Origin of the sequence: Pseudomonas sp. P20, from assembly GCF_016463925.1 — a bacterium.
Lineage (GTDB): Bacteria > Pseudomonadota > Gammaproteobacteria > Pseudomonadales > Pseudomonadaceae > Pseudomonas > Pseudomonas aeruginosa.
Genome location: NZ_JAEMVM010000011.1, coordinates 57672 through 112016, shown reverse-complemented (window position 1 = coordinate 112016; position 54345 = coordinate 57672). Strand labels below are relative to the sequence as shown.

The window sequence follows — 54345 nt, the reverse complement described above, 5'->3', positions numbered from 1 at the left end:
TCTCGATATCGCTGGCGCCGCGCCGGGTCGGCTGCAGGGTGAAGCGGTCGCCCGCGGCCGGCAGTTGGTCGAGGGTCACGCTGAAGCCCTGGTCGACGCCGTTGGCATCCTTGAACGAGAGGGTGTAGGGACCGGTACCGCTGACCGTGACCTGCATGCTTGCGTCGTCGCCCAGGCGCCGCGCGGTGAAATTGGTGCCGTCGAAGTCCAGGCGGAAATCGCTGGAATTCAGCTTGCTGGTATCGGTGATGTTCAGGTTGGCGTGGACATTGCCGGTGTTGCCGTTCTTCGCCAAGACCCGGAGCGCCGTGATGTCCGGATCGTTGATGTCGCCGAACAGGTTGGCGCCGGCCTTGCCCGCCAGGTCTAGGCCCTGCCCCAGTTGCTTGTTGACAGTATCGGCGAAGGTTAGCGCAAGTTGGCCGAGCTTGTTGTAGGAGCTATCCAGGACGGTATCGCGATACGCCAGCAGGCCGCCCATCTGCCCGCCGGAGACCAACCGGGTCACGTTTTGCGTGGAGTCGCCAAGCGTGAGCTGCACCTGGTAGCGGGTCGGGTCGTCCAGCCCCGGCACCACGCTCAGCGTCGAAACGGTATTGCCCACCACCAACGGCTGGCCGCTGCCGATGAACAGGCTGACGCTGTTGTCGTCCTGGGTGACCGCGGTCACGCCGACCATCTCGGAGAGCTTGCGCACCGCTTCGTCGCGCGCGTCCAGCAGATCGTTGGGCACGGCCCCGGCGGATTTCGCCTTGGCGATGGCATCGTTGTACTCGGCCACGCTCTGGCTGAGATTGTTCACCTGCGAGGTCAAGGCACCCAACTGCTGGTTGATCAGGCTGTTCTGCTTGTCCAGTTGGTCGTAGAGGGTATTGAAGGTCTTGCTCAGGCCCTGCGCCTGGGCCAGCACCGCCTCGCGCGCCTCGGTCGAGGACGGGTTCTGCGCAGCGGTCTGCAAGGCGGAAAAGAAACGCTGCATCGCCGGGCTGACCCCGGTGGTGTTATCCGCCAGCAGCGAGTTGAGCTGGTCGATCTGGCCCAGGAAAGCGTTCAGCTCGCTGTTCTGGCTGGTGGCGTTGCGCAACTGGCCGGTGAGGAAGTCGCTGGCCAGGCGGCGCACGTCGACGATCTGGCTGCCCGAGCCCATGTAGCCGGCACCGCTGAACTGCGGGATCCGGGTCTGCTGGATGGCATCCTGGCGGCTGTAGCCCGGCGTCTTGACGTTGGTGATGTTGTGCCCGGTGACAGTCAGCCAGGTCTGGCTGGTGCCGAGGCCGGACAGGCCTATCGAGAGTAGGTCGGACATGGGTCAGTTCCTCCTTGCTCAACCCAGAGGCGGCGTGCCGGCGGCGGCGACGGCCTGGTAGGTCTGCATCTGTCTGGCGATCTGCGCCACCTTGCGGGCGTACTGCGGATCGGTGGCGTAGCCGGCGCGCTGCAGTTCCTGCATGAAGCGCTCGGGGTTGGCGGCGCTGTCCAGGGCGTTCTGGTAGCGGTCGTTGCCCTGGAGGAAGCTGACGTAGTCGTGGAAGCTCTGCTCGAACGACGAGTAGGAGCGGAACGCCGCGACTTCCTTGACCGCCTTGCCGCCTTCGTATTCGGTGGTGAGAGCGCGCGCCGAGGCACCATCCCAGCGGCTGCCGGTCTTGATGCCGAACAGGTTGTGGCTGCTGCCGCCATCCTGCTGGCGGATGATCGATTTGCCCCAGCCGGTCTCCAGCGCGGCCTGGGCCACCAGGTAGCGGGCATCGACGCCGATCCGCTCGGCGGCCTTCTGGGCCATCGGCAGCATGGTGGCGATGAACTCGTCGGCCGAGGCGAACATCGACTTGCCCCTGGCCAGCGGCGGCTGGGCGATGCGCCGGCTGCCCTGGCTGTCGACGCCATCGGTGGAGAAACCGCGGCGGCTCGCCGCCGGGTAGCTCTGCGCCGGCAGGTAGCTGTCCTGGCCCAGGCTCTGCATCTGGCTGGCGGCCGGCGAGGCGGAGGGAACGATGCCGGCGAGCATGCGCTCGGTCAGCTTGCCCGGCAGCGCCAGGCGCCTCTGGTTGAGCAGCTTCGAGTCGTCGCGGCCGGCTTCCGGCATCGGCAGGGCCTTGCCGGCCTGCGCGCTGGGGTTGCTCGGCCAGCGACCGGCGCCGTTCTCGGCGACCCGGGCGAACGGGTTTTCGCCGTTGCCCCTGGAGCCTTGCTTCATCTTCGACAACTGGCGCACCAGCACGTCGGCCAGGCCGATGCCGCCGGCATTCTTCGACAGGCTCACCGACAGTTGCTGGTCGTACATGTCCTGGTACTGCTTGGTGGTCTGGCTGTTCATGAAATTGCCGTCGCCCAGCGCTTCGTTGGCCGAACGCATGGATTTGAGCATCTCGTTGAGGAACAGCGATTCGAATTCCTGGGCGACCTTGCGGATGTTCGCCTCGCCGTCGCGGTCCTTGCCGACCTTGAGCTGGTTGAGGCGGTTGAGATCGGTATAGGAGCCGCTGTCGGGGCCTGCGCCGATACCGCTGAGCAAACGGGAATCCATGGCGTCGTCCTCAGATCACGATCAAGTCGGCCTGCAACGCGCCGGCCTGCTTCAGGGCTTCGAGGATCGCCATCAGGTCGCTCGGCGCGGCGCCGACCTGGTTCACCGCGCGGACGATGTCGTCCAGGGTGGTGCCGGGACCGAACTTGAACATCGGCTTGGTCTCCTCCTCGGCGTTCACCCGCGAGCGTGGCACCACCGCAGTCTGGCCGTTGGAGAAGGCACCGGGCTGGCTGACGATCGGGTCCTCGGTGATGCTCACGGTCAGGCTGCCGTGGGTGACGGCGGCCGGCGATACCTTGACGTTCTGGCCGATGACGATGGTGCCGGTGCGCGAATTGATGATGACCTTGGCCACCGCCTCGCCCGGCTGCACGTCGAGGTTCTCCAGGATCGACAGGTAGTCGACCCGCTGGTTCGGATCGAGCGGCGCGCTGACCCGCACCGAGCCGCCGTCCACCGCATGGGCGACGCCCGGACCGAGCAGTTCGTTGATGCGGTCGACGATGCGCTTGGCAGTGGTGAAGTCCGGGCGGTTGAGGTTCAGCGTCAGGCTGTTGCCCTGGTCGAAGCCGCTCGGCACCGCGCGTTCGACGGTGGCGCCGGCCGGGATACGTCCGGCGGACGGTACGTTGACGGTGATCTTCGAGCCGTCGCGGCCTTCGGCGTCGAAGCCGCCGACCACCAGGTTGCCCTGGGCGACCGCGTAGACCTGGCCGTCGATACCTTTCAGCGGAGTCATCAGCAGGCTGCCGCCGCGCAGGCTCTTGGCGTTGCCGATGGACGACACGGTGACGTCGATCGGCTGGCCCGGCTTGGCGAACGGCGGCAGGTCGGCATGCACCGATACCGCGGCGACGTTCTTCAACTGCACGTTGCCGACGTTGGCCGGCACCTTGATGCCGAACTGCGCCAGCATGTTGTTGAAGGTCTGCAGGGTGAACGGCGTCTGCGTGGTCTGGTCGCCGCTGCCGCTCAGGCCGACCACCAGGCCATAGCCGATCAACTGGTTGGTCCGCACGCCCTGGATGCTGGCGATATCCTTCAACCGCTCGGCCTGGGCCGCGCCGGCGGCCAGGAGCAGCGCGGCGAGGGCCAGCAGGTGCTTGAACTTGGTCATCGCGAGCGTCCTCAGAACGGCCACAGCGGGCTGAGGAAGAAGCGGTCCAGCCAGCCCGGCTGACTGGCATCGGCGAAGGCGCCGGTGCCGGAATAGGTGATCCGGGCGTCGGCCACGCGGGTCGAGGACACGGTGTTGTCGGTGGCGATATCGTCGGCGCGGACCAGGCCGGCGATGCGCACCAGCTCGTTGCCGGTGTTCAGGGTCATCCACTTCTCGCCGCGCACGGAGAGGATGCCGTTGGGCAGCACCTCGGCCACGGTCACGGTGATCGAGCCGGTCAGGCTGTTGCTCTGCCCCGCCTGGCTATCGCCCTTGGCGTCGCGCGAGCCGCCGTATTCGGCGCTGAGGCTGAGGTCGCCGCCGCCGATCGGGTTGTTGGTGGTCATGCCGCTGCCGAACAGCGAGGTCAGCCCCATCTTGGTCTTGCTGTCCTTCTGGATATCGGAGTTGGCTTTCTTGCTCGCCTGGGTCTTCTCGTTGAGGGTGATGGTAATGATGTCGCCCACGCGGAAGGCCTTGCGGTCGTCGTAGAGGTTCTGCTCGAAGCCGGCCTGGTAGATCGCGCCGTTGTTCTGCGCGGCGGGCAGCGGGGTGCGCGGCAGCACCGGCGCGTAGTACGGATCGTTCGGCTTCGGCGGTGGATTGACGCAACCGCTCAGGGCGGTGGCGATGCCAAGCAGGGAGACGATCATCAGCCGGTTCATATCAAGCTACCTCGCGGCGTACAGCCAGGGCCCGGTCAGGGCCCGTCAAAGATTCTGGGTGACGAAGGACAACATCTGGTCGGCGGTGGAGATGACCTTGGAGTTCATCTCGTAGGCGCGCTGGGTGGTGATCATGTTCACCAGTTCCTCGACCACGTTGACGTTGGAGTTTTCCAGGGTGTTCTGGGCAACCGTGCCGAGGCCGTTGAGACCCGGCGTACCGACCTGCGGCGCGCCGCTGGAGCCGGTTTCCAGGAACAGGTTGTTGCCGATGGCCTGCAGGCCGGCCGGGTTGATGAAGTCGGCGGTCTGGATGTTGCCGATCACCTGCGGCTGGGCGTTGCCGGTGGTGGTCACCGAGACGGTGCCGTCCTGGCCGACGGTGAAGGTCTGGGTCTCGTTGGGCACCACGATCGCTGGCTCCAGGGCGAAGCCGTTGGAGGTGACGATCTGCCCGTCGGAGTTCAGGTGAAAGCTGCCGTCGCGGGTGTAGGACACGGTGCCGTCCGGCAGCAGGACCTGGAAGAAGCCGCGCCCGTTGACCGCCATGTCCAGCGGCTGCTCGGTGGTCTGCAGGCTGCCCGGGGTGAAGATCTTCTGGGTGCCGACGACGCGCACACCGGTACCCAGTTGCAGGCCCGAAGGCAGCTCGCTGTCCTGGGTCGACTGGCCGCCCGGCTGGCGCCGGATCTGGTACAGCAGGTCCTGGAACTCCGCGCGGTCGCGCTTGAAGCCGGTGGTGGATACGTTGGCCAGGTTGTTGGAAATGGTGGTCAGGTTCATGTCCTGGGCGGACAGACCGGTCTTGCTGACCCACAGTGCCGATAACATCGTCGTGCTCCTCGGGTGCCGGTTTTATGGCACCACGCTCAAGTGATTAGCTGATTTGCAAAACCCGCGCCATGGCCGCCGAATCGTCCTCGGCGGTGCGCATCATCTTCACGTGCAGCTCGAATTGACGGGACAGCGAGAGGATCGCGGTCATCTCTTCCACCGCGTTCACGTTGCTGCTTTCCAGGAAACCGGAGACCACCTTCACGTTGGCGTCGGCCAGCGGCGCCTGCTCGCCCGGCTGCGGCTTGTAGTGCAGCAGGCCGTCGGTACCCTTCTCCATCTGCTTCAGGTTCGGGTTGACCAGCTTGATCCGGTCCACCACGGCGACCACGTTGGGGTTCTCGCCAAGGGCGCGGATGCTGATGGTGCCGTCCTGGCCGATCTCCACCTTTTCCTCCGGCGGCACGGCGATCGGCCCACCGTTGCCGAGCACCGGCAAGCCGTCGCCGGTGCGCAGCATGCCGAGGGCGTCGATATGCATGCCGGCGGTACGCACGTAGGCCTCGCTGCCATCCGGCGCCTGGACCGCGACGAAGCCGTCGCCGTCGATGGCGATGTCCAGCTCGTTGCCGGTTTCCTGGAGGCTGCCATGGCTGAAATCGGTACCGGGCCGCTCGCTCATGGCGAATACCCGCGCCGGGAAGCTGTCGCCGAACACCTGCATCGAACGCGCCTGCTCGAAGTCGCGACGAAAGCCGCTGGTCGAGATGTTCGCCAGGTTGTTGGCATGAGCACGCATCGCCAGGGTGTTCTGGCTGGCCCCGCTCATGGAGACGTACAGCATCTTGTCCATCGAATCCTCCAGGCACCGGCACAATCCGCCGGGCTTTCTTGCAGGTTATCCAGCAAGCGCCGTGCCAGAATTCGAAAAAACAATTAATACATTGATTTAAAAGGATTTTATAAAACAGAAAGCCTCCTTTCGGAGGCTTCGGGGGCAACCCCTGGCCATGGGTTGCCGCTGGCGGCAAGGGCCTTGCCGGTGCCCGGACGGCACCGGCACGCCGTCATCAGCGCAGGTTGATGATGGTCTGGGTCACCGCATCCTCGGTCTGGATGGTCTTGGCATTGGCCTGGTAGTTGCGCTGGTGGACGATGAGGTTCACCAGTTCGTTGGAGATGTCCACGTTGGACGCTTCCAGCGCGCCGGATTGCAACGCCCCCAGGGTGCCCGAGCGCGGCGCGCCGACCGCCGGCTCGCCGGACTCCGAGGACTGCACCCAGGAGGTCTTGCCGATCGGCGTCAGGCCCTGGATGTTGGCGAAGTTGGCCAGCACCACCTGGCCCTGCACCTTGGACTGGCCGTTGGTGTAGCGGGCGAAGATCACCCCGGTGTCGTCGATTTCCAGGCCTGCCAGCTGACCGGTGGTGTAGCCGTCCTGGATCGGGTTGCTCTGGGCGAACGCGGTGGAGTACTGGGTGGTCTTGCGCATGTCGAAGGAGATGCCGCTGGCGGCACCGGTCGCGCCGTTCCAGGCGTAGGTCGGCGGGGTCTTGCCGTCCGAGGCCGCCGGAATCCAGCCGGTGCCGGGAGTCGGCGGATTGCCGGTGGCCGGGCTGAACTGGATCACGTTGGTGGTCGCGTCGATGCTGAAGCCCGGCCCGCTGGTGCTGCCGTCCGGCGCCCGAACCGAGGTCATCTGGCCGCTGGCGTCGAAGGTGACGTTGAAGCTCATCGGCGTCTTGTTCGACGGATCGAGCGGATTGACGCCGTCGATCAGCACTTTCATGGTCCAGCTGTTCTCCGGAATCGGCGGGGTCGCATTCGGGTCCGGCTCGTTCTTGATGAAGAACTGGCTCATGGTGTGGGAGTTGCCCTGGCTGTCATAGATGCCCAGCGAAGAGGACGAGTTGTAGGTAGCGGCGTCGGACGGATCGAACGGCGTCACGGTCGGCGGCTTCAGCGTCGAGTTGAGGTTGTACGACTGCTGGATGCTCGAGGTGGCCTGCGGCGCCTGATTGGCGCGCTCGACCTTGAGGTCGGTGACCACGCCGTTCTGCAACTGGCCGTTCGGCCCGACGGCATAGCCCTGCAGGCGGTAGCCGTTGTTGTCGACGATGAAATCCTGCTTGTCGGTATTGAAGTAGCCGGCGCGGGTGTAGCTGATCGCCCCGTTGTTGCTGGTGACGAAGAAGCCGTTGCCGTTGATGGCCAGGTCCAGCACGCTGTTGGTCGAGTCGATGTTGCCCTGCTTGAACATCTGCGAGACGTCCGAGAGCAGCACGCCGCTGCCCTGCGGGTTGCTGCCCGAACCCAGCACCGAGGCGGCGTAGACGTCGGCGAACTCCGCGCGGGATTGCTTGAAGCCTACGGTGCCGGCGTTGGCGATGTTGTTGCCGGTGACGTTCAGGCCGCTGGAGGCCGCCTGGATACCGCTCAGGCCGATGTTGAAACTCATGGATAGCTCCTTGCCGGAAACGCCGGCTTACTGGCCGATGATCTGTACTTTGGACAGCGCGATGCTGCCCAGGCCTGCGAGGTTGAGCATCAGCTCGCCGCCGTTCTGCCCCAGGGTGACGCTGTCGACGTTGGCCGGCAGGTAGGTCTGGAGCCCGTAGGTCTTGCCGTCGATCGAGGTCTGCGCCTCGAACTTGTAGGTGCCCGGCGGCATGATGTTGCCGCTGCTGTCCTTGCCGTCCCACATGAAGCTGACGCTGCCGGCAGCCTGCTGGCCAAGGTTGATGCGATTGACCACGGTGCCCTTGTCGTCGTAGACGTTGACCCATACGTTGCTGCTGGAGACCGGCAGGTTGAGGGACGCCTTGAAGGTGTCCTTGGTGTCCACCACCGACTTGTCGGTCGCCACGATGACCTTGCGCCCCACCAGCGACGAGGCTTGCAGGGCCTGCGACGACTGGTAGTTGGAGAGAATGCTCTCCATGCTCTTGTTCAGCGACTGCACGCCTTCCACGGTGCTGAACTGGGCCAGTTGGGCGATGAACTCGCCGTTCTGCTGCGGCGACATCGGGTCCTGGTTCTTCAACTGGGCCACCAGCAGCTTGAGGAATTCGTCCTTGCCAAGGTTGCTGCTGCCCTTGACGCTCTGCCCGGTCTCGGTGGCGCCGCTGCCGGCGGCGCGCTTGCTGCCGTTGACGTTGCCGGTGTTGCTGCTGGTGCCGCTGACGTTATCGATGCTCATGCTCTACTCCGCTCACTGACCCAGGGTCAGGACCTTCTGCATCATCTGTTTGGCGGTATTCATCATTTCCGCGTTGGTCTGGAAGGCACGGCTGGCGGAAATCATGTCGGCCATTTCCTCGACCACGTTCACATTGGGGTAATACACGTAGCCGTTGGCATCCGCGGCCGGATGGTTCGGCTCGTAGCGCGGCATCAGCGAACTCTGGTCCTCGACGATGCCCAGCACCTGCACGCCGGCGCCGGAGCTGTCCTGGTCGGCGAACAGCGAGCCGCTGTCGCCCTGGGCCTGCTGGAACATGGTGGAGAACACCGGATGGCGGGCGCGGTAGGTCTTGTCGACGCTGGAGGAAACCGTCTCGGCGTTGGCGATGTTGCTGGCCACGGTGTTCAGGCGGGTGCTCTGGGCGCTCATGCCGCTACCGGCAATGTTGAAGACACTGGCGAGGGACATGGCGGTTACTCTCCACGCAGGGCGCTGACCAGCCCTTTGAATTTGCTGTTGAGGAAGGTGAAGGACGCCTGGAAGTGCATGGCGTTCTCGGCGTAGTTGGCCTGCTCGATCTGGGCGTCGACAGTGTTCTGGTCGATCGACGGCTGGACCGGGATGCGGTACTGCAGGCTGCCCTCGCCCATGCCGAAACCTTCGGCGGCGATATGCCGCTCGTTGGTGGTGCGGGTGGCGAAGGTACCCTTGGCGGCCTTGTCCTTCTGCTCGGCGAGAACCGCGGCGAAGTCCAGGTCGCGAGCCTTGTAGTTCGGGGTATCGGCGTTGGCCAGGTTGTTGGCCAGCACTTCGGCGCGCTGGGCGCGGAAGCTGAGGGCCTGCTGGTGGATACCGAGTGCTCTGTCGAAACTGATGCTCATGGCTGCGAACCTGTTTGCCGGTGTGGCTTTCGTCGCCAACACTTCAGCAAGGCCCGTGCCAGATTATTAAAATCCTTTATATTCAAGAACTTGAGTTTATTTCAGGACAACCCGGAAGCGGCAAGCGGCAAGCCGTTTCCGCTTGCCGGCAAGGGTGGCAAGCCCCTGAACGGCCTCTCCGGCAAACGAAAAAAGGCCCGATATCGTCGATATCGGGCCTTTCCCATGCTTCCGGCCGCCGGGGACACGGCTCACTCGTGGCGAATGATCCGCTCGAGATCCACCGGTTCGCCGGGATGGGCATGCAGCTTGGCGCGAATGTCCTCGAACATCGCATCGTATTCCTTGTGCACCCGGGTGATCGCGCCGAACTTCGGGTGCAGGCCGTGCTTCTGGGCGACCCGCGTGGCATCGCTGGCGAAGTTGAAGGCGGTATCGCGCGGCAGCTCGAAGGAGTCGCTGAACGGCTTGCCGTCGATCTCGCCGTCCATGTCGAAGTGCACATAGGCGCCGGATTCGGCGTTCTGCCGCACCTCGTAGCGGATATGGATATTGATGTCCTGCTGGTCGAGGCCGGGCAGGCTGACCAGATGGAGGTGGCCTGGTTCGAACATGACGAATCTCCTGGTGGGAATCGGAATCAGTCTAGCCAGGGTCGAGCGAAAGAAAACCGCCCTGGATCAGTGCAACGTCGCTTTTTCCGCGCGTTCCTGAATGACCACCCAGGGCGCCACCACCACCGCCCAGAGGGTCGGGTCGCGTTCGAGGAAGTCCTTGGCCGCATCCTCCCCGACCTTGCTCAGGCCGCCGCCGGAAAGCCAGGCGGCGACCTTCTCGCGGTCGTCCCCGGCCAGGGCCTCGGCGACTTCCACCAGGTCCAACGCGGCATCGACCTGGAGCAAGGCGCCACGGGCGAAGAACGGTTGCAGCTCGGCCCAGGAAATGACCGCGGTCTCGCCGAGCAGCTTGGCATAGAGGGTGCTAGTTTGTTCTGTCATGGGATCTACCTGGATTGCATGGGCGCCATGATAACGCCCGCCGGTAGCCCACGACAGCCGAAGGGAAACCGGGCCCAGGGAGGTGAGGCAGGTCCGCGCCGTTTTTCTATACGTTTATGTCAACCAGGCGACACGACTCACGGGAGCTCGCCGTGCCGTGCTTTTCAAGCGACGAAGCGCCGCTCTACACTGTACCGGTACAGTTCCCGGGGTCCGTCCATGACGATCACCCGGTCTCCTCCGGCCCCCGCGGCCGCGAGACTACAACAATGACAACACACAAGAAGAGTGGAGCACTATGAAGAAGGGTACTCAGCGTCTATCCCGCCTGTTCGCCGCGATGGCCATTGCCGGGTTCGCCAGCTACTCCATGGCCGCCGACACCATCAAGATCGCCCTGGCTGGCCCGGTCACCGGTCCGGTAGCCCAGTACGGCGACATGCAGCGCGCCGGTGCGCTGATGGCAATCGAACAGATCAACAAGGCAGGCGGCGTGAACGGCGCGCAACTCGAAGGCGTGATCTACGACGACGCCTGCGATCCCAAGCAGGCCGTGGCGGTCGCCAACAAGGTGGTCAACGACGGCGTCAAGTTCGTGGTCGGCCATGTCTGCTCCAGCTCCACCCAACCCGCCACCGACATCTACGAAGACGAAGGCGTGCTGATGATCACCCCGTCGGCCACCGCCCCGGAAATCACCTCGCGCGGCTACAAGCTGATCTTCCGCACGATCGGCCTGGACAACATGCAGGGCCCGGTGGCCGGCAAGTTCATCGCCGAACGCTACAAGGACAAGACCATCGCGGTACTGCACGACAAGCAGCAGTACGGCGAAGGCATCGCCACCGAGGTGAAGAAGACCGTGGAAGACGCCGGCATCAAGGTTGCCGTCTTCGAAGGCCTGAACGCCGGCGACAAGGACTTCAACGCGCTGATCAGCAAGCTGAAGAAAGCCGGCGTGCAGTTCGTCTACTTCGGCGGCTACCACCCAGAAATGGGCCTGCTGCTGCGCCAGGCCAAGCAGGCCGGGCTGGACGCGCGCTTCATGGGCCCGGAAGGGGTCGGCAACAGCGAAATCACCGCGATCGCCGGCGACGCTTCGGAAGGCATGCTGGCGACCCTGCCGCGCGCCTTCGAGCAGGATCCGAAGAACAAGGCCCTGATCGACGCCTTCAAGGCGAAGAACCAGGATCCGAGCGGCATCTTCGTCCTGCCCGCCTACTCCGCGGTCACCGTGATCGCCAAGGGCATCGAGAAAGCCGGCGAGGCCGATCCGGAGAAGGTCGCCGAGGCCCTGCGCGCCAACACCTTCGAGACTCCCACCGGGAACCTCGGGTTCGACGAGAAGGGCGACCTGAAGAACTTCGACTTCACCGTCTACGAGTGGCACAAGGATGCCACCCGGACCGAGGTCAAGTAAGCATCGTTGCAGTACGGAGCCCACGTCACCCACCGTGGGCTTTGTTTTAGTACCCGCATGATTCCGCGAGCGGCGGCCCGGCAAGGGCAGGCGAAGACCGGCAGCGTTCACTCCTGGTGGACGGGAGCGCGGCTTTCCCCTGCCTCCCGCCGGCCCGCCGCGCGCCGGATCGTGACGGGTCTCAGCAGCGTTCCGGCCCCACACCCGCGAGCCGAACGTCTACCTGCCGTACAACGGCGGGCGTTTAGCGAGAGAGTCCCATGCCCGAGATTTATCATTACCTACAACAATTGGTTAACGGCCTGACCGTCGGCAGCACCTATGCGCTGATCGCGATCGGCTACACCATGGTCTACGGCATCATCGGCATGATCAACTTCGCCCACGGCGAGGTGTACATGATCGGCTCGTACATCGCCTTCATCGCCATCACCCTGCTGGCGATGATGGGGCTGGACAGCGTTCCGCTGATGATGCTCGCCGCATTCGCCGCCAGCATCATCGTCACCAGTGCTTTCGGCTACAGCATCGAGCGGGTCGCCTACCGCCCGTTGCGCGGCGGCAACCGCCTGATCCCGCTGATCTCCGCGATCGGCATGTCGATCTTCCTGCAGAACGCCGTGATGCTCTCGCAGGACTCCAAGGAAAAGGCCATCCCGACCCTGCTGCCCGGCAACTTCGTGTTCGGCGAAAGCAGCATGAACGGCGTGGTGATCTCCTATATGCAGATCCTGATCTTCGTCGTCACCTTCCTGGTGATGTTCGGCCTCACCCTGTTCATCTCCCGCTCCCGCCTGGGCCGCGCCTGCCGCGCCTGCGCCGAGGACCTGAAGATGACCAACCTGCTGGGTATCAACAGCAACAACATCATCGCCCTCACCTTCGTCATCGGCGCCGCCCTGGCCGCCGTCGCCGCGGTGCTGCTGGGCATGCAGTACGGCGTGATCAACCCCGGGATCGGCTTCCTCGCCGGGATCAAGGCGTTCACCGCCGCGGTGCTCGGCGGCATCGGTAGCATCCCCGGCGCCATGCTCGGCGGCCTGCTGCTGGGCGTCGCCGAAGCCTTCGGCGCCGACGTGTTCGGCGACCAGTACAAGGACGTGGTGGCCTTCGGCCTGCTGATCCTGGTGCTGCTGTTCCGACCTACCGGCATCCTCGGTCGTCCGGAGGTGGAAAAAGTATGAGCCAGTCCCTCAAGCGCGCGCTGTTCAGCGCCCTCCTCGTGATCCTGGTGTCCTATCCGATCCTAGGCCTGAAGCTGCGCACCGTCGGCATCAAGCTCGAGGTCCTCGGCGCCGATGCGCAGACCCTCTGGACCATCGCCGCGGCCGCCCTGGCCATGTTCGTCTGGCAGCTGTTCCGCGACCGCATCCCGCTCAAGCTGGGTCGCGGCGTCGGCTACAAGGTCAACGGCAGCGGCCTGAAGAACTTCCTCAGCCTGCCATCGACCCAGCGCTGGGCGGTCCTCGCCCTGGTCGTGGTGGCTTTCGTCTGGCCGTTCTTCGCCTCGCGCGGGGCGGTGGACATCGCCACCCTGATCCTGATCTACGTGATGCTCGGCATCGGCCTGAACATCGTGGTCGGCCTGGCCGGCCTGCTCGATCTCGGCTACGTCGGCTTCTACGCGGTAGGTGCCTACACCTACGCGCTGCTCGCCGAGTACGCCGGGTTCGGCTTCTGGACCGCCCTGCCGATCGCCGGGATGATGGCCGCGCTGTTCGGCTTCCTCCTCGGCTTCCCGGTGCTGCGCCTGCGCGGCGACTACCTGGCGATCGTGACCCTCGGCTTCGGCGAGATCATCCGCATCCTGCTGCGCAACATGACCGAGATCACCGGCGGTCCCAACGGCATCGGCTCGATCCCCAAGCCGACCCTGTTCGGCCTGACCTTCGAACGCCGCGCGCCGGAAGGCATGCAGACCTTCCACGAGTTCTTCGGCATCGCCTACAACACCAACTACAAGGTCATCCTGCTCTACGTGGTGGCCCTGCTGCTGGTGCTGCTGGCCCTGTTCGTGATCAACCGGCTGATGCGCATGCCGATCGGTCGCGCCTGGGAAGCGCTGCGCGAGGACGAAGTGGCCTGCCGCGCTCTCGGTCTCAACCCGACCATCGTCAAGCTCTCCGCCTTCACCATCGGCGCCAGCTTCGCCGGTTTCGCCGGCAGCTTCTTCGCCGCCCGCCAGGGCCTGGTGACGCCTGAGTCCTTCACCTTCATCGAGTCGGCGATGATCCTTGCGATCGTCGTGCTCGGCGGCATGGGTTCGCAGCTCGGCGTGATACTCGCCGCGGTGGTGATGGTGCTGCTCCAGGAAATGCGCGGGTTCAACGAATACCGCATGCTGATCTTCGGCCTGACCATGATCGTGATGATGATCTGGCGTCCCCAGGGACTGCTGCCGATGCAACGCCCGCACCTGGAGCTGAAGCCATGAGCCGACCGATTCTCGAAGTGAGCGGCCTGACCATGCGCTTCGGCGGCCTGCTGGCCGTCAACGGCGTCAACCTGAAGGTCGAGGAAAAGCAGGTGGTCTCGATGATCGGCCCGAACGGCGCCGGCAAGACCACCGTGTTCAACTGCCTGACCGGCTTCTACCAGCCCACCGGCGGCCTGATCCGCCTCGACGGCGAGGAGATCCAGGGCCTGCCCGGTCACAAGATCGCTCGCAAGGGCGTGGTGCGGACCTTCCAGAACGTCCGCCTGTTCAAGGAAATGACCGCGGTGGAGAACCTGCTGGTCGCCCAGCACCGCCACCTCAACACCAACTTCCTCGCCGGCCTGTTCAAGACCCCGGCATTCCGCCGCAGCGAGCGCGAGGCCATGGAGTACGCCGCGCACTGGCTGGAGGAAGTCAACCTTACCGAGTTCGCCAACCGCAGCGCCGGCACCCTCGCCTACGGCCAGCAGCGACGCCTGGAGATCGCCCGCTGCATGATGACCCGCCCGCGGATCCTCATGCTCGACGAGCCGGCCGCCGGCCTCAACCCGAAGGAGACCGACGACCTCAAGGCGCTGATCGCCAAGCTGCGCAGCGAGCACAACGTGACGGTATTGCTGATCGAGCACGACATGAAGCTGGTGATGAGCATTTCCGACCATATCGTGGTGATCAACCAGGGCGCCCCCCTGGCCGACGGGACGCCGGAGCAGATCCGCGACAACCCGGACGTGATCAAGGCTTATCTGGGGGAAGCGTGAGCATGCTGAGTTTCGACAAGGTTTCCACCTACTACGGCAAGATCCAGGCGCTGCACGACGTCAGCGTGGAAGTGAAGAAGGGCGAGATCGTCACCCTGATCGGCGCCAACGGCGCCGGCAAGTCGACCCTGCTGATGACGCTCTGCGGCTCGCCGCAGGCGGCCAGCGGCAGCATCCGCTACGAAGGCGAGGAACTGGTCGGCCTGCCCTCCTCCACCATCATGCGCAAGAGCATCGCGGTGGTCCCGGAAGGCCGCCGGGTCTTCTCCCGCCTGACGGTGGAAGAAAACCTGGCGATGGGCGGCTTCTTCACCGACAAGGACGACTACCAGGTGCAGATGGACAAGGTGCTGGAACTCTTCCCGCGCCTGAAGGAACGCTACGAACAGCGCGCCGGGACCATGTCCGGCGGCGAACAGCAGATGCTCGCCATCGGCCGCGCGCTGATGAGCAAGCCAAAGCTGTTGCTGTTGGACGAACCTTCGCTCGGCCTGGCGCCGATCATCATCCAGCAGATCTTCGAGATCATCGAGCAGCTGCGTCGCGAAGGCGTCACCGTGTTCCTCGTCGAGCAGAACGCCAACCAGGCGTTGAAGCTCGCCGATCGCGCCTACGTGCTGGAGAACGGCCGGATCGTCATGCACGACACCGGCGCCGCCCTGCTGACCAACCCGAAGGTGCGCGACGCCTACCTCGGCGGCTGAGCACCGTCCCGCCGGAGACTTCAGCGCATACGAAAACGGCCCTCACGGGCCGTTTTTTATGCCGAGGCGTACCGGCTACAGGCCGTAGCGCTCGATAGCGTCCAGGTGCGGCTGGGTGTCGACCTCCGCCGCTTCCGCCAGGCGCAGCCAGCACATGCGGTGCGGCCATTGCCCGGTGGCCTCCTGCAACGCCTGGTGCAGGTCTCGCGGCGCCTGCTGCGCGGGTGTCGCGACGGTGAAGTAGATCGCCCGCAGTTCCTCGCCGCTGCTGGCATCGGTGACCTGGTAGTCGCGGTTGCTGTGCACCCAGACCTTCCAGCCGCGCGCGTCGAGCGTTTCGCGGAAGGCGTCGAAGGCCTCGTCGCCCGGATAGACGCCGTCCACCAGCCAGCTCGGCGAGTAACCACCGCTCTCGAGGACGTGCACCACCGCATAGGTGGGAACGAAACGCTTGCGTTCCTCCTCGTCTTCCGGAGCCGGATAGATCAGGCCGGCGTCGAACACCACCCAGTCACCGACCCGCTGGCTGCGGTTGCCCGGCGCGTTCTCGAGGACCCGCGCGGTCACCGGGCCGGTGCGCCGGGCGTAGTAGTCGAGCGCTTCGCCATCCTCGATGTAGCGGACGATCACCCAGCCCCAGTCTTCCTCGATCGGTCCGTCGCCGGCGGCGAACTCCATGCCCATGCCGGCAGCGACCTCGCGCAGCATCTTCCAGTCGCGCGCGGCGCTGGCGGCGGTCATCTGGTCCCACTGCACCGACTGCGGCTCCTCCAGCTTGCCGGCCAGACGCTGGTAGGCCAGCGCCGCCTCGGCGAAGCGATCCTGCTCCATCAGCGCCTTACCCAGCAGGCTGTGGGCTCCCAGCGAGCCGGGAGAAATTTCCAGCACCGATTGGCTGGCGCGCTCCAGCTCCGGCCAGTCGTTGAGTTTCTCGGCCAGCTTGACTTCGCTCCACAGCGCGATCAGCGGCACGCTGTCGGCGTAGAGCCGGCCGAGGCGCTTGACCTGGTCGTACTCGCCGCGGGCCAGCAAGGCATTGAGCAGGTAGTAGGCCAGTTGCTGCTCCTCGTCGGTGTGGCGCTCGACGTACTCCCAGAGCAGGTCGATGGCCTCGTCGTCGGCGGAGCAGGCCTGTAGCGCCGAGGCGGCCACTTCGCGCAAGGCGGTGTCGTCGGGCCGCTCGGCCAGCGCCTGGAGCAGCCACTGCACTTCTTTCTCCGGGTTGCGCGGCGCGTCTTCGCTGCCCTGCGCAGCCAGCCAGTCGAGCAACTCCGCAGCCGGCACCGGCAGCTCCTGCTGCTGCGGCGCGGCATCGATCTCCTCCCTCAACCCGGCGAGCAACTGGCTGGCGCCCCGATCGCGCTGCAACTGTTGAGCATGCTGTTCGGCCAGCGCCAGGTGGCGCCTGGCGCTCCATACCGAACCGCGTTGCAACGCGAGGCGGATGGCCTGGCTGGCAACATCGATGACCACCCGGTGCGCGCCCTTCTGCGAGTAGTGTTCGAGCATCTGCTGCAGGCGCCCGCCGAAGTCCCAGGTGTTGCGCTCAGGGGTCCGTTGCAGCAGCAGGTAGACGGCGCGCAGCCAGATCGTACGATAGCGCGGGGCAATCTCGGAGAACGGCAGCAGCGCCTCCAGGGCCTCCTCGTCGCGCCCCAGCAACGCCAGGCCGTGGGCCTTGTACAGACGCCGCGGCTGGCTGATGTTGTTCCACTCCGCGCCCTCGACCTTCTCCTCCATCTCGCCGATCAGGGCCAGCGCCTGTTCCGCGCGCCCCAGGTTCAGCAGGATCGCCACGCGCATCTCCAGGAGGCTGTCGAATACCTCCTCGCCGGCGGCGAGGATCTTCTTCTCCTGTTCGGCCAGGAAGGCCAGGGCATCTTCGCCGCGCCCGTCGTCGAGCAGCGCCTCGGCCTTCTCGTTGCTCAGACAGTGGAAGCAGGCCCAGGTCGGGTCGATCCGCGCCAGGGTCTCGTCGCACACCTCGATGCGTTCCTCCACCCAGCCCGGGCCGTCGACGTTGGCGTAGCACGACGCCAGGTCCTGGGTCACGCAGACCGACTGCGGGCAGGCCTGGGTGTCGTCGCGGTTGGCCAGTTCGAACAGGGAAACGGCGTCGGCCAGGGCGGTCTCACCCTCCAGTTGGTTGCCGACCCGGTTACGCATTTCCCAGTGGCGGACGAAGATTTCCAGCCACGGGTTGTTCAACGTCCGGCTCAGCGCCTTGACCTCCGGCAACAGCGCCTCGGCGCGCTCCACCTCGAGGTCGCAGACGTACGCGGTGAGTTCGTCGATCAGCCGCGCACTCTGCTCCTGGCCGGCCTCACGCAGGTCGGCGCGGAGCTTCTCCACCCAGTTCCAGATATCCATATGCTTCAGTCTCCATCAGGCGTGTTGCGAATTTTCTTATTGCCCCAGCAGGCGCTTCACCGAATCGGCGAGTCCGGCCAGGGCCTGGTTCAGCGAGGTCGCGGGCTGGCCGCGTCCCTGTCCGGCGATGATCACTTTGAACGAGCGCAGCAGCAACGCCGCATGGGCCGCTTCGTCGCGTTCCTCGCCGACGGCCGCGAGCAGCGCCTGCACCGCCGGATTGTCGAGGTTGACGTAGAGCCGGCTCGGCTGGCAATTGTCGAGCTTGCGGGTGAACTGCCGGGCCAGGCGCAACGCCGCGGTGGAAATACGCTTGTCGGCCTCGTCGTCCTCCAGTCGCCGCTTGAGTTCGGCGTCGCGGTCAGGCACCACCACAAGCGGCAATTCCTCGGGGCTGAAGCGGGCGATCACCAGCTGCTCCTCGGCGCCGCCCAGGTGTTCGGCCAGCCAGCCGGTCTCGCGCTCGGGCAGTCGGTCGAGGCGGAACAACTGGCGGTTGCCCTGCTCGGTGCCCAGCTCCACCAGGCGCATCCCCTTGGCCTGCGCCCAGCGACGGAGGAAGGGTACCACCGCATAGCGATTGCCATGGGCCACCGGTACGCCCATGGCACGGAACAGCATTTCCTCGAAGCCGCTGTCGTTGTCCAGCAGCACATGCACCGCTCCGCGCGAAAGGAGTTCGGAAGCCGGGAGGTCGCCCTGGGAGGTGGGTACGCGCAGGCTGTCCATCATCAGCGCGAACAGACGCTCGTCGCACAACGCCGCTCCCAGCAGGGCCTCGTTGTGCCGCAGCAGGACCCGCCGCCAGGCCTCCGGCTGCTGCCGCGCCACCTCGCCGAGCCCGGCGATCAGCGCCTCGGCCAGCGCATGCTGGATCGCCGCGTAATGGTCGTCACGCTGCAGGTCCTCGCGGCTGGCGGTGGGCGTCAGGCGGTTCGATTCGATCACCCCGCCGACGAACCCGGCCCAGGACGGCAGCAGGTCGCGGGCGTCATCGTCGAGCAGCATGCCGCGAAGGAATACCGAGAGATTGCGGTTGTCGCTGGTGCCATAGGTGCCGCCGTCCTGAATCCACAGCAGGCCCTGCACGTCGACCCGCTCGTCCGGGCGCACCGGCAGGCAGCAGATCGGCTCGAAGTCGTGCTCGAAGCGTGCGGCGAACTCCAGGTCGCGGCGCTGCCGTTGCAGCGGGTGCAGCGCGGCGTCGGCGGCCAGCCGCCACGGCGGCGGCTCCGGGTTGATCGACTGGGCGTCGCCGCCGACGTGGATCGGCTCGCGCAGCAGCACGCAGTAGCGTTCGAGGATCTCGCGCAGGCGCGCGGCCTGGGTCAGCGCACTGTATTCGTCCTGCAGTTCGAGGGTGATCTCGGTACCCACCGGGCGCGCCGGCATCGGCGTCACGCTGTATTGCTCGGCGTTGCTGGAGACGTAGCAGAAGCCCAGTTCCGGCTGCTGGTAGGACGTGGTCCGCACGCTGACCCGGCGGGCCAGGACGAAAGCGGAGAGGAAGCCCAGGCCGAACATGCCGATCAGCCCGCTGTCCTCGTGGCCGGACTGGCGCAGTCCGCGGGTGTAGCCGACGCCGACGGTGGCCAGGTAGGCGTGGATTTCGTGCTCGGTGAGCCCGGCGCCGGTGTCGACGATGCGCACGGTGTTGCTGGCACTGTCGCCGATCACCTCGATTCGCGACGGCCCTTGCCAGTCGGGCTGCTCCAGGCGGCGACGGAGGATCGAGTCGTGGGCGTTCTGCACCAGCTCGCGCAACGCCACGGTGGGCGTGGAATAGAGGTGCTTGCTGAGCACCGACATCACGCCGTTGAGGTCGACTCCGGCGCGACGGATCTGGGGAGTGTTCGATTGCGGAAAGCTGCTTTGCATGTCCCTATCCAAGCGTTCGATGAATGGCGTCCGCTCGCACGCGAGCGGTCCGGTGCGGGATTCTGCCACGTTCCGTCACGTTCCTTGTGCAACGACGTGCCCGCGATGAGCCTCAGGCCGCATGGAAGCGGCCCGGAGTGCAATAGAGCCGCGTCGCGGCGAAATGTTCAACCCTCCAGGCCGATCAATTGTCGCCGGCTGCGCTCGAACCAGTCGAGCAGGTAATCGGCGAGTACCTGGGTGCGCCGCGGCAGGCCGCCCTGGAACGGATGGACGAGGAACATCGGCGTGCTGCGCGTCTGGTAGTCGCGCAGCAACCAGGCCAGGCGGCCGTCGCCCAGTTCGTCGTGGACCATGTATGACGGCAGCCGGGCGATGCCGGTGCCGGCCAGCGCGGCTTTCTTCAACAGGCTGTAGTGGTTGCTGGCGAGAAAGCCGGCAACCCGTACCCGCTCCAGCCGATGGTGGCGGTGATAGAGCCACTCCTCGTGGCCGCTGTAGTGCGAGTTCAGCAGGCACTCGCGCTCGGCCAGCTCGGCCGGGCGTTGCGGCTCGCCGTGTCGCGCCAGGTAGGCGGGACTGGCGCAGGTGATTTCCTGCAGGACGAACAGCGGCCGCGCCACCAGCCGGGCGTCCTGCTCGACCCCAGAGCGAATCGCCAGGTCGAATCCCTCGCCAACCAGGTCGCGCAGGCCGTTGTACAGGTCCAGCTCGACGCGCAGCAGCGGATGGCGTTCCTGGAAGTCCTCCAGCAGTGCATCGAACAGGGTCTCGCCCAGCGAGACCGGGAGGGTCACCCGCACCCGTCCTTCCGCTCGCTCCTGCAAGCGCGCCACCGCCTGCCGCGCGCGCTCGGCCGGCACCAGCAAGGCCTGCGCCTCGGGCAGCAGCGCGGCGCCGGCGGCGGTCAGCGAAAGACGGCGGGTGGTGCGGTGCAAGAGGGTCACGCCGAGCTTCTGCTCGAGGACGCCAATGCGCTTCGACAGTTGGCCCTTGCTGCAACCGAGACGCTCGGCGGCGCGGGTGAAACTGCCCAGGTCGTGGAGTACGGCGAAGGCGGCGAGATCGTCCAGGTCCTTCACGATTGTTTCCCTATGAAAACGGTAGGTTGTCGATTGACAGGATTATCCATGGCAAAAGCGACTCTACACTGGAAACCACTCACCTTCACTCAACGAGAGGCCTGTATGAAAATCATCCTGATCGGCGCCAGCGGCACCCTTGGCAAGGGTATCGACAAAGAACTCTGCGAGCGCCACGAGATCGTCCGGGTAGGCCACAGCAGCGGCGATTTCCAGGTCGACATCAGCGACTCAGACTCCATTCGCGCCCTGTTCGAGAAAACCGGTCGCTTCGACGCGCTGGTCGCCGCGGTCGGCAAGGTGCACTTCGGCGCCCTGGAGGAAATGGGCGAGGCGCAATACCAGCTCGGCCTGCGCGACAAGCTGATGGGCCAGGTCAACCTGGTACTGCTCGGCCGCGAGTACGCCAACGACGGGGGCTCCTTCACCCTCACCAGCGGCGTGCTCGCCGAGCAGCCGATCCGCTTCGGCAGTTCGGCGAGCATGGTCAACTGCGCCGTCGAGGGCTTCGTCCGCGGCGCAGCCCTGGAGTTGCCGCGCGGCCTGCGCATCAACGCCGTCAGCCCGACCGTGGTCAGCGAGGCGCTGCCCGGCTACGCGCCCTACTTCCGTGGCTTCAAGCCGGTTCCGGCGGCGGACGCCGCGCTGGGTTACGCACGCAGCGTGGAAGGCGCGCAGACCGGCCAGGTGTACCGCATCTGGTAAGCGATATTTCTCAGGAGAAGCGGTCGGCGTAGCAGGTCGGCGAACTGCCCGGCTGCTGGCGGTCCAGCTCCTCCTCGAGGAACTCGGCCAGCACCACGGCATTGTTGTGCTGCTGGTCGTGGGCGCCGTAGAGCAGCGTCAGGGTGCCCTCCCGAGCGCTGTCGAGCAGGCCCCACCAATGTTCCGGGTGCGCCTGCAACTCGGCGCGGTAGTGTTCGCGGAAGCTGTCGAAGAGTGCCGGATCGTGGCAGAACTGCTTGCGCACCTCGTTGGAGGGCGCCACGTCCTTCAGCCAGTCGTCCATGGCCAGGGCCTCCCTGCGGATGCCGCGCGGCCACAGCCGGTCCACCAGTACGCGCCGGCCATCGGCGGGCGACGCCGGTTCGTATACACGCTTGCATTGGATCATCGATCGACTCCCTGGTTGCGATGAAGTCCGATCCGGACTTGAGCTAGGCCCGGACGCTCGGTAACGTGGGCGCATTTTCGATGGAGTCTTCCCTATGCGCCCTGCCCGTCTGCTGGTCTACAGCCTGCTCCCCTTGTTCGCCGCCTGCCAGGTGTGGAAGCCCGAATCGCCGAGCACCAGTGTAGACACCCGCTTCCAGGGCGAACTGGTGAAGATCAACGGCGCGCTGCAATTCCGCCCCTGTACCGAGAAGCGCCTGTTCAGCATCGAGGACGTGGCCAATACCGGCCTGCGCCGCGAAGCCGACAGCCTGTTCGACGACGGCGCCCAGGGCCTGTTCGTCGACCTGCGCGGCACCATGGGACCGGCCAAGGTCCGCGGTACCGACGGCAAGCTGGAGGTCAGCCGACTGTACCGCGTGCAGAACGAGGGCCCCGGCTGCGACGACCCGAACTTCAAGCTGCTGACCTTCGCCGCCAACGGCAACGAACCCTTCTGGAGCGCCAGGGTGAACAACCAGGGCCTGCGCCTGGACCGCCCGGAACACGAGACCCTGGCCTTGCCTTACGTCGCCGAGGAACTGCCGAACGGCAGCACCAGCTATTCCAGCGAGGCGAACGGCAAGAAGGTCGAATTGTGGATCGCCCCGTCGTCCTGCACCGACAGCATGAGCGGCGCCTTCAGCAGCTACTCCGCCGAACTGCGCATCGATGGCGAGACGCTGCGCGGCTGCGCCTATCCGGGCGCACTGGGCAAGTGAAGCGAGGGGCCGCGCAGCGGCGGCCCTTCCCTACAAGAGCAGTCCGGCCTGCTCCAGGCGCCGCCGCAGCGCCGTCAGGCCGCCCTCGTATTCCCAGTAGGCGACGCGCCCGTGGGAGGCGCTGACCAGCAGGTATTTCTCGCTGATCGACTGGATCCGTTCGATGCGCAGCAGTTTCTCGACGAAGCGTTCCTCGCCGATCTGCTCGACGATTTCCCGGTTGTCCGCGTCGTAGCCGTGGACCATGAAGGCGGCGCGCACCTTGAGGCGGATGAAACTCATCGCACGGCTCTGCGCTGGAGGGAAAGATTGCGATGGCACACTGTCGAGCGCCCCGAGCCGTTCGGTCGCCGCGCCGGATCGGCGTAGGTTTCCAGCTCGACGAAGCCGGCCTTGCGCATCATTCCCGCCGACGCCAGGTTCTCTTCGTGACGATCAATATAGACGTCCTCGATGCCTTCGTCGGCCAGTTGGGCCAGCACCGCCTCCAGCAACGCGCTGCCGAGCCCCTGGCCGGCCGCCGCCGGATGCACTACCGCCTCGCAGATGTAGGCCCGCGGCGCATCGGCACGCTGCGGCTGGTAATGGGCGAAATCCTCGGTGCGGCGGAAGCTGGCGAACCCCAGCAGCCGATCGTCGCGCTCGGCCAGGACGGCCCGCACCTCGCCGTCGGCGATGGCTCGCAGATGCGCACGCACCCCCTCCTCCGGCAAATGGTTCCAGGGATTCGGCCCGTGGCTCAGCAGCAGGTCGGTCATGACCTCGATATCGCCGGTTTCGGCAGCTCGCAAACGGTGCATATCCACTCCTTCAAAGTCCAACCACCAGCAGCCCGTCGGGCAACGCCACGCCGCGCTCGACGCAGGCAGCCAGCGCCTCGACCAGGGGTTCCAGCGCATAGCCCTGCCTGGCCAGCCAGACCGGATCGTAATAGGTGGTCGCATAGCGTTCGCCGCCATCGCAGAGAATCGCCACCAGCGACCCCTTCTCGCCGGCCGCGACCATTTGCCGTGCGGCCACCAGGGCGCCGATCAGGTTGGTTCCGCTGGAGCCGCCGACCCGCCGCCCCAGGCGCCGGGCCAGGTAATGCATGGCCGCCAGCGACCAGGCGTCCGGCACCTTGACCATCGCGTCGATCACTTCCGACAGGAAGGACGCCTCGACCCGCGGCCGGCCGATGCCCTCGATCCGCGAACCGCAATCCAGGGTTAGGCCACGGTCGCCGCTGACATAGGCGTCGAAGAACACCGAACGCTCGGCGTCGGCGCAGAGTACCCGGGTGCAGTGCTGGCGATAGCGCACGTAGCGGCCGAGGGTCGCCAGGGTGCCGCCGGTACCGGGGCTGGAGATCAGCCAGGTCGGGGTCGGGTACGGCTCGTGGCGCATCTGCTGGAAGATCGATTCGGCGATGTTGTTGTTCGCCCGCCAGTCGGTGGCGCGCTCGGCATAGGTGAACTGGTCCATGAAATGGCCACCGCTCTCCCGCGCCAGGCGTTCGGACTCGGCGTAGATCTGGGTGGGGTCCTCCACCAGGTGGCTCTGGCCGCCGTAGAAGGCGATCTGGGCGATCTTTTCCTTCGAGGTGCTGGCCGGCATCACGGCGATGAAGGGCAGGCCCAGCAGGCGTGCGAAATAGGCTTCGGAAATCGCCGTGGAACCGCTCGATGCCTCGATCACCGGCGCGGCCGGCCTGAGCCAGCCGTTGCACAGCGCATAGAGGAACAGCGAGCGCGCCAGGCGATGCTTGAGGCTGCCGGTGGGGTGGCTGGACTCGTCCTTGAAGTACAGTTCGACGCCAGGCAGGCCGGGAGTCTCCAGGGGGATCAAATGGGTATCGGCGCTGCGCTGGAAATCCGCTTCGATGATGCGGATCGCCTCGCGGGCCCATTGGCGGTGGTCGACGGTCATGGAAACTCCTTCAGTTCAGGACGCCGGCCGGAGGCGGCGGCGGAGCGCTGCGCCACTGGCTGATGGCGACGCCGATGAAGACCAGGCCGGCAGCGAGCATCTGCGGGCCGTTGAGGGTTTCGCCGAGGAACAGCGCGGCGAATACCAGGGTGAAGACCGGGATCAGGTTGATGAAGCCCGATGCCTGGCTGGCCGGCAGTCGACCGACGCCGAAGTTGTACAGGCCGTAGGCGCCCACCGTGACCACCACGCCGAGATACACCACCGCCTGGATCCCCAGCGCGCTGGGCTGGCTCGGCAGGTCGGCGCTGGCCAGCGCCAGCGGCAGGAAGAACAGCGTGCCGACGAAGGCCTGCATGGCGGTCAGGGCGAATGCCGAGTAGCGCGCCGAAAGGTGCTTCAGCAACAGGGTATAGCCGGTGGCGCAGAGCATCGCGAGAAGTTCGAAGAAATTGCCCAGCAGCGGCTGCGGCGCGTGCAGGTCGGGCTCGCCGGCGAGGCTCAGCCAGATCGAACCGAGCACCGCCAGGCCAAAGCCGATCCAGGTCATCCGGCCGATCCGTTCGTGCAGCAGCAACCAGGCCCCCACCGCCACCAGCAACGGCAGCAGCGCGGTGATCATCCCGGCCTGGGCCGCGCTGGTGTATTGCAGAGCGAAGGATTCGCAGAGGAAGTACAGGCAGGGTTCGCAGACGGCCAGGCCGAGCAGGTACTTCCAGTCGCCCGGGCGGTAGTCGATGCGTCCGCGCCAGCGCCAGGCAACGAGGAACACCAGGCTGCCGAGGGCCATGCGACCGAAGATCACCCAGAGCGGCGGCAGTTCGCGGAAAGCGACCTTCAGCACCACGTACGAACTGCCCCACAGCGCCATCGCCAGGATCAGGCAGGCCAGGGCGAACCAGCGCGTCCGAGTCAAGGGAATCTCCACCACGGGCGCCGCGCGGCGCCGGAAAAAGGACTCCCAGTATAGGCAGCCGGCTAGCTGCGCCGACAGGCACAGAAAGCGGGCAAAACTGTTGCGCCGGGCCTCACTGCTCCCAGGGCTTGCCGCGAGTCTTCTTCTCCAGCGGCAACTGCTGCAGCACAGCGGCCTTGGCCAGCATGTAGGCACTGACCGGGGCGCTGATGAAGAGGAACAGGCTGATCAGCAATTCGTGCAGGCTGATGCCCGCCTGGCGGTTGGAGAAATAGATCAGCGAGGCGACGATCACCCCGCCGACCCCCAGGGTGGTGGCCTTGGTCGGCCCGTGCAGGCGCATGAAGAAGTCCCGCAGGCGGTACAGGCCGATCGCGCCGATCAGGACGAAGGCGCTGCCCAGCAGGAGGAACGCCGAGACGATGATTTCCAGCCACAGGCTCAGGGGTTCGCCAGTCATTCGATGATGTCTCCGCGCAGCATGTATTTGGCCACCGCCACCGTACCGACGAAGCCGAGCACCGCGATCAGCAGCGCCGCCTCGAAGAACAGGTCGCTGTCGCGCCAGATGCCGTACAGCACCAGCAGGGCGATGGCGTTCACGTAGAGGGTGTCCAGCGCCAGCGCCCGGTCCGGCAGGCACGGCCCCTTGACCAGGCGCGCCAGGGTCAGCAACAGGGCCAGGCCGAGCAGCGCCAGGCACAGCGGGATCACGTAAGCGAGCATGGGAAGATCTCCTTCAGCGGCGCTTCGTAGCGTTGCTTGATCTCGGCGATCAGCGCCGCCTTGTCCGGCACGTCGAGGCCGTGCACCAGCAAGGTCTTGCGGTCGTCGCTGAGGTCCGACGACACCGACCCCGGGGTCAGCGAGACGATGCTCACCAGCACGCTGATGGCGAGGTCGTTCTCCAGCTCGATCGGCACCTCGACGAAGGCCGGACGCAAGCGCTCGATCGGTCCGAGGGTCAGGCGGGCGACCTGGATGTTGGCGACGAGGATGTCCCACATCACCAGCACCAGCAGCTTCAACAGCAGCAACGGATGCCACTCCTGGCTGCGCCCGACCAGCAGGCGGTTGGTCAGCAGCGGAATGCACACGCCGAGGAAGGCGCCGAGCAGCCAGTGGCCGATGGCGAAGGAATCCACCAGCAGCAACCAGACCAGCAACAGCAGGACACTAAGCACGGGATGAGGCAGTACGCGAAGAAGCGGACGCGGCAACGAACGGCTGATCATGCGGCACCTCCGCGGGTGATGATCTGGCGATACAGGTCGAGGTCGTGCAACTGCGCCGCGGTGGCCTGGACGTAGGCCAGCAGCGGCTTCGCGGCGAACACCAGCAACGGGCCGGCGGAGAGCAACAGGATGCAGGCGAACAAGCGGCCGTGGTCCAGTTCGGCGCTACCGAGCACGGTATGCCCGGTGCGCCAGAACAGCGTGCTGCCGGCCCGGCTCAACGCCACCAGCGCCACCAAGCCGCTGCCCAGTACCACGCTCCACAGGGCCAGCGCCTGGCTGCCGGGAGCGACCGACTGCAAAAGCATGACCTTGCCGAAGAACCCCGACAATGGCGGCAGACCGGCAACGGCGATGGCGCCGATGAAGAAAGCCCCGCCGAGCAACCGAGGATTCTGCAACGCCGGGCCCTGGACCAGGTCGCCGGCCTTGTCGCCGCGCTGGCGGGCGACCAGGTCGGCGAGCAGGAACAGGCCACCGGCGATCCAGGTACTGTGCAGCAGGTAGTACAGCGACGCCGCCAGCGCCCGCTCGCTGCCCAACGCCACGCCAGCCAGGAGGGTTCCGGCGGAGACCACCACCAGGTAGGCCAGCAGGCTTTGCAGGGTCCGCGCCGCCAAGGCACCGATCGCGCCCAGGCCGAGGGTCGCCAGGGCCAGCGGCCAGAGCCAGGCCTGCGCCAGGTTGGCCAGCTCGCCGGCGGCATCGCCGAAGACCAGCGTGTAGACCCGCAGGATCGAGTAGATGCCGACCTTGGTCATGATCGCGAACAGCGCCGCCACCGGCGCGCTGGCCGCGGCATAGGCGCGCGGCAGCCAGAAGTACAGCGGCAACAGCGCCGCCTTCAGGGCGAACACCACCAGCAGCAGGAGCCCGGCTGCCGCCAGCAGCGGCGCGCGCTCGGCATCTGCCATGGCGATCTTCTGCGCCATGTCGGCCATGTTCAGGGTGCCGGTGAGGCCATACAGGGTACCCACGGCGATCAGGAAGAACGCCGAGCCGACCAGGTTTAGGATCACGTAGTGCAAGCCCGAGCGCACCCGCTCCGCGCCGCCGCCATGCAGGAGCAACGCGTAGGAGGCGATCAGGAGTATCTCGAAGAACACGAACAGGTTGAACAGGTCGCCGGTCAGGAAGGCGCCGTTGATACCGAGCAGCTGGAACTGGAACAACGCGTGGAAATGCTTGCCCAGGCGGTCGTCGCCACGCAGCGCGTAGATCAGCGCGGCGCTGCCGAGCACCGCGGTGGCCAGCAGCATCAGGGCGGCGAGACGATCGAGCATGAGCACGATGCCGAACGGCGCGGCCCAGTTGCCCAAGGCATAGACGCTCAGGTCGCCGCTGGCGGCCGTACGTATCAGCAGCAGGCTCAGGGGGATCAGTGCCAGCGCCGCGAGCAACGACAGGCCGCGCTGCCAGCGCTCGGCCAGCGGCAACAGCAGCAGGCTGCCGGCAAACAGGGGGAGCAGGATCGGCAGGATCAGCCAATGGCTCATGGGCGCGGCTCCTCCTCGTCCGGGCGTCCATCTACGTGGTCGCTGCCGAGGTCACCGAGGCCACGCAGGGCCAGGACAACGACAAAGGCGGTCATGGCGAAGCCGATGACGATGGCGGTCAGCACCAGCGCCTGCGGCAACGGATCACCATACTCCCCGGGAGTGCCGATCACCGCGACGCTGCCGCCGAGTCGGCCCATGGCGAACAGGAACAGGTTGACCGCGTAGGAGATCAGCGTGAGACCGAGCACCACCGGGAAAGTCCTCGCCCGCAGCAGCAGGTAGACGCCGCTGGCGGTGAGCAGGCCGAGGGTGATGGCGAACAGGGCTTCCATCAGAGCGCCTCCTCTTGTGCGACGGGTTCAGGCATCAGGCTGAGCTTGCCGAGGTAGGACAGGATCAGCAGCGCGGCACCGACCACGGTGAGGTACACGCCGAGGTCGAACAGCATCGCCGTGGCCAGCTCGATCTCGCCGATCAGCGGCAACTCGAAGTGGCCGAACGCGGAAGTCAGGAACGGATAGCCGAACAGCCAGCTGCCGAGCCCGGTGAGCCCGGCGATCAGCACTCCGGCGCCAGCCATGGCCGCATAGTTCAGCGGTAGGCGCTGCTCGACCCACTGCGAGCCGCTGGCGATGTACTGCAGCACCAGGGCGATGGCAGTCACCAGGCCGGCGATGAAACCTCCGCCCGGCAGGTTGTGGCCGCGCAGGAAGATGAACACCGAGATCAGCAACGCCAGCGGCAGCAGCACCCGCGACAGGGTTTCCAGGATCAGCGGGTGCTTGGCGTGGGCCCAGTTGCGACCCTGCGGGTCGCAGGTCGGCTTGTGCAGGGCGAAACCGGCGAGCATCGCGTAGATGCCGACGCCGGCGATCGCCAGCACGCTGATCTCGCCGAGGGTATCGAAACCACGGAAGTCCACCAGGATGACGTTGACCACGTTGTAGCCGCCGCCCCCGGAGACGCTGTTCTCGACGAAGAATCCGGCGATGCTCTCGTAGGGCCGGGTCAGCACCGCGTAGGCCAGCAGCGCCACCAGCATGCCGACCCCGCCGGCCAGCGCCACGTCGCGCAAGCCGCGCAGGCTGGAGGACTCCGCCGGAGTGCGCGAGGGCAGGAAATACAGCGCCAGCATCAGCAGGACCATGGTCACCACTTCCACCGACAACTGGGTCAGCGCCAGGTCCGGGGCCGAGAAGCGAGCGAAGGCCAGGGCCACCAGCAGGCCGGCGACGCTGAGGATCAATAGCGCGACCAGGCGCATACGATGGAACAGCGCCGTGGCCAGGCCGCTGAAGGCCAGCACCAGCATGCCCAGGGCGGTGATACCGTCCAGCGGGGTCAGGCCGCGCGAGCCGGTCAGCCTCGCCAGCGGTGCCAGCTCGACCGCCACCACGACCAGCGCCGCGCCCAGCAGCCAGGCCAGGTAGCGCTGCAGTGACCCGTTCTCCAGCCAGGCGGTCAGGCGCGCGGCCAGGGCCACCACACGTTGCACCTGCTGCTCGAAGACCAGCTTGGCGTCCACCTCCGGTAACCCGGCGTACCAGTTGAACAGCGGCTTGCGCAGGACATAGACCAGCACACCGCCAACCAGCGCCACCACGCTCATCAGCAATGGCAGGTTGAAACCGTGCCAGATCGCCAGGCTGTATTCCGGCAGTTGCCCGCCAAGGCTGGCACTGGCGGCGGCGGCCAGCAGCGGCGCCACGGTGTAGGCCGGCAGCATGCCGACCAACAGGCAGAGGAACACCAGGATCTCCACCGGTACCTTCATGTAGCGCGGCGGCTCGTGGGGCGGGAACTTCGGCAACCGGGCCGGCTCGCCGTTGAAGAACACGTCGTGGATGAAACGCAGCGAATAGGCCACCGAGAACACGCCGGCCAGGGTCGCCACCGCCGGCACCAGCCAGTTGAAGCTGCCCAGCAGGTTCTGGCTGAGGGTTTCGCCGAAGAACATCTCCTTGCTGAGGAAGCCGTTCAGCAGCGGCACCCCGGCCATCGCCAGGGAGGCGACGATGGCCAGCACCGCGGTATGCGGCAGGTACTTCCACATCCCGTTGATCAGGCGCATGTCGCGGCTGCCGGTCTCGTGGTCGATGATCCCGGCGGCCATGAACAGCGAGGCCTTGAAGGTCGCGTGGTTGATGATGTGGAACACCGCGGCGACGTTCGACAGCGGGGAGTCGAGGCCGAACAGCAGGGTGATCAGGCCCAGGTGGCTGATCGTCGAGTAGGCCAGCAGCCCCTTCAGGTCATGCTGGAACAGTGCCATACCGGCCCCCAGCAACAGCGTCACCAGGCCGCTCAGGCTGACCAGGTAGAAGAACCACTCGGTGCCGGCCAGCGCCGGATACAGCCGGGCCAGCAGGAATACGCCGGCCTTGACCATGGTCGCCGAGTGCAGGTACGCGGAAACCGGGGTCGGCGCCGCCATCGCGTGGGGCAGCCAGAAATGGAAGGGAAACTGCGCCGACTTGGTGAACACGCCGAGCAGGATCAGTATCAGCACCAGCGGATACAGAGCGTGGGCGCGGATCAGCTCGCCAGCCGCGAGGACCTCGGTGAGTTCGAAGCTGCCGGCGATGTGGCCGAGCAGCAGCACCCCGGCCAGCAGCGCCAGGCCGCCCCCTCCGGTAACGGTCAGGGCCATCCTCGCACCCTTGCGGGCGTCGGAACGGCTGCCCCAGAAGCCGATGAGCAGGAACGAGGACAGGCTGGTCAGCTCCCAGAAGAGCATCATCAGCAAGAGATTTTCCGCGAGCACCACGCCGAGCATGGAGCCCATGAACAGCAGCAGGAAAGCGAAGAAACGCCCCATCGGCTCCTGTTCGGAGAGGTAGTAGCGGGCGTAGAGGATCACCAGCAGGCCGATGCCGAGGATCAGCAGGGCGAAGAGGAAACCGAGGCCGTCCAGGCGCAAGCTGAGGTTGATGCCGATTTCCGGCAGCCAGGAATAGCTGGCGGTCAGGGTCTGCCCGGCGAACACCGTGCCGCGCTGTCCGAGCAACAGGATCAGGCCGATCAGCGGCGCCACGCCGGCGGACGCCGCGCACAAGGTGCGGCCGCCACGCTCGGCAAGCAGGGGCAACAACGCCCCCATGAACGGCAGCGCGATGATCAGCGCCAGAATCATGGGCTACTCCTCTTCGATGGCGGAGCCCCCGGCATGCCTGGCCGGCGGTGCTTCCCCGCGGTTGTCGGTGCGCGGCCGGATCGCCAGCAGCTCGAAGCCCCATCGGCCACCGGCAGGCGCGGCGCGACGGAACTACGATTATCGCAATCTATCGAACGAACGTCATGGATTGAATTATTACAAAATTCAGGCGTTCCGACTGCCGGAAAGCCGAAAAAAACTCTGCAACGGCAACGACTTGAAGCTTAGCAAGACAACGCCGGCAGTGGTTCGGCGCTACAACGAAAACGGCCGGCGAAATGCCGGCCGCGGGATAACGTGGGAAGAATCAGTGGGCGACGCGGCTGGTGCCGTTGACGGTCAGGATGCGCACGCGCTCGCCGACGCGGAAGATCTGGCCCTGGTCGACCTGCTGGACATAGGCGCGGGTGCTGCCGTCGTCTTCGCGCACGGTGATCTCGACGCCCTGGGTGCGCGTCAGGCCTTCTTCGGTAGCCGCGCCCAGCAGGCCGCCAGCGACCGCGCCGATGATGGCCGCGACGTAGCTGCCCTTGCCGCCGCCCACCGCGCTGCCGGCGACACCGCCGACGCCGGCACCGGCGATGGAACCGATCGGGGTCTTGGTGCCTTCGATCTTGACCGGGCGCAAGGCCTGGATGGTGCCCATGCGTACAGTCTGCACGGTACGGGCTTCCTCACGGCTGTAGGTATCGCCGGTGAGGCTGGATTGGCAGCCGCCAAGAGCCAGGGCCATGGCGGTGAAGGAAGCAACGATCAAGGCAGACTTGCGCATAACGGCATCTCCGAAAGGGATAACTGACGAATATTAGACTCTCCCGCAGCCGCTCCTGTCACCTGGCCGGCGCGAGATAATCGAATCGATTCAGCAATGGTACAGGTTCGTTCAGTTTCGACCGAACCCTCCCGCTTTCATCGGCGGGACCGATCGGCTAGGGTGAGCGCCCGCAGAAGGAACAGCCATGGACTATTTCATCATCGTCGTCACCACCGCCGCCGGCCTGTATTTCCACTGGTGGATCTACTGGCGCATCCGCCGCTGGATGGACCGCGACCTGGCGCTGTCATTCGCCGGCGACGACCCGCAAAAGCGTGACTATCTGTTACAGCGACTGGCCGAGGCCAAGGCCAGCAAGGTGAAGCGGCGCGACCTGCCGGCCTGGCTGGAGCGCGCCGCCGCCGACTACCCTTCCCGCGAAGCCTGAGCCAGGCGCCAGAGCCGGGCGATCTGCTCGGCGCGCGCCTCCAGTTCCGCCGCCGCTCCGGCACAGGCCTGCTCCAGGCTGATCGGTCCCGGCGCCAGGCTGAACGCCGCATCGATGCCGGCGTCGTGCAGGCGCTGGTAGCCGTCGCCCAGGCTGCCGGCCAGGGCTACCACGGGAACGCCGGCCTGGCGCGCGATCCGCGCCACGCCCACCGGGGTCTTGCCGTGCAGGCTCTGCGCATCCAGACGGCCCTCGCCGGTCAGCACCAGGTCGGCACCGACCAGCGCATCGGCCAGCCCGGCCAGCTCCGCCACCAGTTCGATGCCTGGGCGGAAACGCGCGCGGAGGAATGCCCTCGCGGCGAAACCCAGGCCGCCGGCGGCGCCGACGCCCGGCACCCGGCTGAAGTCCTCGCCAAGGGTCGCCGCGACCACCTTGGCGAAGTGCGCCAGGGCGGCATCCAGTTGCGCCACCTGTTCGGCGCTGGCGCCCTTCTGCGGACCGAACACCGCCGACGCGCCGCGCGGCCCGCATAGCGGGTTGTCGACGTCTGCGGCGACTTCCACCGCGACATCCACCAGGCGCGGATCCAGCCCGCCCAGGTCGAGACTGTGCAGGCCAGCCAGCGCGGCGCCGCCGGGCGCCAGTTCCTCGCCGTCGGCAGCCAGGAAACGCACGCCGAGCGCGCCCAGCAGGCCGGCGCCGGCATCGTTGGTAGCGCTGCCGCCGAGGCCGAGGATAATCTTCCGCGCCCCGGCGTCCAGCGCCGCACGGATCAGCTCGCCAGTGCCACGGCTGCTGCTGCGCGTGGCGTCGCGGCGGTCGCGCGGGACCAGGTGCAAGCCGCTGGCGGAAGCCATTTCGATCACTGCGGTGGCGTCGTCCAGCCAGCCCCAGTGCGCCAGGGTCGGCTCACCGAGCGGGCCTTCGACACGGCATTCGCGACGTTCGCCGGCGGTGGCGGCGAGTACCGCATCGACCGTGCCTTCGCCGCCGTCCGCCAGTGGCCGCAGCAACACCTCGGCCTGCGGGAAGACTCGCCGCCAGCCGCGGGCGATAGCCTCGGCGACGTCGGGCGCGGACAGGCTTTCCTTGAACGAATCAGGAGCAATCACGATTTTCATCAGTCACCTCGCAGGGCCGGGAGTCCCCGGCCCCGCTTCAATCAGAGCAGCACAAGGCTGAGCAGCCATACCGCGAGCATACCGGCGATACCCTGGACCAGGGTCGCCAGGGTCTGGGCGCGATAGGCAGTGGATACGGTCATGCGGCTGAACTGTGTGACCACCCAGAAGAAGCTGTCATTGGCGTGGGACACCGTCATCGCTCCGGCACCGATCGCCATGACCGTCAGCACCCGGCCCATCTCGCTGTCCAGGCCGAGCTGCGGCAGCAGCGGAGCGACCAGCGCCGAGGTGGTGACCAGCGCCACGGTGGTCGAGCCCTGTGCGGTCTTCAGCGCGGCCGCCACCACGAACGGCATGAACAGGCCGATGCCCAACGCTGACAGGGTGCTGCCCAGGTAGTCGCCGAGCGGAGTGATCTTCAGCATCGCACCGAAGGCGCCGCCGGCGCCGGTGATCAGCAGGATCGGCGCGGCCGACTGGATGCCTTCCACCACGCGCTCATGGAATTCCTCGCGCTTGCTCTGGCCCTTGAGCAGGGTGCAGGCCAGGGCCAGGCCGACCAGCAGGGCGATCACCGGTTGACCAAGGAAGTTCAGGCAGGCGAACAGTACGCCCTCGCCCAGCGGCTTGCTCGGGAATACCGCGACCGAGCCAAGGCAGATCAACAGGATCGGTACGAAGATCGGCGCGAACGCCTGGGTCGCGCTGGGCAGCTTGCCGTAGCGGGCACGCAGCTCGCTGAAATCCTCTTCGGTCTGGACGACCTGGCCGTCGTCGACCAGGGGAATGTCCTTGCCGACGAAGCGATTGGCCCACCACATGCCGGCCATCGCGGTGACGAAGGCGACCACCAGGCCGACCGCGATCACCAGGCCAAGGCTGGCGTCCAGGCCGAGGTTGCCGGCCGCGGCGATCGGTCCCGGGGTCGGCGGCACGAAGGTGTGGGTGGCGTAGAGACCGGTGGCCAGGGCCACGCTCATGGCGATGGTGGATATCTTCATCCGCGCCGCCAGGGCGTTCTTCAGCGAGTTGAGGATGACGAAGCCGGAATCGCAGAACACCGGGATCGACACCAGGTAGCCGATGATCGACATGGTCAGGGTCGGGAAGCGTTCGCCGAGCAGGCGGATCACGCTTTCCGCCATGGTGATCGCCGCACCGCTGCGCTCGAGGATCACCCCGATGATGGTGCCGAGCACGATGACGATGCCGATGTAGCCGAGGATGCTGCCGAAGCCGCCGGTAACGGTCTTGACGATTTCCGCCGTGGGTACCTGGTAGGCGAAGCCGGCGATCAGCGCGGCCGCCAGCAGGGCGAGGAACGGGTGCAGCTTGAGTCGCGTGGTGGACAGGACGATAAAGGCGATCAACGCCAGCAGGATCAGGACCAGGGTCATGAGCCGCCTCCTTGTTGTTATGGGTGTGGGATGGGCGCCCAGGGGCGGGTCATTTTCGCTCCGTCGGGACCGGACACGCCTTGTGCAACGGCCAGAGGAAGACGGCGCTGGAAGGGGAACATTTTGTGCGACTGCACAGTGAATCGATTGATCCGCCCGTTACCCGCGGCGCGGAACGAGCAATTGCAGCCCCAGCAACAATTGCTGGCGGTGCTCCAGGCGAGCGAGATCGAGCCCGCTGATCGAAGCGATGCGCTCCAGTCGGTAGCGCAGGCTGTTGCGATGGATTCCCAGCGCCTGGGCACAGGCCTGGGCGTGCCCGTCATGGGCGCACCAGGACTCCAGGGTAGCGGCCAGCGAACCTTGCGGATCGTGGTCGAGCAACCGCTGCAAGGGCGCCAGCAGCTGCCGCACCTGCCAACTGTCGCGCTGGCTGAACAGCAGGCTGGCGAGGCGGTGTCCGTCCAGGGTCACGACCCGCCGACCGGGCAACCGGCTGCGCGCATAGTCCAGCAGGTCGCGTGCGGCGCAGGCCGAGGCGCGCAGCTCGGCCAGGTCGTGCGCCGGGTCGCCGGCACACAGGCGCGCCACGCCCCAGCCGCGCGCGTCGGCGCGCTCCAGCCAGTGCTCGAGCGTATCTGCGTGGGCTACCGGCCGGCACCAGAACACCAGGCGCTCGCCCAGCGCCGCGCTCCAGTGCTCCGCCCGGCCGCCGAGTGCCGCCAGCAGGCGAGCCTGGCAAGGCAGCGGATCGGCATGCTCGGGCAGCTCCAGGAAGACCGCCTGGCGCGGCCAGTGCATGGCCAGCCCCAGGTGTTCGGCATCGGCCGCCAGCGCCCCGAGGCCGTGGCCGGGATCGAGCAACTGGCGCAGCCAGGCTTCGTGACGCTGGCGTTGCCAATGTCGCTCGTCCTGCATCTGGCGCTGTTCCATGAGCATTTCCGCTGCCATCCGCACCAGCTCGGCATAGGGCCGGACCACCTCCGGCGCGCCGGTGATGCCGAGCACGCCGACCAGCCGCTCGGCGTGCAGCAACGGCAGGTTCACCCCTGGCCGCACCCCGCGCAGGCAGGCGGCGGCCTGCTCGTCGATTTCCACCACCCGCCGGTTGGCCAGCACCAGTTGCGCCCCTTCGTGGCGGGTATGCAGGCGCGATGGATCGCCGCTGCCGATGATCATGCCCTGGGCATCCATCACATTGATGTTGTGCGGCAGGATCGCCATCGCCCGATCGACGATGTGCTGCGCCAGCGTCGAATCCAGTTCGAACATGGAGGATTCAGGGCGCCAGGCGTTCGCGCCGCCAGCCGCCGTCCTGGCGTCGATAGTCGAGACGGTCGTGCAGGCGGCTCGGCCGCCCCTGCCAGAACTCGATGCGCTGCGGCAGGAGACGGTAGCCGCCCCAGTGCTCGGGACAGCTCGGCGGCTGGTCGGCGAAACGCCGCTCGGTGTCCGCGAGCAGCCGTTCCAGCTCGGCGCGATCGGCGATGACCCGGCTCTGCGGCGAGGCCCAGGCGCCCAGGCGACTGCCCAGCGGACGCACCTGGTAGTAGGCGTCGGATTCCTCGGGAGTGACCTTCTCGACGCTGCCTTCGATGCGCACCTGGCGCTCCAGAGCCGGCCAGAAGAAGGTCATGGCCGCCCGCGGATTGGCCGCCAGTTGCCGGCCCTTGGCGCTTTCGTAGTTGGTGAAGAAGGTGAAGCCGCGCTCGTCGAGGCCCTTGAGCAGGAGGATACGGCAATGCGGATAGCCGTCGGCGTCGACGGTGGCCAGGGTCATGGCGTTGGGTTCGACCGGCAGGCGCTCGGTCTTCACCGCGTCGTCGAACCACTGGCGGAACAGGCTGAAGGGATCGCTAGGGGCGTTGGCCTCGCTGAGGCCATCGCGGGTGTACTCGCGGCGCATATCGGCCAGGGACTGGGTCATGGCGCATCTCCAGGGGGAAATGCGCCATAGCTTAACCGCAGACTCCGCCTCGCGCTTGATCCGGGACAATGGCGCCAAGCGCCCTGCCCCGGTTCGGCTCAGTTGCCCTGGGCCAGGGACAGCAGGCTGGCGCGCTGGGTATAGAGCACTTCGACGCGACGGTTCTGGGCGCGGCCGGCGGCGCTGGCGTTGTCCGCGCGCGGCATGTCGGAACCGACCCCCTTCAGGCGCAATTGGTCGCCTTTCAGGCCGCTGAGGCGGAAGATCGCCGCCACCGACTGGGCACGCTCGAAGCTCAGCTTGTCGTTGACCGCCTTGCTGCCGGTGCTGTCGGTATGGCCGAGTACCAGGATACCGCTCTGCGGATCGGCCTGGGCCATCTTGGCGACCTTGCCCAGCGGGTTGAGGGTGATCGGCATCAGCATGGTGTGGCGCTTGGGATTGAACGAGTAGTCGGCGGGGGCGATGACGATCAATGCGTTGTCGCGGCGTTCGAGGGTGAACTCGCTACCGGCGATCGCTTCGCGCAGGGCTTTCTCATGGGCATCCAGCCACTCCTTGGTGACCTTCTGCTGGACCAGTGCCGGCTTGCCCGACGCCTTGCTCGCCGAGCTGGCGCCGAACGGCCACCACCAGGGGTTGGCGGCCTTCGGCTCGGCTGCGGCGGCGACTTCTTTCTTCGCCGCGGCGATCTCGGCCTTCTGCTCCGCAGCCTTGGCGGCTACGTCCCGACCGCCTTCGTCCTTGCCGAACGGCCACCACCAGTGGCTGGAGCCGACATGCTCGGCTTCGGCCTTCTGTTCCGTGGCCTGCTTGGCGACGGTCTGTCCGTCGTCCTTGCCGAACGGCCACCATGAATGGCTGGAAGCCTGCTCGGCCGGAGCCTTGGCTGGCTGCGAGGAAGCGTCCTGGGTCTGGAAATAGCTGCAGCCGGAGGCGGTCATGCAGAGAAGAAGCGTCGAGGTCTTAAGCAGTTTCATACGTCGGGGTCCGTTGGAAGTGAAAGAAGGCGAGCCCGATGGAACATTCGGCTCAACCGCCGGTCACATCGCAGCGATGCCGGAGTCAATCCACTGCCCCGGCAACGCCCTATCTCATACGACGCTTTAGATTGTGTCGCTAAGCCATTATTTGGCAATGAAATTTAGCGTCGAGCCGACAAGCGGTTAAAAGTTAACCAACGGATTACAGACACTCCCCCGCGACACGCGCCAGCTGCTGCGCCCGCGGATCCATCAGCACATACGGCCCCAAGGCGTTGCTGACAAAGGAAAAAGCCAGGTCGCGCTCGGGATCGGCGAAGCCGATCGAGCCACCCGCCCCAGGGTGGCCGAAGGCCTTGGGGCCGAGTCCGTAGGTCGCATTGGCCACGCCCGGTTGGTCGAGCATGGTGCCGAGGCCGAAGCGGGTCCGGGTCAGCAAGGTCCGATCCTCGCCTACCGCGTGTTCGTGGGCCAACTGGCCCAGCAGTTCATCTTCCAGCAAACGTCCCTGCAACAGGCCGCTATAGAAGCCGGCGAGCGCGCGCGCGTTGCCATGGCCATTGGCGGCCGGCTGCTGCATGCGTCGCCATTCCGGCTTGTTGGTGCTGGTGAGGATCGACGGCGGATTGGTGAAGGCACGGGTGGTCAGCGCCAATGGCTCGCTCATCATGGTCTTCAGCATGCGCTGGGCGGCAGCGTCGCCGAGGCTGCCCTTGCTCCGTGCCATGTGGGCGACGCGGCCGAACTGGCTGTCGTCCAGGCCGACATGGAAATCCAGGCCCAGCGGTGCCGCGGTGCGCGCCACGATGGCCTCGCCCGGCTCGCGGCCGTCGACCCGGCGGATCACCTCGCCGAGCAGCCAGCCATAGGTAATCGGTGCATAGCCGTGCGCTTCGCCAGGCGTCCACCAGGGCTCCTCGGCGGCCAGTGCCGTGGTCATCGCCTGCCAGTCGTAGAGTGCCTCGGGCGGCATCTGCTCGCGCAGCGCCGGCAGGCCGGCGCGATGGCAGAGCAACTGGCGCACGCTGATCGCTGCCTTGCCGGCCGCGGCGAACTCGGGCCAGTAGTGTGCCACCGGCGCGTCCAGTTCGAGCTTGCCCTCGGCCACCAGTTGCAGCACGGCAACGGCGGTGAAGGTCTTGGTGCAGGAGAACAGATTGAGGATGGTGTCGCGCTGCCAGGGCTGCTCGCCGTCCTTGTCCGCGACGCCGCCCCAGAGGTCGACCACCGTCTCGCCACCGACCTCCAGGCACAACGCCGCGCCGCGCTCCTGCGGATTGTCGAAAAGCCGGGCGAAGGCCTCGGCAAGCGGGGCGAAACGGCTGTCACAGTGGCCTTGGGGCGTCATGGGCAAGTTCCGGTGGGAAAGTGGTCGGGGCATTCTTCCAGCCCTCGGCGGCCTTGTGAACCCTGACATAAGAGGGGTTCGCCGCAAGCGGGCGGCGGTGAATGCGCGCTCATGAACCGGCTGAATCCTCGCGCGGCGGCAGAGGCTCGACGGCAGGCATGGACCTGGCCATCGCCGACAGTCGCGACAGGGCGGCAAGGTTGCTTCGGCGCACCGTGTCGACGAAGCCGGCGAACGGCAAGCCCGTGATCCCGACCAGGCCGATATGGCCGTTCTCGCCGTCCAGCAGACGCCCGCTGGCCGGTTGGTCGAGGTACTGGAACCAGTGGGCGCCGACGATATACGGACTCTTCAGCGCCGCCTCCAGGAACGTTCGGTAGGAGTCGCCGCGCGCCCGCTCATTGGCCGCCTCGCTGACACCACCCCAGAACGGACCGCGATCCCGCGAGCCGAAGTGGAACTCGCTGATCAGCACCGGCTTGTCCAGCCGCGCCAGCAGGGAGTCGTCCAGGCCCTGCCCGGGCAACGGCGTATAGAGGTTGAAACTGAGGAGGTCGCAATACCGGGCGCAGGAGGTGATCGCCTCGGGAGTGCTGACGGCGAAGCGGCCGCCGAGCAGGAGGTGGTTCGGTGCGTGCCATTGCAGGGCGTCGCGCAGGGTCTTGAAGTAAGCGTCGGCATACAGCCGGAGGAAGGCGCTGTAGTCCTCGGCGATGGCCGGATGCCCCTCGCCCGGCAGCGGAGCCGCGTAGCCCGGCGCCTCCAGGGCCTCCCAGGCGGCCAGCTCGATGCCCCAGGCCTCGGCCAATGCCTCATGGCCCAGGTACTTGGCTTTCAATTGCTTGACGAAGGCGCGCTTCGCCGGACTGTCCATGGACAGCGTCAAGGCTCCGAAAGCGAGGCCGTAGCGCGCCTGGGCCGAGCCGTCGCGCCCGGCCCAGGCCAGTTCGTTGTCGGCGTAGTAGCCGAGCAGCCAGGGATCGTCGCGGTGGTCGCGAGCAGCGATGGCGATGACGCGCTCGGCGGCCATGGCGAAGCGCGGGTCGAAGGGATCGGGCATGGCTCCCCACCAGTCGAAACCGCTGCTGACCGTGGCGTAGTCGCCGGCGATCGACAGCGGCAGGCTGTAGGGCATCCGCGTCTGTGCGGCGAGCGCCGGATCGCTCCAGTTGCCGAGGCTGTTGAAACCCCATGCCGAGAGGCGCTCCAGGGTGCGCTGGCGCCATTCGCCGGCGAGCTGGTCAGCACTCGCCTGGGGAGCGATGCGCTGGCGATTGGCACCGAGGAAATCGAACCAGCGACCATGCCCGAAGCGCCGCCCGGCCTGCGCGGCGACGCCGCGGCGGTCGTCGCCCTCACCGAAGAATGCGGCCAGCGGCTCACCCTCCGCCGGCAGTTCGGCGAACATCGGCTCGCGTCCTTCGACGTAGGTCCGGCTGCCGTCGGCGGTCACCGCATTAACGCCCAGCGACCAGAACGGATGTCCTTCCGGAGTAACCAGCCACCAGCGCCCGCCACGTTTTTCCGTGCGGAAGAAACCGCTGGCTTCGAACACCGGCCCACCCAGCAGGCCGCCGAAACGGTCGCGCGCCGGTGTCTGCCGTTCCCAGTCGCGGAGCTGTGCGGCCTCGGCCGCATAGGCGCTGCGCAACTGTTCGTCGGAACGAATCTTTTCCGGCCAGTCGGCGCGGCTGTACTGGCCATAGCGATCGATCAGGCCGGTCAGGATGCTCCGCTCCACCGCCCTCCCTGTGCGTATGCCGAAACGTCCGAGCAGGATACTCTGGGGAGCTTGCGGCGAGCGCAGGGACAGGCTCAGCGCTCCGACCCTGGCGCGGTCCAGCGAGCCCTCCACGCGTGGCGCCAGCAGCACCCGCTGGCCTTCGACCATCTGTGGCATCGGCGGCCCCGCACGCATGCCCAGAGCCTCTGGCGAAACCGCCCGCAACGGCACCAGCAGGGTCTGCGGCGGGCCTGCCGGTAGCTCGATGGATGCCTGCAGCCCCGGCGCGCCCTGCTCGCCCTCGATCGCGACCTCCAGGGTCATGTCCCAGCTCATCGCGTTCTGGATGCGCAGGCTCACGTAGTCCGCTGCGGACCAGTCCCAACGGCCCAGCGCCGGACTCATGCGCAAGGTGGGCCGTTGCGCCGGGCTGAAGGTGACGCGACGGAGAATGTCGCCCTCCGGGGTGGCCTCCGCCGTCGCGCTGGGCAGGTCGGCATCCTCAAGGGTGATGCCGACCACGGCCATTGGCTTGACGAAGTTGAACAGTACCTGCTGGATGTCGCTCGCCGCCAGCGGCGTGGCCACCGCGAGCAGGCCGAGAAGCAGGGGAAGATGCCAACGCGAACGGATCATGAAGCCTGTTTTCCTTAACTCCATCCCGGCCTGGGCAAATGCCGGGAATTCCTGATGCGGCTCGGACGTGAAGGCTGGCGCCCTCCCGCGCAGGCCAGCGCGTCAGGCGATTTCCCGGCGGAACGGCGGCAATGCATTGAGGATAGCCTTGCCGTAGCGCTGGGTGACCACGCGGCGGTCCAGCAGGGTGATGGTGCCGCGGTCCTGCTCGGTGCGCAGCAGCCGCCCGCAGGCCTGGACCAACCGCAGCGAGGCGTCTGGCACGGCGATCTCCATGAACGGATTGCCGCCGCGCGCCTCGATCCACTCGGCCAGCGCCGCCTCCACCGGGTCGTCGGGTACCGCGAAGGGAATCTTGGCGATCACCACGTGTTCGCAATAGGCCCCCGGCAGGTCCACGCCTTCGGCGAAACTGGCGAGGCCGAAGAGCACGCTGTCCTCGCCGTCGTCGACTCGCGACTTGTGCTTGTTCAGGGTTTCCTGCTTGGACAGGTTGCCCTGGATGAACACCCGCTTGCGCCAGTCGCGGTCGAGACCGTCGAAGACTTCCTGCATCTGCTTGCGCGAGGAGAACAGCACCAGGCTGCCGCGCGCGCCCTTCACCAGTTCCGGCAGCTCGCGAATGATCGCCGCGGTGTGCTCGGCGGCGTTGCGCGGATCCGCCTTGAGGTCGGGGACCCGCAATACCCCGGCCTCGGCATGGTGGAAGGGGCTCGGCACCACCGCGGTGACCGCGTTGCGCGGCAGGCCCGCGCGCATGCGGTAGCGGTCGAAGGTGCCCAACGCGGTCAGGGTCGCCGAGGTCACCAGCACGCCATAGGCGACGTTCCACAGGTTGCGGCGCAGGGTCTCGGCGGCGAGGATCGGGCTGGCGTTGGCTTCGATGTCGTAGAAGCTGCCGCTCTCGGCGAGGGTCAGCCAGCGCGCCATCGGCGGGCTGTCCTGCGGGTCCTCGCAGGTGAAGGCGGTCCACAGTTCCCAGTTGCCCTGGGCGCGCGCCAAAAGACTACCGAACAGCGGGTACCACTCCTCCGCCTGGTGGCTGGCGATGCCGCCGGCGCCTTCGCCGTCCATCGCCTCCTTGAGGATATCGGTGAGGCGGGTGAACAGGTCGGTCAGCTTGGAGAAGCCTTTCTTCAGCTCGATGCCCATCTCGCGGATATGCTCGGGGACCACCCCGCCGACGAAACGGTGACGCGGCCGCTCGCGACCTTCCATGTCCTCGCCGGCGCGGAAATCGCCGATCTCTTCGCAGGCGGTGAACATGAACTGCTGCTGGGTCTTGATCTCCCGGGCCAGCTCCGGCACCTGTTCGATCAGGCGGCCGAGGTCGCCCGGCAGCGGGTGCTGGGCGAGCAGCTTGGTGAGGTTCTTGGCGACCTGCTCCAGCCAGTCGGCGGTAGCGCGCAGGCGGGTGAAATGGGCGAAATGGCCAATCGCCTTGTCCGGCAGGTGATGGCCCTCGTCGAACACGTAGAGGGTCTCGCGCGGATCGGGCAGGATGGCGCCGCCGCCCAGGGCCAGGTCAGCCAGGACCAGGTCGTGGTTGGTGACGATCACGTCGACCTTGGTCATCCCTTCGCGCGCCTTGTAGAAGGCGCACTGCTGGAAGTTCGGGCAATGTCGGTTGGTGCACTGGCTGTGATCGGTGGTGAGCTGCGCCCAATGCGCGTCGTCGATCGCCTCCGGCCAGCTGTCGCGGTCGCCGTCCCAGCGGTTGCCGGCCAGGCGTTCGATCATCTGGTTGAACAGCTTGCTGCTGGTCTCGTCGACATCGATGTTGAAACCGTCGTCGGCGAACAGTTGCGCCGTCGCGCTCTGCGCCTGGCCTTCCTGCAGCAGCACGTCGAGCTTGGACAGGCACAGGTAGCGCCCGCGGCCCTTGGCCAGGGCGAAGCTGAAGGCCAGCCCGCTGTTGCGCAGCAGGTCGGGAAGATCCTTGTGGACGATCTGCTCCTGCAGGGCGACGGTCGCGGTGGCTATCACAAGGCGCTTGCCACTGGCCTTGGCGCAGGCGATCGCCGCCAGGCTGTAGGCCACGGTCTTGCCGGTACCGGTTCCGGCCTCCACCGCGACCACCGCCGGCTCGCCCTCGCGGTGCCCCTCCTCGTCCTCCTTGATCGCGCCGAGGGCCTTGGCCACTTCGGCGATCATCAGGCGCTGGCCATAGCGAGGCTTCAGCTCCTTGGCTTCGAGAAAGCGGGTGTAGGCACCCTGGATCTGGGACTTGAGTTCGGCGCTGAGCATGGAATTCCTGGGCCCGGCGCGCAGCGGAAGACGAATCCGCCGGCGCGCCATAGCTGGATAAATTTTCAGTGGTTCGACAGGGCGGCTATGATAACGCGCTTCGTCACAACCGCCAGCGGAGATCGCCGAATGCCCCCCTACGCCCTCGTCTACGCCCTGCATGTCCTGGCCGCCCTGGTCTGGGTCGGAGGCATGTTCTTCGCCTGGACGATTCTTCGTCCGGCGGCCGTCGCCGCGCTGGAGGCCCCAGCCCGCCTGGGCCTGTGGCTGGAGGTGTTCCGCCGTTTCTTCCATTGGGTCTGGGCTGCGGTGATCCTGCTGCCGATCAGCGGCGTCGGCATGCTGCACCTGAGCTTCAACGGTTTCGCCGGCGCGCCGCGCTACGTACAGGTAATGATGGGGCTCTACGTCGCCATGCTGGCACTGTTCCTGCGGGTGCAGGCGCTGCAAGTGCCGGAACTGCGCCGCGCGGTGCAGGCCCAGGACTGGCCGGCAGGCGGGCAGGCGCTGGGGAAGATCCGCCGCACCGTCGGCTTCAACCTGCTCCTCGGCCTGTTGCTGATAGCCCTGGTAGCGGCACGCCCGAGCCTCTGAACCGGCGAGGCGCCGGAAGCCGTGCTGCCGGCCTCTCCTCAGAAGCGCACGACGTCCAGGCTGCCGTCGCTGCCGTTGGTGCCGTTCACGCCGTCCTCTCCGCTGCGCCCCGCACGACCGGCATCCACCGAGTAGATCCAGCAACCGGTGGCGTTATCCGCCGCACCCGGTTTGCCGGCCTTGCCTCCAGCGCCGCCGACGCCGCCTTGCAGACGGGTTTGCAAGCGCTCCAGAGGAAAATCGCCCGGCACTTCCAGACGAATCCGACCGCCCGCCCCGCCCGGACCGCCGTCGCTTCCGGATTGGCCGTCGCCACCTTTCAGCGCGCTGCCCCAGAGGCAGCCGGAGGCCTTGCCGGAAGCCCCGTCCAGGCCATCGTAGCCTGGAGCGCCGACGCCACCGCGGGCGTCCAGCAGCAGGCTTTCCACCTCCACCGCCTGCAGGCGCAAGGTCAGGTCGCGGCCGTTACCGGCGCTTTGCCGGAAGGTGCCGGTCGCGCCGGGCGCGGAAATGATGCTGCCATCGGCCAGGCGGCCGCTGACGACTTCGATGCTGATTCGCTCCTCGCCTGGCGCCACGCCGATCCGGGCGTTCTTCGCCATGTGCAGTTCCTCGATGCGCAGGACGCTGACCTCCAGCGGAATCAGCAGGGCGGCATCCTCGCCGATCTCCACTCTGCGCAGGCGCAGCTCCTGGGCCCGCTTGGGCAGGCGCATCACCGAGTTCGCCTGCACCTTCACGGTTCCGCCGATACCCTGCTGGCGTGCCGGCGGCGCCTCGGCCGAAAACGCGGCGCCAGCCCAGGCCAGGGGAACGACCAGGAACAATCCGAGCATGGCCTTACGCATGATCGTCCTCCTTGTCCTGCGGTAACTCGCTGGCCGGGCTCAACGCCGGCAACGCAAGCATGTGGAAGACCCCGAACAGCAAGACCTGGAGACGGTCCAGCCAGGGATGCGCACGCGCTTTCAGGCGTCCTCCGAGGACGAGAATCTCGATCAGGTGGATCAACAGGATCAGGCCGCCGGCTATCGACAACAGCCAGTTCAGCGGATAGGCGAACGGATGCAGCAGATTGACCAGCACCGCGCCCCAGAACACCAGGGTCACGAGCTTGCCCAGCCCGAGAAACGCTTTCATGGAACTCCCCCCAAGACATCGTGTGCGGGGGAACATACTCGCCAGCCCGCCGCGGCGCCAGCCATGAACGAAAACGGGGGCTTCGACGCCCCCGTTCTGCTCCGCGCCGCCTGCGTCATTCGCGCTTGATGAGGATTTCCACCCGGCGATTCTCGGCCCGCCCTTCGCGAGTCTTGTTGTCGGCGACCGGCTGGCTTTCGCCCAATCCCTGCACGCCGACGATGATGCTCGAAGGCACCCCGGCATCAATCAGATAGTTCGCAACGGCATTCGCGCGCCGTTCCGACAGCTTCTGGTTGTAGGCATCGGAACCGACGCTGTCGGTATGCCCGGTGATACTCAGGCGCGTACTGGCCGCCTCGCCTTTCAGGCGTTCGGCGATGCCGTTGAGCTTCTCGCTGTCGGCGGCGTCCACCTTCGACGAATCGAAGGCGAAGTGCAGGTCGCGCACGACAATGGTTTCTTCCTTGACGACGGGAGGCGGCGGCGCGACTTCCTCGACCGGCTGCGGAGGCGGCGGCGCGACCTGTTCGCCGGCACCGTGCACCCAGCAATAGGCGGCACCGACGCCACCGCCGATCAGGGCGCCCCAGCCGGCCCAGCTGCTGCTTTCGATCGCGCCCAGGCCGGCGCCGGTAACACCACCGACCGCCGCACAGGTCGGCCAGTCGCTTTTCTGCAACCCTGCGCAACCGGTCAGCAAGCCGCTGACCAGAATCAGGGGTAAAGCGGTCCTCGTGATGCTCATTGGAACTCTCCTCGTGGATCGGTTGTAACCGACAAATAGGGAGTAAAGACCCCAGCCGAAAAAAGCGCCAGCACTAGGCCATGCAGGCGCTTCAGGCTAGTCTTGGCGAATCCCAGGAGAGTGTTTTCCCATGAGCGAACCGATTTCTCCCCGCACCCCGCAGCAGGCCCTGGCCGCGTTGCTCGCCCGCTACGCGCCGAAGCGCTTGCTGCTGGTCGGCGCCAGCCGGCTGCCGGCGGTGGAGGCCTTCATCCACAACCATCCCCAGTGCCAACTGGCGCACAGCCCGGCGGCGGCATTGCCCGCCGAACTGGCCGGCCAGCGCTTCGACCTGGCGCTGTTCGTCGATTGCCTGGAACACCTGCCGCAGCGCACCGGTCTGCAGTTGCTCGCGGGCGTGCGCAACCTGAACGCCAGCCGGGTCGCCGTACTGGTCGACCTCGAGGCCAGCGACTGGCAGGCAACCGACTTCTTCGCCCTCGCCATGCAGAACAGCGAACGCTTCCAGCGCGAAGGCCAGACGCTGACCCTGTACACCTACGACCTGTACGAATACAAGCAGGTCCCCGATTGGCTGAACGCCAAGTTCTGGGCCAACCCGGAAAACTTCGGCAAGTACTGGTGGTAACCATGACCCAACCCTCCTGCCCCTGCGGCAGCGGCGACCCGCTCGACGATTGCTGCGGCCGCTATCACCAGGGACATCCCGCGCCTACCGCGGAAGCCCTGATGCGCTCGCGCTACAGCGCCTATGCCCTCGGACTGGTGGACTACCTGCGCGACACCACGCTGCCGGCGCAACAGGCCGGCCTCGATCTCGACGGCATCCGCGCCTGGAGCCACGGCAGCACCTGGCTCGGCCTGGAGGTGGAAAACCACGAGGTGCTCGGCGGCCAGCCGGAGCATGCGCGAGTCACCTTCGTCGCGCGCTGGCACGACGCCGAGGGGGAACATGCCCATCGCGAATGTTCCGGCTTCGTCCAGCGCAACGGTCGCTGGTACTTCCTCGATCCGACCGTGGCCCTGAAACTCGGCCGCAACGACCCCTGCCCCTGCGGCGCCGGCGGCAAGCTGAAGAAATGCTGCGGTCCATGGATCACCTGATGCATTCGCTCGCCAGCTATATCCGCGCCATCCATGCCCTGCCCTCGCCAGTCTCGATAAGCGATGCGCAGGTCGAAGAGCAACAGCGCTGCGAGGACGGCGTCGAGATCCACAGCTGCGAAGCGCTCTACCGTTTCGACAACGGCGTGCGCCTGCGCCAGCACTGCGAGCGCGACCTCCTGCCAAGCAGCGGGGCCTGCGAGGAATGCTGGATCGGCTACGAAGTGCTGGATTCCGCCGGGCGGGAAATCAGCCCACGCTACAAGCACTTCGTCAACGCCTGCCAGGAACGCTTCTGGTTGCGCATGCACGCCTGAGATGCTGCGCCAGGCTGCGCGGTTTGGGCGTTGACGAGCGCTCGGGTAGAATGCGCAGCCTTTTCATCCGGGCCCCATCCCCATGCTGCTGACCGTGCTCTACATCATCGCCATCACCGCCGAAGCCATGACCGGCGCGCTGTCGGCCGGCCGGCGCAGCATGGACCTGTTCGGCGTGGTGCTGATCGCCTGCGTCACCGCCCTGGGCGGCGGCTCGGTACGCGACATGCTGCTGGGCCATTACCCGCTGACCTGGGTCCGTCACCCGGAATACCTGGCGCTGACCGCAGTCGCCGCGCTGGTGACAGTGTTCATCGCGCCGCTGATGCGCCACCTGCGCTCGCTGTTCCTGGTACTCGACGCGGTTGGCCTGGTGGCCTTCACCCTGATCGGCTGCCAGGTCAGCCTGGAAATGGGCCACAGCCTGCTGATCGCGGCGATCAGCGGGGTGATCACCGGGGTGTTCGGCGGCATTCTCCGCGACATCCTGTGCAACGACGTACCCTTGATATTCCGCCGCGAACTCTATGCCAGCGTGTCCTTCGCCAGCGCCTGGTGCTACCTGATCTGCGTGGAGCTGGAACTGCCCTCCGAGCAGGCGATGCTGATCACCCTGTTCAGCGGCTTCCTGTTCCGCCTGCTGGCCATCCGCTTCCACTGGGAAATGCCCAAGTTCGTCTACCAGGACGATTTCGACCACTGAGGCAAGCGCCTGCCCCTGGTCGACGCGTTCCTCCAACCCCGCGCCTGTCCCCGATGCCACGGCCCGCGACGCGGTTATCCGCCCCACGCCCACGCTTGTCGCAGGCCGCTGCCCGCCTCAGTCCTGCAGGCGCAGGTGGCTGGTGTCCGGAGCCGGAGCCGCTGGCTCGGGGCGTGCCTGGCCCATGTCGCTACCGACCGGGGCGACGCTGAAGCGGCTCAGGTCGAGCTTCGGCGCCTCGGCTTCGGCCTTGGCGTCCTGTAGGTCGGCGCCGACCGGAGCCAGGCCGAAATCCGGCGCATCGACCTCGGCGAACGCCGCCATGTAGCCGTCCCGCGGCGCTACCTGCAAACGCCCGGAGGGCGCGCTGTCCCGCGCAGCGACGCGGGCCTGTGGGGCTTCCACGGCGGCCTGCTGCGCAGGCGGCGGCGCCATGACCACCTCCTCGATCTCCATCTCGGCGACCACGGCGATCGCTCCCGCTCGCTCCAGCACGCTGCGGTATTTTTCCGCGGAGGCGGCATCGAGGTTGTTCTTGATCACCACCCGGCGGCCGGAGAACAGCAGCTCGATACGCTGCGCGTCGGCCTGGAACAGCTTGGCCAGGTTGGCCTTGACCACCTCGGGCCGGGCGCCGGCGACCAACTGGCCGGAAAAGGCGATTTCAAAGCGGCTCATTGGCATCTCTCCGAGTGAAGGGCCGCTCGGCATGGCGGCCCTGGCGTTTCGTCGAACGATTGTACCCATCGACAGCCACGCGTGGAGTGACTGGGTCCGGCAAATTGGCCGGCGGGTCCGTTCAGGTTAGCCGAGCCGGTCACGCCAGCCGACGGGAAGACTTGCACGGGCGTACGCGCTTCTCCATGCTCCCCCGACTGCGCTACGGGAAACATATGGACACAGGCCTGTACCTGAAACATCTTTCCTCTATACAACAATAAGTTGCAGCACAATCACTGCTTGTTAAACTGGGGCGTCTCGGGGTGAATAGCATGAATTACCAGGCGCAAATGATAAGAATTATCAGTCTAATAATGGCGTGGGGAGTTCTCTCCAATCTCTCGGGCTGCAGCTGGATGACCGGCAGCTTCGAAGACCCCGACGTCAAGCTGCTGAAGGTGGAAGTGGTCAAGGCACGCTTGCTGGAACAGGAGTTCGTGATGCGCTTCCGCATCGACAACCCCAACGATTTCAGCCTGCCGGTACGCGGCCTGCAGTACGCCGTGCAACTGAACGACATCCAGCTCGCAGAAGGCGAGTCCGGGCAGTGGTTCACGGTTCCCGCCCACGGCCACGAGGTATTCGACGTGCCGGTGCGAACCAATCTCTGGCGCCACATGAAATACATCGTCAAGCTCCTCGAGCGTCCCGAGGAGCCGATCCGCTACCGCCTGCAGGGCGAAGTGAAGACCGGACTGATGTTCGGCCGCAGCGTGCACCTGAGACGAAATGGCGAGATAATTCCCGGCGATTTCATCCCAGAATAGGTCCACCATGAGTCAGGAACCCCACGTACACGGCCCGAACTGCAACCACGACCACGATCATCATCACGATCATGGCCATGGTCATGTCCACGGTCCGCACTGCAACCACAGCCACGAGCCGGTGCGCAATCCGCTCAAGGCCGTAGGCCGCAACGATCCCTGCCCCTGCGGCAGCGAGAAGAAATTCAAGAAGTGCCACGGCGCCTGACCCTTCGCACGCGCCGGCATCCGAAGGCCCGCTGAGCAGCGGGCCTTTTCGTTGGCGCGCCACCAGCCCCGCCGGGGCGTCATGCGCGACAGCGGTTTGCATCGAACCTAGGTTCCTGGCGTAGAGTCTTCCGTTCGTAGCCCATCGACGAGCCGGAGACGCACCGATGATCGACCTGTACTACTGGACCACCCCGAACGGCCACAAGATTACTCTTTTCCTGGAAGAAACCGGCCTGCCCTACGCCATCCATCCGATCAATATCAGCCAGGGCGACCAGTTCCAGGCGGATTTCCTGAAGGTGTCGCCGAACAACAAGATTCCCGCCATCGTCGATCGCCAACCAGCCGACGGCGGCGCTCCCCTGTCGCTGTTCGAGTCCGGCGCCATCCTGCTCTATCTCGCGGAAAAGACCGGACGGTTCCTCGCCAAGGACCTGCGCGCGCGCCAGGAAACCCTGCAGTGGCTGTTCTGGCAGATGGGCGGGCTGGGGCCGATGGCCGGGCAGAACCACCATTTCAACCGCTTCGCCCCGGAGAAGATTCCCTACGCCATCGACCGGTACGTCAAGGAAACCGCGCGCCTGTACGGCGTTCTCGACCAGCGCCTGGCGGACCGCGCCTTCGTCGCCGGCGACGACTACAGCATCGCCGACATGGCCATCTATCCGTGGATCGTCCCACATCAGTGGCAGGAGCAGGATCTCGCCGACTTCCCACACCTGCAGCGCTGGTTCGAGAGCATTCGCCAGCGTCCGGCGACGCAACGCGCCTATGCTTTGGTGGAGCGCATCAATCCGCCGCAGTAGCGGGTCCCGAGCCGGCCTGCGGACGTCCTCGCGGACGATCGCAGGCGGAGCTTGCGCAGCCCTGCGCTCCTCACTAACGTAGCGCCTCTCGACGCGACCACTCCCGCAGGAGCCCCCACCCCATGGCCTCGCCAGCCTTCATGCGTTTTCTTCCCCGTTGCGGCGCCGCCGCGGCCTTCGGCACCCTCCTGGGCCTGGCCGGTTGCCAGTCCTGGCTCGACGATCGCTACGCCGACAGCCTGCCGCCGACCTCCGGCGTGCAACCGATCAAGGGCCTGGCGCAAAACGTATCGATCCGGCGCAACGCGCTGGGCATGCCACTGATCGAAACCGGCACCTTCCATGACGCGTTGTTCGCCCTGGGCTACGTACACGCCTCCGACCGCCTGAGCCAGATGGTCAGCCTGCGCCTGCTGGCCCAGGGACGGCTGGCCGAGATGGTCGGCCCCGGCGCGCTGGAGATCGACCGTTTCATGCGTACCGTGAACCTGCGCCAGGCCGCGGAGATCCAGTACAGGAACGCCTCGCCGCGCCTGCAACGCTTCTTCGAGGTCTACGCGCGCGGGGTCAACGCCTACCTGTATCGCTATCGCGACAAGCTGCCGATGGAGCTGGCCCAGTCCGGCTACCGTCCGGAATACTGGAAGCCCGAGGACTCGGCGCTGGTCTTCGCCCTGCTCAACTTCGGCCTGGCGGTGAACCTGCAGGAAGAAATCGCCTCGCTGACGCTCGCGCAGAAGGTCGGCAGCGACAAGCTGGCCTGGCTGACGCCGACCTATCCCGACGAAAACCTGCCGTTCGACGAGGCGGAAAAGCTCAAGGGCCTGCGCCTGGACGGGCAGGTTCCCGGCCTCGCGGGCGTCGAGGGCGCGGCGCGGCAGGTCGCAGCGCTGAGCATGCTCGGGGTCGCCGCCTCGAACAACTGGGCTATCGCGCCACAACGCAGCCGCAGCGGCAAGAGCCTGATGGCCAACGACACCCATCTGCCACTGAGCATGCCGTCGGTGTGGAACTACGTACAGATCCGCTCGCCCAAGTACCAGGCCGCGGGCGTTTCCATCGCCGGTCTGCCGGGCGTGGTGGCGGGCTTCAACGGCAAGCTGGCCTGGGGCATGACCATGGTCCTGGGCGACAACCAGGATCTCTACCTGGAACAGTTGCGACGCCAGGGCAACCGGCTCTATTACCTGGCCGACGGCAAGTGGCAGCCAACCCGCGAACGCCAGGAAACCTTCTTCATCAAGGGCCAGCGGCCGATCCGCGAGGTCATCCACGAAACCCGCCATGGCCCGCTGCTCAACAGCGCCCTGGGCGAGCGCAAGAACATCCTCCAGCCGCTGCCGCTGAAGAGCGGCTACGGACTGGCCTACCGGAGCATCCAGCAGGAAGCCGACAAGACCCTGGACGGATTCTTCGACCTGTCGCGGGCCAAGACCATCGAGCAGGCCTTCGACGCCACCCGCGAGATTCGCGCGATGCCGCTGAACATCGTGTTCGCCGACGAAAAGCACATCGGCTGGCAGGTCACCGGACGCTATCCGAACCGCAAGGAAGGTCGTGGCCTGCTGCCCTCCCCTGGCTGGGACGGCCGCTACGACTGGGATGGCTATGCCGACCCGATCCTCCACCCCTCCGACCAGGACCCGCAGCAGGGCTGGCTGGGTACCGCCAACCACCGCACCGTGCAACCCGGCTACGGCGCCCAGTTGTCCAACTCCTGGTACTACCCGGAGCGCGCCGAGCGCATCGCCCAGCTCGCCGGTGCCAGCAAGAGCCACGACACCCAGAGCATGATCCGCATGCAGTACGACCAGACCTCGCTGTTCGTCGCCAAGCTGCAAGCCATGTTCGACAATCCCGGCATGGCGCTGCCGCTGCGCCAGGCCATCGACGCCTTGCCGGAGGCGCAACGCAGCCGGGCGCGGGAGGCCTACGACCGGCTGATGGCGTTCGACGGCAAGCTGACAGCCAGCTCCAGCGACGCCGCGCTGTACGGCGCCTTCCTCCACGAGAGCGCCAGGCAGATATTCCTCGACGAGCTAGGACCGGAGGACGGCCCTGCCTGGAAAGCCTTCGTCGAGACCACCAACCTCTCCTACTCGGCGCAAGCCGACCACCTGCTCGGGCGCGACGAGAGTCCGTTCTGGGACGATACCCGCACTCCGCAGAAGGAGGACAAGCCGGCAATCCTCGCGCGCAGCCTCGCCGCCGCCGTGGAGTTCTGCGAACAGCGACTGGGGAGCGAGCGCAAGGCCTGGCAATGGGGCAAGCTGCACACCTACGAATGGCAGAGCGACAGCTCGAAAATGGCCCCCTACCTGGGGGCCGGCGAGCGCGCCGGACTCGGCGCGATCAAGGGCTATCTCGATCGCGGGCCCTATCCGGCCGGCGGCGACCACACCACGCTGGACGTATCGGCCTACGGCTGGGGCCAGGACTTCGACACTTGGCTGATCCCGGCGATGCGGCTGATCGTCGACTTCGGCCAGAGCGAACCGATGATCGGCGTGAACAGCAGCGGCCAATCCGGCAATCCGGCCAGCCCGCACTACGCCGACGGTATCGACGCCTGGCTCAAGGGGCGCTACGTCAGCTTCCCGTTCCAGCCACAGAACCTCGATCGCGTTTACGGCAACAAGCGGCTGACGCTCACTCCCGCTCGCTGAACGGACGGCGCGGAACTTTCCTCCGCGCCGTGGCTCTGAACAGCCGACTTACTCCATGATCATCTTCAGGGCGTCCTTCCGGACGCCCTTCTTTTATCCCCCTCCCGGAAAGCCTCCGTTTTCTCGAAAGCCCGGGCACGGGATCGAACCGATCTCACTCCTCTCCGGCCTCTTCCACGGGCGCCACCAGCGCCCGGTCCAGCCAGTCCGTCGGCAGGCTCTTGCTGGCGCGGGCACCGAGCAGCTTGAGTTGCTCGCTGCGACTGATCAGGTTGCCACGTCCCTCGGTGAGCTTGTTGCGCGCCGCGGCATAGGCCTTGTCCAGTTGCTGCAGGCGCGAACCGACCTCATCGAGGTCCTGGACGAAGAGCACGAACTTGTCATACAGCGAACCGGCACGTTCGGCGATTTCCCGCGCATTCTGGTTCTGCCGCTCCTGGCGCCAGAGGCTGTCGATTACCCGCAGGGTGGCCAGCAGGGTGGTCGGGCTGACGATCACGATATTCTGCGCGAAGGCGTCCTGGAACAGGTTCGGCTCGGCCTGCAGGGC

The 54345-nt window shown here is 66.5% G+C and carries 57 protein-coding genes (2 of these 57 running past the window's edge); 17 read left to right on the top strand and 40 right to left on the bottom strand.

Annotated features, from left to right (window positions below; genetic code table 11):
* The 12 genes from flgK to JHD77_RS17060 form a co-directional block, all read right to left on the bottom strand.
* A protein-coding gene (gene flgK, locus JHD77_RS17115; protein WP_003082174.1) for a flagellar hook-associated protein FlgK crosses the window boundary here: on the bottom strand, positions 1-1306 show its 5' portion. Its footprint begins 746 nt before the window's first position; 1306 of the gene's 2052 nt are visible here — the first part of the coding sequence; its start codon is at positions 1304-1306; its stop codon lies beyond the left edge, outside the window.
* 18 nt (positions 1307-1324) lie between these two features.
* Positions 1325-2527 carry a flagellar assembly peptidoglycan hydrolase FlgJ gene (gene flgJ / locus JHD77_RS17110; protein WP_003082172.1) on the bottom strand — a complete coding sequence of 401 codons (1203 nt, stop codon included), beginning with the start codon at positions 2525-2527 and terminating at the stop codon, positions 1325-1327.
* A gap of 10 nt (positions 2528-2537) precedes the next feature.
* Positions 2538-3647, bottom strand: a complete 1110-nt coding sequence (locus JHD77_RS17105) for a flagellar basal body P-ring protein FlgI (protein WP_003082169.1) — start codon at positions 3645-3647, stop codon at positions 2538-2540.
* A gap of 11 nt (positions 3648-3658) precedes the next feature.
* Positions 3659-4354, bottom strand: a complete 696-nt coding sequence (gene flgH / locus JHD77_RS17100) for a flagellar basal body L-ring protein FlgH (protein WP_031756161.1) — start codon at positions 4352-4354, stop codon at positions 3659-3661.
* A 45-nt stretch (positions 4355-4399) separates the two neighbouring features.
* Positions 4400-5185 (bottom strand): flagellar basal-body rod protein FlgG, encoded by a 786-nt coding sequence (gene flgG, locus JHD77_RS17095; protein ID WP_003082164.1) that lies wholly within the window; start codon positions 5183-5185, stop codon positions 4400-4402.
* Positions 5186-5231: 46 nt separating this feature from the next.
* Positions 5232-5981 carry a flagellar basal-body rod protein FlgF gene (gene flgF, locus JHD77_RS17090; RefSeq protein ID WP_003082159.1) on the bottom strand — a complete coding sequence of 250 codons (750 nt, stop codon included), beginning with the start codon at positions 5979-5981 and terminating at the stop codon, positions 5232-5234.
* A gap of 217 nt (positions 5982-6198) precedes the next feature.
* Positions 6199-7587, bottom strand: a complete 1389-nt coding sequence (gene flgE / locus JHD77_RS17085) for a flagellar hook protein FlgE (protein ID WP_003082154.1) — start codon at positions 7585-7587, stop codon at positions 6199-6201.
* Between the two features lie 27 nt (positions 7588-7614).
* On the bottom strand, positions 7615-8328 hold the full coding sequence (flgD, locus tag JHD77_RS17080; protein ID WP_003082153.1) for a flagellar hook assembly protein FlgD: 714 nt from the start codon (positions 8326-8328) through the stop codon (positions 7615-7617).
* Positions 8329-8340: 12 nt separating this feature from the next.
* The gene (gene flgC / locus JHD77_RS17075; RefSeq protein ID WP_003082150.1) at positions 8341-8781 is read right to left on the bottom strand and encodes a flagellar basal body rod protein FlgC; all 441 of its coding nucleotides are present in this window, start codon (positions 8779-8781) and stop codon (positions 8341-8343) included.
* Between the two features lie 5 nt (positions 8782-8786).
* Entirely contained in the window at positions 8787-9194 is a 408-nt protein-coding gene (gene flgB / locus JHD77_RS17070) for a flagellar basal body rod protein FlgB (protein WP_003082144.1), read from the bottom strand.
* Positions 9195-9445: 251 nt separating this feature from the next.
* Positions 9446-9808 (bottom strand): DUF5064 family protein, encoded by a 363-nt coding sequence (locus tag JHD77_RS17065; RefSeq protein ID WP_003082140.1) that lies wholly within the window; start codon positions 9806-9808, stop codon positions 9446-9448.
* 66 nt (positions 9809-9874) lie between these two features.
* Entirely contained in the window at positions 9875-10192 is a 318-nt protein-coding gene (locus tag JHD77_RS17060; protein ID WP_003086400.1) for a DUF2288 domain-containing protein, read from the bottom strand.
* A gap of 298 nt (positions 10193-10490) precedes the next feature.
* Between JHD77_RS17060 and JHD77_RS17055 the strand changes: the two genes are divergently transcribed.
* The 5 genes from JHD77_RS17055 to JHD77_RS17035 all read left to right on the top strand — a co-directional run bounded on the left by JHD77_RS17055 (position 10491) and on the right by JHD77_RS17035 (position 15514).
* Entirely contained in the window at positions 10491-11612 is a 1122-nt protein-coding gene (locus JHD77_RS17055; protein WP_003082136.1) for a branched-chain amino acid ABC transporter substrate-binding protein, read from the top strand.
* 260 nt (positions 11613-11872) lie between these two features.
* The gene (livH, locus tag JHD77_RS17050; protein WP_003086391.1) at positions 11873-12796 is read left to right on the top strand and encodes a high-affinity branched-chain amino acid ABC transporter permease LivH; all 924 of its coding nucleotides are present in this window, start codon (positions 11873-11875) and stop codon (positions 12794-12796) included.
* Positions 12793-14046 (top strand): high-affinity branched-chain amino acid ABC transporter permease LivM, encoded by a 1254-nt coding sequence (locus JHD77_RS17045; protein WP_003082131.1) that lies wholly within the window; start codon positions 12793-12795, stop codon positions 14044-14046. The genes livH and JHD77_RS17045 overlap by 4 nt, the downstream gene beginning before the upstream one ends.
* Positions 14043-14810: a high-affinity branched-chain amino acid ABC transporter ATP-binding protein LivG gene (gene livG / locus JHD77_RS17040; RefSeq protein WP_003082125.1), complete on the top strand. Its 768-nt coding sequence runs from the start codon at positions 14043-14045 to the stop codon at positions 14808-14810. The genes JHD77_RS17045 and livG overlap by 4 nt, the downstream gene beginning before the upstream one ends.
* Positions 14811-14812: 2 nt before the next feature.
* On the top strand, positions 14813-15514 hold the full coding sequence (locus JHD77_RS17035; RefSeq protein WP_003086389.1) for an ABC transporter ATP-binding protein: 702 nt from the start codon (positions 14813-14815) through the stop codon (positions 15512-15514).
* Positions 15515-15589: 75 nt separating this feature from the next.
* Here the strand turns inward: JHD77_RS17035 and JHD77_RS17030 are convergent, their stop codons facing one another.
* The 3 genes from JHD77_RS17030 to JHD77_RS17020 all read right to left on the bottom strand — a co-directional run bounded on the left by JHD77_RS17030 (position 15590) and on the right by JHD77_RS17020 (position 20844).
* Entirely contained in the window at positions 15590-17884 is a 2295-nt protein-coding gene (locus JHD77_RS17030) for a hypothetical protein (RefSeq protein ID WP_191519253.1), read from the bottom strand.
* Between the two features lie 36 nt (positions 17885-17920).
* On the bottom strand, positions 17921-19831 hold the full coding sequence (locus JHD77_RS17025; RefSeq protein ID WP_029611022.1) for an ATP-binding protein: 1911 nt from the start codon (positions 19829-19831) through the stop codon (positions 17921-17923).
* A 98-nt stretch (positions 19832-19929) separates the two neighbouring features.
* Positions 19930-20844 carry a LysR family transcriptional regulator gene (locus JHD77_RS17020; protein ID WP_191519254.1) on the bottom strand — a complete coding sequence of 305 codons (915 nt, stop codon included), beginning with the start codon at positions 20842-20844 and terminating at the stop codon, positions 19930-19932.
* Positions 20845-20949: 105 nt separating this feature from the next.
* Here JHD77_RS17020 and JHD77_RS17015 point away from each other — a divergent pair, with 105 nt between their 5' ends.
* Positions 20950-21549 (top strand): short chain dehydrogenase, encoded by a 600-nt coding sequence (locus JHD77_RS17015; RefSeq protein WP_015648327.1) that lies wholly within the window; start codon positions 20950-20952, stop codon positions 21547-21549.
* A 10-nt stretch (positions 21550-21559) separates the two neighbouring features.
* Here JHD77_RS17015 and JHD77_RS17010 read toward each other — a convergent pair whose 3' ends face one another.
* Positions 21560-21958, bottom strand: a complete 399-nt coding sequence (locus tag JHD77_RS17010) for a DUF488 domain-containing protein (RefSeq protein ID WP_031756159.1) — start codon at positions 21956-21958, stop codon at positions 21560-21562.
* Between the two features lie 94 nt (positions 21959-22052).
* On the opposite strand from JHD77_RS17010, the gene JHD77_RS17005 reads away from it, so the two are divergent.
* Positions 22053-22718 carry a COG3650 family protein gene (locus JHD77_RS17005; protein ID WP_003082099.1) on the top strand — a complete coding sequence of 222 codons (666 nt, stop codon included), beginning with the start codon at positions 22053-22055 and terminating at the stop codon, positions 22716-22718.
* A gap of 30 nt (positions 22719-22748) precedes the next feature.
* Here the strand turns inward: JHD77_RS17005 and JHD77_RS17000 are convergent, their stop codons facing one another.
* From JHD77_RS17000 to JHD77_RS16950, 11 genes are all read right to left on the bottom strand, one after another.
* Positions 22749-23000 (bottom strand): hypothetical protein, encoded by a 252-nt coding sequence (locus JHD77_RS17000; protein WP_003082096.1) that lies wholly within the window; start codon positions 22998-23000, stop codon positions 22749-22751.
* Positions 22997-23518 (bottom strand): GNAT family N-acetyltransferase, encoded by a 522-nt coding sequence (locus tag JHD77_RS16995; protein WP_031756157.1) that lies wholly within the window; start codon positions 23516-23518, stop codon positions 22997-22999. Before JHD77_RS16995 ends, JHD77_RS17000 begins: the two co-directional genes overlap by 4 nt.
* A gap of 10 nt (positions 23519-23528) precedes the next feature.
* Positions 23529-24626: a PLP-dependent cysteine synthase family protein gene (locus JHD77_RS16990; protein ID WP_031756156.1), complete on the bottom strand. Its 1098-nt coding sequence runs from the start codon at positions 24624-24626 to the stop codon at positions 23529-23531.
* A 10-nt stretch (positions 24627-24636) separates the two neighbouring features.
* On the bottom strand, positions 24637-25542 hold the full coding sequence (locus JHD77_RS16985; RefSeq protein WP_003082086.1) for a DMT family transporter: 906 nt from the start codon (positions 25540-25542) through the stop codon (positions 24637-24639).
* Positions 25543-25654: 112 nt separating this feature from the next.
* The gene (locus tag JHD77_RS16980; RefSeq protein ID WP_016851900.1) at positions 25655-26002 is read right to left on the bottom strand and encodes a Na+/H+ antiporter subunit G; all 348 of its coding nucleotides are present in this window, start codon (positions 26000-26002) and stop codon (positions 25655-25657) included.
* A complete protein-coding gene (locus tag JHD77_RS16975) occupies positions 25999-26268 on the bottom strand; it encodes a K+/H+ antiporter subunit F (RefSeq protein ID WP_003082079.1) in 270 nt (89 codons plus the stop codon). The genes JHD77_RS16980 and JHD77_RS16975 overlap by 4 nt, the downstream gene beginning before the upstream one ends.
* Complete coding sequence (locus JHD77_RS16970) at positions 26253-26777, bottom strand: Na+/H+ antiporter subunit E (RefSeq protein ID WP_003112515.1); 525 nt, start codon at positions 26775-26777, stop codon at positions 26253-26255. The genes JHD77_RS16975 and JHD77_RS16970 overlap by 16 nt, the downstream gene beginning before the upstream one ends.
* Entirely contained in the window at positions 26774-28273 is a 1500-nt protein-coding gene (locus JHD77_RS16965) for a monovalent cation/H+ antiporter subunit D (protein WP_003123177.1), read from the bottom strand. Before JHD77_RS16965 ends, JHD77_RS16970 begins: the two co-directional genes overlap by 4 nt.
* Positions 28270-28608, bottom strand: a complete 339-nt coding sequence (locus tag JHD77_RS16960; RefSeq protein ID WP_003082068.1) for a Na+/H+ antiporter subunit C — start codon at positions 28606-28608, stop codon at positions 28270-28272. The genes JHD77_RS16965 and JHD77_RS16960 overlap by 4 nt, the downstream gene beginning before the upstream one ends.
* Complete coding sequence (locus tag JHD77_RS16955; RefSeq protein ID WP_003082059.1) at positions 28608-31409, bottom strand: monovalent cation/H+ antiporter subunit A; 2802 nt, start codon at positions 31407-31409, stop codon at positions 28608-28610. Before JHD77_RS16955 ends, JHD77_RS16960 begins: the two co-directional genes overlap by 1 nt.
* A 328-nt stretch (positions 31410-31737) precedes the next feature.
* Positions 31738-32202: a glycine zipper 2TM domain-containing protein gene (locus JHD77_RS16950; RefSeq protein WP_003082056.1), complete on the bottom strand. Its 465-nt coding sequence runs from the start codon at positions 32200-32202 to the stop codon at positions 31738-31740.
* A gap of 187 nt (positions 32203-32389) precedes the next feature.
* On the opposite strand from JHD77_RS16950, the gene JHD77_RS16945 reads away from it, so the two are divergent.
* Positions 32390-32632: a hypothetical protein gene (locus JHD77_RS16945; RefSeq protein WP_003082053.1), complete on the top strand. Its 243-nt coding sequence runs from the start codon at positions 32390-32392 to the stop codon at positions 32630-32632.
* Here JHD77_RS16945 and JHD77_RS16940 read toward each other — a convergent pair.
* The 8 genes from JHD77_RS16940 to dinG form a co-directional block, all read right to left on the bottom strand.
* Complete coding sequence (locus JHD77_RS16940; protein ID WP_003082051.1) at positions 32611-33756, bottom strand: glycerate kinase; 1146 nt, start codon at positions 33754-33756, stop codon at positions 32611-32613. The two genes, JHD77_RS16945 and JHD77_RS16940, sit on opposite strands and share 22 nt — an antisense overlap.
* Positions 33757-33797: 41 nt before the next feature.
* Positions 33798-35156: a GntP family permease gene (locus tag JHD77_RS16935; RefSeq protein WP_015503357.1), complete on the bottom strand. Its 1359-nt coding sequence runs from the start codon at positions 35154-35156 to the stop codon at positions 33798-33800.
* Positions 35157-35315: 159 nt separating this feature from the next.
* On the bottom strand, positions 35316-36428 hold the full coding sequence (locus tag JHD77_RS16930) for a CdaR family transcriptional regulator (RefSeq protein ID WP_003112517.1): 1113 nt from the start codon (positions 36426-36428) through the stop codon (positions 35316-35318).
* 7 nt (positions 36429-36435) lie between these two features.
* Positions 36436-37083: a pyridoxamine 5'-phosphate oxidase gene (pdxH, locus tag JHD77_RS16925; protein WP_003158199.1), complete on the bottom strand. Its 648-nt coding sequence runs from the start codon at positions 37081-37083 to the stop codon at positions 36436-36438.
* 98 nt (positions 37084-37181) lie between these two features.
* Entirely contained in the window at positions 37182-38063 is an 882-nt protein-coding gene (locus tag JHD77_RS16920; RefSeq protein ID WP_003082037.1) for an OmpA family protein, read from the bottom strand.
* 205 nt (positions 38064-38268) lie between these two features.
* Positions 38269-39414, bottom strand: coding sequence for an EstA family serine hydrolase (locus JHD77_RS16915; RefSeq protein ID WP_003112520.1), 1146 nt, complete (start codon positions 39412-39414; stop codon positions 38269-38271).
* A gap of 109 nt (positions 39415-39523) precedes the next feature.
* Positions 39524-41797, bottom strand: a complete 2274-nt coding sequence (locus JHD77_RS16910; protein ID WP_003123181.1) for a hypothetical protein — start codon at positions 41795-41797, stop codon at positions 39524-39526.
* 78 nt (positions 41798-41875) lie between these two features.
* The gene (gene dinG / locus JHD77_RS16905; protein ID WP_003449010.1) at positions 41876-44020 is read right to left on the bottom strand and encodes an ATP-dependent DNA helicase DinG; all 2145 of its coding nucleotides are present in this window, start codon (positions 44018-44020) and stop codon (positions 41876-41878) included.
* Between the two features lie 129 nt (positions 44021-44149).
* Here dinG and JHD77_RS16900 point away from each other — a divergent pair, with 129 nt between their 5' ends.
* Entirely contained in the window at positions 44150-44614 is a 465-nt protein-coding gene (locus JHD77_RS16900) for a CopD family protein (RefSeq protein ID WP_004348547.1), read from the top strand.
* Between the two features lie 38 nt (positions 44615-44652).
* On the opposite strand, the gene JHD77_RS16895 is transcribed toward JHD77_RS16900, so the two are convergent.
* The 3 genes from JHD77_RS16895 to JHD77_RS16885 all read right to left on the bottom strand — a co-directional run bounded on the left by JHD77_RS16895 (position 44653) and on the right by JHD77_RS16885 (position 46502).
* Positions 44653-45462 (bottom strand): hypothetical protein, encoded by an 810-nt coding sequence (locus JHD77_RS16895; RefSeq protein ID WP_031755665.1) that lies wholly within the window; start codon positions 45460-45462, stop codon positions 44653-44655.
* Positions 45455-45754 (bottom strand): DUF1145 domain-containing protein, encoded by a 300-nt coding sequence (locus JHD77_RS16890; RefSeq protein ID WP_003082018.1) that lies wholly within the window; start codon positions 45752-45754, stop codon positions 45455-45457. The genes JHD77_RS16895 and JHD77_RS16890 overlap by 8 nt, the downstream gene beginning before the upstream one ends.
* A 115-nt stretch (positions 45755-45869) precedes the next feature.
* Entirely contained in the window at positions 45870-46502 is a 633-nt protein-coding gene (locus tag JHD77_RS16885; protein ID WP_003082015.1) for an OmpA family protein, read from the bottom strand.
* 130 nt (positions 46503-46632) lie between these two features.
* Here JHD77_RS16885 and JHD77_RS16880 point away from each other — a divergent pair, with 130 nt between their 5' ends.
* The 4 genes from JHD77_RS16880 to JHD77_RS16865 all read left to right on the top strand — a co-directional run bounded on the left by JHD77_RS16880 (position 46633) and on the right by JHD77_RS16865 (position 48626).
* Complete coding sequence (locus JHD77_RS16880; RefSeq protein ID WP_023086510.1) at positions 46633-47130, top strand: DUF6231 family protein; 498 nt, start codon at positions 46633-46635, stop codon at positions 47128-47130.
* 2 nt (positions 47131-47132) lie between these two features.
* Positions 47133-47606 carry a YchJ family protein gene (locus JHD77_RS16875; protein ID WP_003125052.1) on the top strand — a complete coding sequence of 158 codons (474 nt, stop codon included), beginning with the start codon at positions 47133-47135 and terminating at the stop codon, positions 47604-47606.
* Complete coding sequence (locus JHD77_RS16870; RefSeq protein WP_003086341.1) at positions 47606-47923, top strand: hypothetical protein; 318 nt, start codon at positions 47606-47608, stop codon at positions 47921-47923. The genes JHD77_RS16875 and JHD77_RS16870 overlap by 1 nt, the downstream gene beginning before the upstream one ends.
* An 82-nt stretch (positions 47924-48005) precedes the next feature.
* Positions 48006-48626: a trimeric intracellular cation channel family protein gene (locus tag JHD77_RS16865; RefSeq protein WP_003081997.1), complete on the top strand. Its 621-nt coding sequence runs from the start codon at positions 48006-48008 to the stop codon at positions 48624-48626.
* Positions 48627-48743: 117 nt separating this feature from the next.
* Here the strand turns inward: JHD77_RS16865 and JHD77_RS16860 are convergent, their stop codons facing one another.
* The gene (locus JHD77_RS16860) at positions 48744-49304 is read right to left on the bottom strand and encodes a hypothetical protein (RefSeq protein WP_003123185.1); all 561 of its coding nucleotides are present in this window, start codon (positions 49302-49304) and stop codon (positions 48744-48746) included.
* Between the two features lie 314 nt (positions 49305-49618).
* Between JHD77_RS16860 and JHD77_RS16855 the strand changes: the two genes are divergently transcribed.
* From JHD77_RS16855 to quiP, 4 genes are all read left to right on the top strand, one after another.
* Complete coding sequence (locus tag JHD77_RS16855; RefSeq protein ID WP_003123186.1) at positions 49619-50113, top strand: LEA type 2 family protein; 495 nt, start codon at positions 49619-49621, stop codon at positions 50111-50113.
* Between the two features lie 7 nt (positions 50114-50120).
* Positions 50121-50321 carry an SEC-C metal-binding domain-containing protein gene (locus JHD77_RS16850; protein WP_003081984.1) on the top strand — a complete coding sequence of 67 codons (201 nt, stop codon included), beginning with the start codon at positions 50121-50123 and terminating at the stop codon, positions 50319-50321.
* Between the two features lie 166 nt (positions 50322-50487).
* Entirely contained in the window at positions 50488-51129 is a 642-nt protein-coding gene (locus JHD77_RS16845) for a glutathione binding-like protein (protein WP_003081964.1), read from the top strand.
* Positions 51130-51251: 122 nt separating this feature from the next.
* Positions 51252-53795, top strand: a complete 2544-nt coding sequence (quiP, locus tag JHD77_RS16840) for an acyl-homoserine-lactone acylase QuiP (RefSeq protein ID WP_031755663.1) — start codon at positions 51252-51254, stop codon at positions 53793-53795.
* Between the two features lie 154 nt (positions 53796-53949).
* Here quiP and rmuC read toward each other — a convergent pair whose 3' ends face one another.
* Positions 53950-54345: the 3' portion of a DNA recombination protein RmuC gene (gene rmuC, locus JHD77_RS16835; protein WP_073647918.1), read on the bottom strand. Its footprint extends 966 nt past the window's final position; 396 of the gene's 1362 nt are visible here — the last part of the coding sequence; the start codon falls outside the window, past its right edge; its stop codon occupies positions 53950-53952.

Excerpts from the sequence above, each read along its gene's own strand:
- flgJ (WP_003082172.1), bottom strand. The coding sequence starts at position 2,527 with ATGGATTCCCGTTTGCTCAGCGGTATCGGCGCAGGCCCCGACAGCGGC.
- JHD77_RS17105 (WP_003082169.1), bottom strand. The coding sequence starts at position 3,647 with ATGACCAAGTTCAAGCACCTGCTGGCCCTCGCCGCGCTGCTCCTGGCC.
- flgH (WP_031756161.1), bottom strand. The coding sequence starts at position 4,354 with ATGAACCGGCTGATGATCGTCTCCCTGCTTGGCATCGCCACCGCCCTG.
- flgG (WP_003082164.1), bottom strand. The coding sequence starts at position 5,185 with ATGTTATCGGCACTGTGGGTCAGCAAGACCGGTCTGTCCGCCCAGGAC.
- flgF (WP_003082159.1), bottom strand. The coding sequence starts at position 5,981 with ATGGACAAGATGCTGTACGTCTCCATGAGCGGGGCCAGCCAGAACACC.
- flgE (WP_003082154.1), bottom strand. The coding sequence starts at position 7,587 with ATGAGTTTCAACATCGGCCTGAGCGGTATCCAGGCGGCCTCCAGCGGC.
- flgD (WP_003082153.1), bottom strand. The coding sequence starts at position 8,328 with ATGAGCATCGATAACGTCAGCGGCACCAGCAGCAACACCGGCAACGTC.
- flgC (WP_003082150.1), bottom strand. The coding sequence starts at position 8,781 with ATGTCCCTCGCCAGTGTCTTCAACATTGCCGGTAGCGGCATGAGCGCC.
- flgB (WP_003082144.1), bottom strand. The coding sequence starts at position 9,194 with ATGAGCATCAGTTTCGACAGAGCACTCGGTATCCACCAGCAGGCCCTC.
- JHD77_RS17065 (WP_003082140.1), bottom strand. The coding sequence starts at position 9,808 with ATGTTCGAACCAGGCCACCTCCATCTGGTCAGCCTGCCCGGCCTCGAC.
- JHD77_RS17060 (WP_003086400.1), bottom strand. The coding sequence starts at position 10,192 with ATGACAGAACAAACTAGCACCCTCTATGCCAAGCTGCTCGGCGAGACC.
- JHD77_RS17055 (WP_003082136.1), top strand. The coding sequence starts at position 10,491 with ATGAAGAAGGGTACTCAGCGTCTATCCCGCCTGTTCGCCGCGATGGCC.
- livH (WP_003086391.1), top strand. The coding sequence starts at position 11,873 with ATGCCCGAGATTTATCATTACCTACAACAATTGGTTAACGGCCTGACC.
- JHD77_RS17045 (WP_003082131.1), top strand. The coding sequence starts at position 12,793 with ATGAGCCAGTCCCTCAAGCGCGCGCTGTTCAGCGCCCTCCTCGTGATC.
- livG (WP_003082125.1), top strand. The coding sequence starts at position 14,043 with ATGAGCCGACCGATTCTCGAAGTGAGCGGCCTGACCATGCGCTTCGGC.
- JHD77_RS17035 (WP_003086389.1), top strand. The coding sequence starts at position 14,813 with ATGCTGAGTTTCGACAAGGTTTCCACCTACTACGGCAAGATCCAGGCG.
- JHD77_RS17030 (WP_191519253.1), bottom strand. The coding sequence starts at position 17,884 with ATGGATATCTGGAACTGGGTGGAGAAGCTCCGCGCCGACCTGCGTGAG.
- JHD77_RS17015 (WP_015648327.1), top strand. The coding sequence starts at position 20,950 with ATGAAAATCATCCTGATCGGCGCCAGCGGCACCCTTGGCAAGGGTATC.
- JHD77_RS17010 (WP_031756159.1), bottom strand. The coding sequence starts at position 21,958 with ATGATCCAATGCAAGCGTGTATACGAACCGGCGTCGCCCGCCGATGGC.
- JHD77_RS17005 (WP_003082099.1), top strand. The coding sequence starts at position 22,053 with ATGCGCCCTGCCCGTCTGCTGGTCTACAGCCTGCTCCCCTTGTTCGCC.
- JHD77_RS17000 (WP_003082096.1), bottom strand. The coding sequence starts at position 23,000 with ATGAGTTTCATCCGCCTCAAGGTGCGCGCCGCCTTCATGGTCCACGGC.
- JHD77_RS16995 (WP_031756157.1), bottom strand. The coding sequence starts at position 23,518 with ATGCACCGTTTGCGAGCTGCCGAAACCGGCGATATCGAGGTCATGACC.
- JHD77_RS16990 (WP_031756156.1), bottom strand. The coding sequence starts at position 24,626 with ATGACCGTCGACCACCGCCAATGGGCCCGCGAGGCGATCCGCATCATC.
- JHD77_RS16980 (WP_016851900.1), bottom strand. The coding sequence starts at position 26,002 with ATGACTGGCGAACCCCTGAGCCTGTGGCTGGAAATCATCGTCTCGGCG.
- JHD77_RS16975 (WP_003082079.1), bottom strand. The coding sequence starts at position 26,268 with ATGCTCGCTTACGTGATCCCGCTGTGCCTGGCGCTGCTCGGCCTGGCC.
- JHD77_RS16970 (WP_003112515.1), bottom strand. The coding sequence starts at position 26,777 with ATGATCAGCCGTTCGTTGCCGCGTCCGCTTCTTCGCGTACTGCCTCAT.
- JHD77_RS16965 (WP_003123177.1), bottom strand. The coding sequence starts at position 28,273 with ATGAGCCATTGGCTGATCCTGCCGATCCTGCTCCCCCTGTTTGCCGGC.
- JHD77_RS16960 (WP_003082068.1), bottom strand. The coding sequence starts at position 28,608 with ATGGAAGCCCTGTTCGCCATCACCCTCGGCCTGCTCACCGCCAGCGGC.
- JHD77_RS16955 (WP_003082059.1), bottom strand. The coding sequence starts at position 31,409 with ATGATTCTGGCGCTGATCATCGCGCTGCCGTTCATGGGGGCGTTGTTG.
- JHD77_RS16950 (WP_003082056.1), bottom strand. The coding sequence starts at position 32,202 with ATGCGCAAGTCTGCCTTGATCGTTGCTTCCTTCACCGCCATGGCCCTG.
- JHD77_RS16945 (WP_003082053.1), top strand. The coding sequence starts at position 32,390 with ATGGACTATTTCATCATCGTCGTCACCACCGCCGCCGGCCTGTATTTC.
- JHD77_RS16940 (WP_003082051.1), bottom strand. The coding sequence starts at position 33,756 with ATGAAAATCGTGATTGCTCCTGATTCGTTCAAGGAAAGCCTGTCCGCG.
- JHD77_RS16935 (WP_015503357.1), bottom strand. The coding sequence starts at position 35,156 with ATGACCCTGGTCCTGATCCTGCTGGCGTTGATCGCCTTTATCGTCCTG.
- JHD77_RS16930 (WP_003112517.1), bottom strand. The coding sequence starts at position 36,428 with ATGTTCGAACTGGATTCGACGCTGGCGCAGCACATCGTCGATCGGGCG.
- pdxH (WP_003158199.1), bottom strand. The coding sequence starts at position 37,083 with ATGACCCAGTCCCTGGCCGATATGCGCCGCGAGTACACCCGCGATGGC.
- JHD77_RS16920 (WP_003082037.1), bottom strand. The coding sequence starts at position 38,063 with ATGAAACTGCTTAAGACCTCGACGCTTCTTCTCTGCATGACCGCCTCC.
- JHD77_RS16915 (WP_003112520.1), bottom strand. The coding sequence starts at position 39,414 with ATGACGCCCCAAGGCCACTGTGACAGCCGTTTCGCCCCGCTTGCCGAG.
- JHD77_RS16910 (WP_003123181.1), bottom strand. The coding sequence starts at position 41,797 with ATGGAGTTAAGGAAAACAGGCTTCATGATCCGTTCGCGTTGGCATCTT.
- dinG (WP_003449010.1), bottom strand. The coding sequence starts at position 44,020 with ATGCTCAGCGCCGAACTCAAGTCCCAGATCCAGGGTGCCTACACCCGC.
- JHD77_RS16900 (WP_004348547.1), top strand. The coding sequence starts at position 44,150 with ATGCCCCCCTACGCCCTCGTCTACGCCCTGCATGTCCTGGCCGCCCTG.
- JHD77_RS16895 (WP_031755665.1), bottom strand. The coding sequence starts at position 45,462 with ATGCGTAAGGCCATGCTCGGATTGTTCCTGGTCGTTCCCCTGGCCTGG.
- JHD77_RS16890 (WP_003082018.1), bottom strand. The coding sequence starts at position 45,754 with ATGAAAGCGTTTCTCGGGCTGGGCAAGCTCGTGACCCTGGTGTTCTGG.
- JHD77_RS16885 (WP_003082015.1), bottom strand. The coding sequence starts at position 46,502 with ATGAGCATCACGAGGACCGCTTTACCCCTGATTCTGGTCAGCGGCTTG.
- JHD77_RS16880 (WP_023086510.1), top strand. The coding sequence starts at position 46,633 with ATGAGCGAACCGATTTCTCCCCGCACCCCGCAGCAGGCCCTGGCCGCG.
- JHD77_RS16875 (WP_003125052.1), top strand. The coding sequence starts at position 47,133 with ATGACCCAACCCTCCTGCCCCTGCGGCAGCGGCGACCCGCTCGACGAT.
- JHD77_RS16870 (WP_003086341.1), top strand. The coding sequence starts at position 47,606 with ATGCATTCGCTCGCCAGCTATATCCGCGCCATCCATGCCCTGCCCTCG.
- JHD77_RS16865 (WP_003081997.1), top strand. The coding sequence starts at position 48,006 with ATGCTGCTGACCGTGCTCTACATCATCGCCATCACCGCCGAAGCCATG.
- JHD77_RS16860 (WP_003123185.1), bottom strand. The coding sequence starts at position 49,304 with ATGAGCCGCTTTGAAATCGCCTTTTCCGGCCAGTTGGTCGCCGGCGCC.
- JHD77_RS16855 (WP_003123186.1), top strand. The coding sequence starts at position 49,619 with ATGAATTACCAGGCGCAAATGATAAGAATTATCAGTCTAATAATGGCG.
- JHD77_RS16850 (WP_003081984.1), top strand. The coding sequence starts at position 50,121 with ATGAGTCAGGAACCCCACGTACACGGCCCGAACTGCAACCACGACCAC.
- JHD77_RS16845 (WP_003081964.1), top strand. The coding sequence starts at position 50,488 with ATGATCGACCTGTACTACTGGACCACCCCGAACGGCCACAAGATTACT.
- quiP (WP_031755663.1), top strand. The coding sequence starts at position 51,252 with ATGGCCTCGCCAGCCTTCATGCGTTTTCTTCCCCGTTGCGGCGCCGCC.